53 protein-coding genes, 2 pseudogenes and 1 riboswitch (2 of these 56 only partly in view) are annotated in these 55,804 nt (G+C 61.6%); of the genes and pseudogenes, 27 read left to right on the top strand and 28 right to left on the bottom strand.

Annotation, left to right across the window (positions count from 1 at the left end; translation table 11 throughout):
• On the bottom strand, window positions 1-203 hold the beginning of the coding sequence (locus tag PZN02_RS16335; protein ID WP_280658998.1) for a UDP-2,3-diacylglucosamine diphosphatase. 643 nt of this gene lie to the left of the window's left edge; only the first 203 of its 846 coding nucleotides appear in the window; it begins with the start codon at window positions 201-203; its stop codon lies beyond the left edge, outside the window.
• Between the two features lie 176 nt (window positions 204-379).
• On the opposite strand from PZN02_RS16335, the gene PZN02_RS16330 reads away from it, so the two are divergent.
• From PZN02_RS16330 to PZN02_RS16315, 4 genes are all read left to right on the top strand, one after another.
• On the top strand, window positions 380-2,692 hold the full coding sequence (locus PZN02_RS16330; protein WP_280658997.1) for an NADP-dependent malic enzyme: 2,313 nt from the start codon (window positions 380-382) through the stop codon (window positions 2,690-2,692).
• 171 nt (window positions 2,693-2,863) lie between these two features.
• A complete protein-coding gene (locus PZN02_RS16325) occupies window positions 2,864-3,601 on the top strand; it encodes a helix-turn-helix transcriptional regulator (RefSeq protein ID WP_280658995.1) in 738 nt (245 codons plus the stop codon).
• Between the two features lie 153 nt (window positions 3,602-3,754).
• Entirely contained in the window at window positions 3,755-4,399 is a 645-nt protein-coding gene (locus tag PZN02_RS16320; RefSeq protein ID WP_280658994.1) for an acyl-homoserine-lactone synthase, read from the top strand.
• 260 nt (window positions 4,400-4,659) lie between these two features.
• On the top strand, window positions 4,660-5,721 hold the full coding sequence (locus PZN02_RS16315; RefSeq protein ID WP_425336294.1) for a DUF2865 domain-containing protein: 1,062 nt from the start codon (window positions 4,660-4,662) through the stop codon (window positions 5,719-5,721).
• Window positions 5,722-5,910: 189 nt separating this feature from the next.
• Here the strand turns inward: PZN02_RS16315 and bluB are convergent, their stop codons facing one another.
• The 5 genes from bluB to PZN02_RS16290 all read right to left on the bottom strand — a co-directional run bounded on the left by bluB (window position 5,911) and on the right by PZN02_RS16290 (window position 11,825).
• The gene (gene bluB, locus PZN02_RS16310) at window positions 5,911-6,597 is read right to left on the bottom strand and encodes a 5,6-dimethylbenzimidazole synthase (protein WP_280658992.1); all 687 of its coding nucleotides are present in this window, start codon (window positions 6,595-6,597) and stop codon (window positions 5,911-5,913) included.
• Between the two features lie 44 nt (window positions 6,598-6,641).
• Window positions 6,642-6,854, bottom strand: a riboswitch (cobalamin riboswitch).
• 82 nt (window positions 6,855-6,936) lie between these two features.
• Window positions 6,937-7,758: an SDR family oxidoreductase gene (locus PZN02_RS16305; protein ID WP_280658991.1), complete on the bottom strand. Its 822-nt coding sequence runs from the start codon at window positions 7,756-7,758 to the stop codon at window positions 6,937-6,939.
• Window positions 7,759-7,824: 66 nt separating this feature from the next.
• Window positions 7,825-9,018, bottom strand: coding sequence for a phytanoyl-CoA dioxygenase family protein (locus tag PZN02_RS16300; RefSeq protein WP_280658990.1), 1,194 nt, complete (start codon window positions 9,016-9,018; stop codon window positions 7,825-7,827).
• 297 nt (window positions 9,019-9,315) lie between these two features.
• Window positions 9,316-10,140, bottom strand: coding sequence for a TolB family protein (locus PZN02_RS16295; RefSeq protein ID WP_280658989.1), 825 nt, complete (start codon window positions 10,138-10,140; stop codon window positions 9,316-9,318).
• Window positions 10,141-10,142: 2 nt separating this feature from the next.
• Window positions 10,143-11,825 (bottom strand): NAD+ synthase, encoded by a 1,683-nt coding sequence (locus PZN02_RS16290; RefSeq protein ID WP_280658988.1) that lies wholly within the window; start codon window positions 11,823-11,825, stop codon window positions 10,143-10,145.
• Window positions 11,826-12,092: 267 nt separating this feature from the next.
• On the opposite strand from PZN02_RS16290, the gene PZN02_RS16285 reads away from it, so the two are divergent.
• The 3 genes and pseudogenes from PZN02_RS16285 (at window position 12,093) to PZN02_RS16275 (ending at window position 16,022) form a co-directional block, all read left to right on the top strand.
• Window positions 12,093-14,015: an LTA synthase family protein gene (locus PZN02_RS16285; RefSeq protein WP_280658987.1), complete on the top strand. Its 1,923-nt coding sequence runs from the start codon at window positions 12,093-12,095 to the stop codon at window positions 14,013-14,015.
• Between the two features lie 169 nt (window positions 14,016-14,184).
• A pseudogene (locus tag PZN02_RS16280) lies at window positions 14,185-14,743 on the top strand (DUF1003 domain-containing protein).
• Window positions 14,744-15,116: 373 nt separating this feature from the next.
• Window positions 15,117-16,022, top strand: coding sequence for a hypothetical protein (locus tag PZN02_RS16275; protein ID WP_280658986.1), 906 nt, complete (start codon window positions 15,117-15,119; stop codon window positions 16,020-16,022).
• A gap of 10 nt (window positions 16,023-16,032) precedes the next feature.
• On the opposite strand, the gene PZN02_RS16270 is transcribed toward PZN02_RS16275, so the two are convergent.
• From PZN02_RS16270 to rpiA, 5 genes are all read right to left on the bottom strand, one after another.
• Window positions 16,033-16,428, bottom strand: coding sequence for a GFA family protein (locus PZN02_RS16270; protein WP_280658985.1), 396 nt, complete (start codon window positions 16,426-16,428; stop codon window positions 16,033-16,035).
• 186 nt (window positions 16,429-16,614) lie between these two features.
• Window positions 16,615-17,988, bottom strand: a complete 1,374-nt coding sequence (locus tag PZN02_RS16265) for a class II 3-deoxy-7-phosphoheptulonate synthase (RefSeq protein WP_180937793.1) — start codon at window positions 17,986-17,988, stop codon at window positions 16,615-16,617.
• Window positions 17,989-18,199: 211 nt separating this feature from the next.
• Window positions 18,200-19,591, bottom strand: a complete 1,392-nt coding sequence (gor, locus tag PZN02_RS16260; protein ID WP_280658984.1) for a glutathione-disulfide reductase — start codon at window positions 19,589-19,591, stop codon at window positions 18,200-18,202.
• A gap of 167 nt (window positions 19,592-19,758) precedes the next feature.
• Window positions 19,759-20,304 (bottom strand): DUF2059 domain-containing protein, encoded by a 546-nt coding sequence (locus PZN02_RS16255; RefSeq protein WP_280658983.1) that lies wholly within the window; start codon window positions 20,302-20,304, stop codon window positions 19,759-19,761.
• Between the two features lie 120 nt (window positions 20,305-20,424).
• Entirely contained in the window at window positions 20,425-21,120 is a 696-nt protein-coding gene (gene rpiA, locus PZN02_RS16250; protein WP_280658982.1) for a ribose-5-phosphate isomerase RpiA, read from the bottom strand.
• 220 nt (window positions 21,121-21,340) lie between these two features.
• On the opposite strand from rpiA, the gene PZN02_RS16245 reads away from it, so the two are divergent.
• Window positions 21,341-22,024 (top strand): HAD family hydrolase, encoded by a 684-nt coding sequence (locus PZN02_RS16245; protein WP_280658981.1) that lies wholly within the window; start codon window positions 21,341-21,343, stop codon window positions 22,022-22,024.
• Window positions 22,025-22,055: 31 nt separating this feature from the next.
• Here the strand turns inward: PZN02_RS16245 and PZN02_RS16240 are convergent, their stop codons facing one another.
• Window positions 22,056-23,945 (bottom strand): L,D-transpeptidase family protein, encoded by a 1,890-nt coding sequence (locus PZN02_RS16240; protein ID WP_280658980.1) that lies wholly within the window; start codon window positions 23,943-23,945, stop codon window positions 22,056-22,058.
• A 345-nt stretch (window positions 23,946-24,290) separates the two neighbouring features.
• Between PZN02_RS16240 and fumC the strand changes: the two are divergent.
• Together fumC and PZN02_RS16230 are read left to right on the top strand one after the other, a co-directional pair.
• Window positions 24,291-25,853: pseudogene (gene fumC, locus PZN02_RS16235) on the top strand (class II fumarate hydratase).
• A gap of 295 nt (window positions 25,854-26,148) precedes the next feature.
• Entirely contained in the window at window positions 26,149-27,219 is a 1,071-nt protein-coding gene (locus PZN02_RS16230; RefSeq protein ID WP_280658978.1) for a GGDEF domain-containing protein, read from the top strand.
• A gap of 43 nt (window positions 27,220-27,262) precedes the next feature.
• On the opposite strand, the gene PZN02_RS16225 is transcribed toward PZN02_RS16230, so the two are convergent.
• Together PZN02_RS16225 and PZN02_RS16220 are read right to left on the bottom strand one after the other, a co-directional pair.
• Window positions 27,263-27,871, bottom strand: coding sequence for a pyridoxamine 5'-phosphate oxidase family protein (locus tag PZN02_RS16225; RefSeq protein WP_280658977.1), 609 nt, complete (start codon window positions 27,869-27,871; stop codon window positions 27,263-27,265).
• A gap of 67 nt (window positions 27,872-27,938) precedes the next feature.
• A complete protein-coding gene (locus tag PZN02_RS16220) occupies window positions 27,939-28,856 on the bottom strand; it encodes an alpha/beta fold hydrolase (protein ID WP_280658976.1) in 918 nt (305 codons plus the stop codon).
• Window positions 28,857-28,903: 47 nt separating this feature from the next.
• On the opposite strand from PZN02_RS16220, the gene PZN02_RS16215 reads away from it, so the two are divergent.
• Entirely contained in the window at window positions 28,904-29,383 is a 480-nt protein-coding gene (locus PZN02_RS16215; RefSeq protein ID WP_280658975.1) for a MarR family winged helix-turn-helix transcriptional regulator, read from the top strand.
• Between the two features lie 120 nt (window positions 29,384-29,503).
• Here PZN02_RS16215 and PZN02_RS16210 read toward each other — a convergent pair whose 3' ends face one another.
• Entirely contained in the window at window positions 29,504-29,878 is a 375-nt protein-coding gene (locus tag PZN02_RS16210; protein ID WP_280658974.1) for a gamma-butyrobetaine hydroxylase family protein, read from the bottom strand.
• A gap of 42 nt (window positions 29,879-29,920) precedes the next feature.
• On the opposite strand from PZN02_RS16210, the gene PZN02_RS16205 reads away from it, so the two are divergent.
• Together PZN02_RS16205 and moaA are read left to right on the top strand one after the other, a co-directional pair.
• Window positions 29,921-30,154, top strand: coding sequence for a hypothetical protein (locus PZN02_RS16205; protein WP_280658973.1), 234 nt, complete (start codon window positions 29,921-29,923; stop codon window positions 30,152-30,154).
• Window positions 30,151-31,200, top strand: coding sequence for a GTP 3',8-cyclase MoaA (moaA, locus tag PZN02_RS16200; protein WP_280658972.1), 1,050 nt, complete (start codon window positions 30,151-30,153; stop codon window positions 31,198-31,200). The genes PZN02_RS16205 and moaA overlap by 4 nt, the downstream gene beginning before the upstream one ends.
• 73 nt (window positions 31,201-31,273) lie before the next feature.
• On the opposite strand, the gene PZN02_RS16195 is transcribed toward moaA, so the two are convergent.
• Window positions 31,274-33,823 (bottom strand): methyl-accepting chemotaxis protein, encoded by a 2,550-nt coding sequence (locus PZN02_RS16195; protein ID WP_280658971.1) that lies wholly within the window; start codon window positions 33,821-33,823, stop codon window positions 31,274-31,276.
• Window positions 33,824-34,239: 416 nt separating this feature from the next.
• Here PZN02_RS16195 and PZN02_RS16190 point away from each other — a divergent pair, with 416 nt between their 5' ends.
• Genes PZN02_RS16190 through mobB form a run of 3 tightly spaced genes read left to right on the top strand, consistent with a single transcriptional unit; the run spans window position 34,240 to window position 36,332 of the window.
• Window positions 34,240-35,148, top strand: coding sequence for a DMT family transporter (locus PZN02_RS16190; RefSeq protein WP_280658970.1), 909 nt, complete (start codon window positions 34,240-34,242; stop codon window positions 35,146-35,148).
• Window positions 35,149-35,160: 12 nt separating this feature from the next.
• Window positions 35,161-35,823: a molybdenum cofactor guanylyltransferase MobA gene (gene mobA, locus PZN02_RS16185; protein ID WP_280658969.1), complete on the top strand. Its 663-nt coding sequence runs from the start codon at window positions 35,161-35,163 to the stop codon at window positions 35,821-35,823.
• Window positions 35,820-36,332, top strand: a complete 513-nt coding sequence (gene mobB / locus PZN02_RS16180) for a molybdopterin-guanine dinucleotide biosynthesis protein B (protein ID WP_280658968.1) — start codon at window positions 35,820-35,822, stop codon at window positions 36,330-36,332. Before mobA ends, mobB begins: the two co-directional genes overlap by 4 nt.
• Window positions 36,333-36,451: 119 nt before the next feature.
• Here mobB and PZN02_RS16175 read toward each other — a convergent pair whose 3' ends face one another.
• On the bottom strand, window positions 36,452-38,626 hold the full coding sequence (locus tag PZN02_RS16175) for an OmpA family protein (RefSeq protein ID WP_280658967.1): 2,175 nt from the start codon (window positions 38,624-38,626) through the stop codon (window positions 36,452-36,454).
• Window positions 38,627-39,018: 392 nt separating this feature from the next.
• Between PZN02_RS16175 and PZN02_RS16170 the strand changes: the two genes are divergently transcribed.
• The 4 genes from PZN02_RS16170 to PZN02_RS16155 all read left to right on the top strand — a co-directional run bounded on the left by PZN02_RS16170 (window position 39,019) and on the right by PZN02_RS16155 (window position 42,150).
• Complete coding sequence (locus PZN02_RS16170; protein WP_280658966.1) at window positions 39,019-39,801, top strand: ABC transporter substrate-binding protein; 783 nt, start codon at window positions 39,019-39,021, stop codon at window positions 39,799-39,801.
• Window positions 39,802-40,072: 271 nt separating this feature from the next.
• On the top strand, window positions 40,073-40,876 hold the full coding sequence (locus PZN02_RS16165; RefSeq protein ID WP_280658965.1) for an ABC transporter permease: 804 nt from the start codon (window positions 40,073-40,075) through the stop codon (window positions 40,874-40,876).
• Window positions 40,873-41,703, top strand: coding sequence for an ABC transporter permease (locus PZN02_RS16160; protein WP_280658964.1), 831 nt, complete (start codon window positions 40,873-40,875; stop codon window positions 41,701-41,703). Before PZN02_RS16165 ends, PZN02_RS16160 begins: the two co-directional genes overlap by 4 nt.
• Before the next feature lie 180 nt (window positions 41,704-41,883).
• Entirely contained in the window at window positions 41,884-42,150 is a 267-nt protein-coding gene (locus PZN02_RS16155; RefSeq protein ID WP_280658963.1) for an usg protein, read from the top strand.
• A 117-nt stretch (window positions 42,151-42,267) separates the two neighbouring features.
• Here PZN02_RS16155 and PZN02_RS16150 read toward each other — a convergent pair whose 3' ends face one another.
• Window positions 42,268-42,999: a DUF2270 domain-containing protein gene (locus PZN02_RS16150; RefSeq protein ID WP_280658962.1), complete on the bottom strand. Its 732-nt coding sequence runs from the start codon at window positions 42,997-42,999 to the stop codon at window positions 42,268-42,270.
• Window positions 43,000-43,201: 202 nt separating this feature from the next.
• Here PZN02_RS16150 and PZN02_RS16145 point away from each other — a divergent pair, with 202 nt between their 5' ends.
• The 3 genes from PZN02_RS16145 to PZN02_RS16135 all read left to right on the top strand — a co-directional run bounded on the left by PZN02_RS16145 (window position 43,202) and on the right by PZN02_RS16135 (window position 45,702).
• A complete protein-coding gene (locus PZN02_RS16145; RefSeq protein ID WP_280658961.1) occupies window positions 43,202-44,029 on the top strand; it encodes a methyltransferase domain-containing protein in 828 nt (275 codons plus the stop codon).
• A 108-nt stretch (window positions 44,030-44,137) separates the two neighbouring features.
• Window positions 44,138-45,007 carry an NAD(P)-dependent oxidoreductase gene (locus tag PZN02_RS16140; protein WP_280658960.1) on the top strand — a complete coding sequence of 290 codons (870 nt, stop codon included), beginning with the start codon at window positions 44,138-44,140 and terminating at the stop codon, window positions 45,005-45,007.
• Complete coding sequence (locus tag PZN02_RS16135; RefSeq protein ID WP_280658959.1) at window positions 45,004-45,702, top strand: DNA alkylation repair protein; 699 nt, start codon at window positions 45,004-45,006, stop codon at window positions 45,700-45,702. Before PZN02_RS16140 ends, PZN02_RS16135 begins: the two co-directional genes overlap by 4 nt.
• 11 nt (window positions 45,703-45,713) lie before the next feature.
• Here PZN02_RS16135 and PZN02_RS16130 read toward each other — a convergent pair whose 3' ends face one another.
• The 3 genes from PZN02_RS16130 to PZN02_RS16120 form a co-directional block, all read right to left on the bottom strand.
• Window positions 45,714-46,199: an Lrp/AsnC family transcriptional regulator gene (locus PZN02_RS16130; protein ID WP_280658958.1), complete on the bottom strand. Its 486-nt coding sequence runs from the start codon at window positions 46,197-46,199 to the stop codon at window positions 45,714-45,716.
• A 64-nt stretch (window positions 46,200-46,263) separates the two neighbouring features.
• A complete protein-coding gene (locus PZN02_RS16125) occupies window positions 46,264-46,902 on the bottom strand; it encodes a uracil-DNA glycosylase family protein (protein WP_280658957.1) in 639 nt (212 codons plus the stop codon).
• Entirely contained in the window at window positions 46,892-47,614 is a 723-nt protein-coding gene (locus PZN02_RS16120) for a thermonuclease family protein (RefSeq protein WP_280658956.1), read from the bottom strand. Before PZN02_RS16120 ends, PZN02_RS16125 begins: the two co-directional genes overlap by 11 nt.
• Before the next feature lie 152 nt (window positions 47,615-47,766).
• Here PZN02_RS16120 and PZN02_RS16115 point away from each other — a divergent pair, with 152 nt between their 5' ends.
• The gene (locus PZN02_RS16115; RefSeq protein ID WP_280658955.1) at window positions 47,767-49,302 is read left to right on the top strand and encodes a sensor histidine kinase; all 1,536 of its coding nucleotides are present in this window, start codon (window positions 47,767-47,769) and stop codon (window positions 49,300-49,302) included.
• Between the two features lie 12 nt (window positions 49,303-49,314).
• On the opposite strand, the gene PZN02_RS16110 is transcribed toward PZN02_RS16115, so the two are convergent.
• On the bottom strand, window positions 49,315-49,728 hold the full coding sequence (locus tag PZN02_RS16110; protein ID WP_280658954.1) for a diacylglycerol kinase: 414 nt from the start codon (window positions 49,726-49,728) through the stop codon (window positions 49,315-49,317).
• A 272-nt stretch (window positions 49,729-50,000) separates the two neighbouring features.
• A complete protein-coding gene (gene cobT / locus PZN02_RS16105; protein ID WP_280658953.1) occupies window positions 50,001-51,017 on the bottom strand; it encodes a nicotinate-nucleotide--dimethylbenzimidazole phosphoribosyltransferase in 1,017 nt (338 codons plus the stop codon).
• Window positions 51,018-51,162: 145 nt separating this feature from the next.
• Here cobT and PZN02_RS16100 point away from each other — a divergent pair, with 145 nt between their 5' ends.
• The 3 genes from PZN02_RS16100 to PZN02_RS16090 all read left to right on the top strand — a co-directional run bounded on the left by PZN02_RS16100 (window position 51,163) and on the right by PZN02_RS16090 (window position 52,956).
• The gene (locus PZN02_RS16100) at window positions 51,163-51,951 is read left to right on the top strand and encodes an adenosylcobinamide-GDP ribazoletransferase (RefSeq protein ID WP_280658952.1); all 789 of its coding nucleotides are present in this window, start codon (window positions 51,163-51,165) and stop codon (window positions 51,949-51,951) included.
• An 85-nt stretch (window positions 51,952-52,036) separates the two neighbouring features.
• Entirely contained in the window at window positions 52,037-52,258 is a 222-nt protein-coding gene (locus PZN02_RS16095) for a DUF1289 domain-containing protein (protein ID WP_136505644.1), read from the top strand.
• Entirely contained in the window at window positions 52,255-52,956 is a 702-nt protein-coding gene (locus tag PZN02_RS16090) for a TIGR02281 family clan AA aspartic protease (RefSeq protein ID WP_280658951.1), read from the top strand. Before PZN02_RS16095 ends, PZN02_RS16090 begins: the two co-directional genes overlap by 4 nt.
• A gap of 6 nt (window positions 52,957-52,962) precedes the next feature.
• Here PZN02_RS16090 and PZN02_RS16085 read toward each other — a convergent pair whose 3' ends face one another.
• From PZN02_RS16085 to bigR, 5 genes are all read right to left on the bottom strand, one after another.
• The gene (locus PZN02_RS16085) at window positions 52,963-53,724 is read right to left on the bottom strand and encodes an ABC transporter permease (RefSeq protein WP_280658950.1); all 762 of its coding nucleotides are present in this window, start codon (window positions 53,722-53,724) and stop codon (window positions 52,963-52,965) included.
• Window positions 53,721-54,647, bottom strand: a complete 927-nt coding sequence (locus tag PZN02_RS16080; protein ID WP_280658949.1) for an ABC transporter ATP-binding protein — start codon at window positions 54,645-54,647, stop codon at window positions 53,721-53,723. Before PZN02_RS16080 ends, PZN02_RS16085 begins: the two co-directional genes overlap by 4 nt.
• Window positions 54,648-54,833: 186 nt before the next feature.
• Window positions 54,834-55,283 carry a YeeE/YedE family protein gene (locus PZN02_RS16075; RefSeq protein ID WP_280658948.1) on the bottom strand — a complete coding sequence of 150 codons (450 nt, stop codon included), beginning with the start codon at window positions 55,281-55,283 and terminating at the stop codon, window positions 54,834-54,836.
• Window positions 55,280-55,687: a YeeE/YedE family protein gene (locus PZN02_RS16070; protein ID WP_280658947.1), complete on the bottom strand. Its 408-nt coding sequence runs from the start codon at window positions 55,685-55,687 to the stop codon at window positions 55,280-55,282. Before PZN02_RS16070 ends, PZN02_RS16075 begins: the two co-directional genes overlap by 4 nt.
• A protein-coding gene (bigR, locus tag PZN02_RS16065) for a sulfite-sensing transcriptional repressor BigR (protein WP_280658946.1) crosses the window boundary here: on the bottom strand, window positions 55,684-55,804 show its 3' portion. The gene runs 212 nt beyond the window's last position; only the last 121 of its 333 coding nucleotides appear in the window; its start codon lies beyond the right edge, outside the window; its stop codon occupies window positions 55,684-55,686. Before bigR ends, PZN02_RS16070 begins: the two co-directional genes overlap by 4 nt.

The following is a 55,804-nucleotide window of genomic DNA, read 5'->3' as shown; positions in this document are numbered from 1 at the left end:
GGTTGGGGCCAGTACCAGCTGCGCTTCAGGCGCCAGCCGTCGATGATGTCGCCGACGAGGATGATGGTTTCCGCCTCGTGATGGCGCAGGAAGTCGAGCAGGTAGTCGGTCCTGGCTGCCTTGGAGCCCAGGTGGACGTCTGAAATGAAGAGCGTCCGCAGTTTCCGAACCGAGTTCTGTTGGGATACCGATGCCGCGGTCATGCCAGCCTCGTCTTGGTTGAGCCTCTTGACGCCCGTCAAAACCAGACTCGTGTTTCAGGAAGATGACACGGCGTGTGTATGCGACAATCCAGGCGCCGGAAAAGAACCGCGGCGAAACTGTACGCCGCCCGCAATTCATGCCAAAAGGCCGAGACCAAGAACGAGGAATGCAAGGCATGAACACGGGCGATAAAGCGAAACCCCAATCGGTTCCGGCGAGCGGAGACATCGATCAGCAGGCACTTTTCTTCCACCGCTACCCTCGCCCGGGCAAGCTTGAAATCCAGCCGACCAAGCCGCTCGGCAACCAGCGCGATCTGGCGCTCGCCTATTCGCCCGGCGTTGCCGCGCCCTGCCTCGCTATCAAGGACAACCCGGAAACGGCTGCCGATTTCACGGCGCGCGCCAATCTTGTCGCGGTGGTCTCCAACGGCACGGCCGTTCTCGGCCTCGGCAACATCGGACCGCTCGCCTCCAAGCCGGTCATGGAAGGCAAGGCCGTGCTCTTCAAGAAGTTCGCCGGCATCGATGTCTTCGACATCGAGATCGACGCGCTGACCGTCGATCGCATGGTCGATGTCGTCTCGGCATTGGAGCCGACCTTCGGCGGCATCAATCTCGAGGACATCAAGGCGCCGGAATGCTTCGAGGTCGAGCGGCGACTGCGCGAAAAGATGGAGATACCCGTCTTCCACGACGACCAGCACGGAACCGCGATCATCGTTGCTGCCGCCGTTCTGAACGGCCTCGAACTTGCCGGCAAGGATCTTGCCAAGGCGAAGATCGTCGCCTCCGGCGCGGGCGCGGCGGCGCTTGCCTGCCTGAACCTCCTCGTTACGCTCGGCGCCAAACGGGAAAACATCTGGGTCCACGATATCGAGGGCCTCGTCTACCAGGGACGCGAAGCGTTGATGGACGAGTGGAAGGCCGTCTATGCGCAGGACAGCGACAATCGGGTGCTGGCCGACAGCATCGCCGGCGCCGACGTCTTCCTCGGTCTGTCAGCCGCCGGCGTCCTCAAGCCCGAACTGCTTGTGCAGATGGCGGAGAAGCCGCTGATCATGGCGCTCGCCAACCCGACTCCGGAGATCATGCCGGAACTCGCCCGCGCGGCGCGCCCGGACGCCATGATCTGTACTGGACGATCCGATTTCCCAAATCAGGTCAACAACGTTCTCTGCTTCCCGCACATCTTTCGTGGCGCGCTCGATTGTGGTGCGCGTACGATCAATGAAGAAATGAAGATGGCGGCGGTGCGGGCAATTGCCGGACTTGCGCGCGAGGAGCCTTCGGATGTCGCGGCACGCGCCTACTCGGGCGAAACGCCGATCTTCGGGCCAGACTACCTCATCCCCTCGCCGTTCGACCAGCGGCTGATCCTCCGCATCGCTCCGGCCGTCGCGAAGGCAGCGGCCGAAAGTGGCGTCGCGACCCGCCCCATTCAGGATTTCGACGCCTATCTCGATAAATTGAACCGCTTCGTCTTCCGCTCTGGCTTCATCATGAAACCGGTCTTCGCGGCCGCCAAGAACGCCGCCAAGAACCGCGTCATCTTTGCCGAAGGAGAAGACGAACGCGTGCTGCGCGCCGCGCAGGTGCTGCTCGAGGAAGGCACCGCTAACCCCATCCTGATCGGCCGCCCCCAGATCATCGAGACGCGTCTGCGGCGCTACGGCCTGCGGATCCGCCCGGATGTCGATTTCGAGGTCGTGAATCCTGAAGGCGACCCGCGCTATCGCGACTATGTCGACGACTATTTCGCACTCGTCGGCCGCCGCGGCGTCATCCCGGAAGCGGCCCGTACCATCGTGCGCACGAACACGACCGTGATCGGCGCTCTCGCGGTCAAGCGCGGCGAAGCGGACGCGCTGATCTGCGGAGTGGAAGGACGCTACAGCAAACACCTGCGCGATGTTTCGCAGATCATCGGCAAGCGGGCGGGTGTTCTCGATTTCTCGGCGCTGAGCCTGCTCATCTCGCAGCGCGGCGCAACCTTCTTCACCGACACCTATGTCAGCTACAATCCGAGCGCCGAGGAGATTGCGCAGACGACTGTGATGGCGGCCGGGGAAATCCCCCGCTTCGGCATCACGCCGCGTGCGGCACTCGTGTCGCATTCGAATTTCGGCTCGCGCGACTCCGAAAGCGCTTCGAAAATGCGCGCGGCGCTGCATCTCGTGCGTGAACTCGCACCCGACCTCGAGGTCGACGGCGAGATGCACGGCGACGCGGCGATCTCCGAAATCTTGCGCCAGCGTGTGATGCCGGATAGCGCGCTGAACGGCGAAGCCAACCTGCTCGTATTCCCCAATCTGGATGCAGCCAACATCACGCTCGGTGTGGTCAAGACCATGACGGACAGCCTGCATGTCGGGCCGATCCTGCTGGGCTCCGCCCTGCCCGCGCATATTCTTTCGCCGTCGGTCACATCCCGCGGCGTGGTCAACATGGCCGCTCTTGCGGTCGTGGAGGCAAGCCATCCTGTCTAACGAACAGACACTCGTTAGGGCCGCCGACCGGGCGGCCCCTGACGTTTACCCGATCAAAATTCAACCATGAATTTAGAATGGGCAATAGTTTGCAGCGTTTACGAAATATTGCACTAGACAAAGCATGCCCCCATTACCATGCTTATCTAGGGGCAAGATTCGGTGTTGGGCATGACGGATCAACAGGCTGTCCTCGATCTATTGGACATTGTGGAGTACGGGGGCTGCGCCGAACCCGAGCAATTCTTCGCGTTGATGCGCCGCACGTTCAAGATTGCGCATCTGCTGTACCTGGAAGCGGAACCCCTTGCCGACGGCCTGAAGGTCTGCCGTCTGCACCACACGTTCGGCGCCTATGCCGCCGAAATCTATGTCTCAAAAGGCCTCTACCGCATTGATCCCATCCTGCGGCTTGCGCTCGGTGGCGTGAGACCTGTCGAATGGACGACCGCACGCCGTCGCTTTCCGGAGTGCGAACCGCTCTTTCATGCCGCGGAGGAAATCGGGCTTTCGACCGAAGGCGTCGCGCTGCCGCTTCCATCACCCGCCGGACGCATGGCGCTTCTTGCCATCAACGCCAATATGTCGCCTGCAGAATGGTCCATCTACCGGCGCTGCCATCTGCGTGACTTCCAGTTGGCCGCCAACCTCTTCCACGCATCGATGTTGGAACATGCGGCCATGGCCGGCGCGATCGATGAGCGCGACATGCGGCTGACGGGCCGCGAAACCGAGGTACTGACCTGGTCGGCGGCCGGCAAGAGCTATTGGGAGATCGCCACGATTCTCGGCATCTCCGAGCGTACCGTGCGCTTCTTCATGACCAATGCGCGTCGCAAGTTGAATGTCGTCTCCAATACGCAAGCCGTGGCGCAGGCGGTTCGCCACGCCCTGATCCCCACCATCTGACGGGTCAAATTAACCATTACCGTCGCCCCGCTGAAAAAAGCCCCGCAAATTTAGTAGGAAAAAATCTGCTTTTAAACTGTCACTATAGACAGTTACATGTGTCAGTTGAGCCTGACAGCATCTGCCCATCGCGCAAAAACGATGGAGCGAAAGATGATCAGGATTCTGAACGGCAACGCTCGCGGACAGCACCCGCGGGCCATCGACGAAATGTTCCGGCTGCGCAAGCGCGTGTTCCATGACTTCCTCAAATGGGACGTGAAGACGGACGGCGAGTGGGAAATCGACCACTACGACAAGGCGAACCCCCTCTATGTGATGTCGTACTCGCCGGATACCGGAAAGTTGCGCGGATCGCTGCGGCTTTTGCCGACCCTCGGGCCGAATATGCTGGACGACACGTTTCCGATCCTGCTTGGCGACAACCCCGAGATCCGCAGCGCCTCCGTGTGGGAATCGAGCCGCTTCTGCATCGACCCGGATATTTCGCAGGATCGCTCGTCTAATCAGGTGACGGTGGCCGCTGCGGAACTCATGTGTGGCGTCGGCGAGCTCGGCCTTGCCTCCGGCATCAGCCATATCGTCACGGTCACCGACGTCTTCCTGGAAAGGATGTTCCGTCGGATGGGTTGCCCCGGGGAACGCATTGGCGACCCGCACCGGATAGGCTCCGTCTTCGCCGTGGCCGTGGCGTGGGAAGTGACCAGAGAGCTGCTCGAAACGATGAAGCAGGTCGCCGCGATCGAGGGCACCGTGCTCGAGCGCCCGATGTCGCTCGAAACAGCACGGGCGGCTTGACGCTTTCTTGCCCGGGCCGCGTTCGCGGCCCGGGCCCTTCCGTCGCTTGCTGTTTGCCATGTTAACCCAAAACTTCGCCTTGACGTTGCGCTGTTACGTCAAGGCCCTATGATGTGGGAGAAACAGGAGTTGGCGGTCGTGAATGTCCTCGAAGAAGGGATCGCGCGCCAAAGCAGAAGAGACAAGCGCCAGTGTCCCGGAGTTTCGTGTCCCGGAAGCTCAGATGTGCGGCGGTCGCCTTGCTCCCGGCGCTGCTGGCGATGGCTGGCGGCGCGTCGGCCTCGACCGTTTGTGAACGCCTGAATGCACGGCTGACCGATCTTTCTACGGTCGTAACCCCGACGGCCAATCTGCGCGATTTCACCGGTGCCGTCTCCCGCCAGAACATCGAGCTCCGTCGGGCGAAGAACGAGCGACGCCGGATGGAGTGCAGCACCGGTAGTGTGGTCGTCATTGGTGGCGACAACGACGGGGCATGCGCGGCACTGGATGAGACCATCGCCCGCATGGAGGATAACCTTCAAAGGCTCAAGGCGCACCGCCGCTCGTTGATATCGGTCGACACGGGTGACACGCGCCGGCGCATTCTCGCGGCCTTGGAACTGAACGGCTGCTATGACGAGGCCAACGAGTTCCCGGATCCAGTCGACGAGCAGGACGAGTTCGCCAGCGTGGCGGTCGATGATCCCGAGCTCCATCGCAATATCCTCAGGGATCTTCCGCCGGACAGCGAAGATTATCCGTTGCTGAGTGACGACACCGAGATGCAGGACTTTCCGTTGCTGCACGAGGAGCCCATGGGCAGCCTCAGGACAATGTGCGTGCGCACCTGCGACGGGGCCTTTTTCCCGATCTCGTCAAATGCGACCCCGGCGGATTTCGCGCGGGACGCCGAGCTTTGTCAGGCACGTTGCCCTGATGCGCAGACGGAACTCTACTACCACGTCCTCGCCACGGAAGAGAGCGACCAGATGGTCTCGGCCTTGACCGGAAGGCCCTATACCGAGCTGCCTACGGCATTTGCCTACCGGGCGCGCGGGGTCGGTACGCCAGGGGTTTGCGGCTGCCGGATCCCGAATGGTGCTGTCAACCAAAATGCCGGCAAGGCGACGACAGGAAGCGAACCGTCGGTCATCACGATCAATGGCGACCGGAAGCCGGCTGCGGAATCAGCACAAGCAAAGCCCGTGCGGGAGAGGCCCTACGACCCCGCGAAAAGCAAGGTTCGTGTCGTCGGCCCGGCATTCCTGCCGCAAGAGAAAAGCGCGATCGACCTGAAGCATCCGCTCGGCCCGGGCTACCAGCCGATCCAGGACAATTGAGGCCATCTGCCACAGAAATATCGCGCTACCGACCTGCCCGCATGCTCTCTACAGCCGCGCGTCTTATCAGACGCGCAAAGGACGCTGTAGCACTTTGAATTGCTGCGTGTTTTTATCCTTAAATCAGCTACGATTTAAGGAAACATGCAGTAGGCAGTACAGATCTTCCATCTGAATTGAGGCGATTCATCATTTCTGGTCGCCCCACGATTCCTCGAAGACAAGGTCCTCGAGCGGCAGGCGCTGACGCCATCCCTTTACTGCGAGTTCCGGCTGCTGATAGAGCCGATCGACGAAACCAAGGCAGAGCCAGGCGACGATTTCGATGTGCTCGGGTATGCCGAGGATCGACTTGATCTCCTGCTCGTGGAAAATGCTGACCCAGCCGACGCCGACACCTTCGGCGCGTGCGGCGAGCCAGAGGTTCTGGACCGCACAGACGGTCGAATAGACATCCATCTGCGGATTGTGCGTCCGTCCGAGCACGACCGCTCCACCGCGCGTGCGATCGCAGGTGACGCAGATGCTGAGCGGTGCCTTGTGAATACCTTCAAGTTTCAGCGAGCGGTATTGCGCCTGTTTCTCGCCAGAGAACATCAGCGCCGCCTCCTCGTTGGCGCGCTGGAACGCCCTCCAGACCTTCTCTCGCGTCTCCTTCTGACGGACGAGCACGAAGTTCCAGGGCTGCATGAAGCCGACCGACGGCGCCTGGTGGGCGGCACCAAGCAGACGGGTGATGAGATCGTCCGGCAGCGGATCGGGAAGGAATTCGTCACGCACGTCGCGGCGTGTTTCAATGGCGCGGTAGACGGCGGCACGCTCGTCCGGCGAAAAGGCTCCGGCCGCCGTCAGGCAGCCGCTCGGGTCAGGCAGCATCGTTCGATCCCCAACAATGCACAACCTCCCGCCGTCCGCGCGGGGCCGGTCTATCTCGCCAGGCCGGTCTTCTGACTCTGGTTCATCCGGTCGCGCAGCCTTCCCAAATCACTTGAAGATTCAGTGGCAATGTTCTGAGTGAAACTCAGAATTTCTCTTCGCGCTACCGTCCCCATCACAGCGTTGGGCACGTTCCGGACTTGCACCGGCTTCCCGATTCTCCCGCCGTGGCGGGCACCTGACGGCCGCATATGGGCACAGCCACCGGCGAAAGGCAAGACGAGCCGAACGGCTCGCCTTGCCCCAAGCCTTCGCACGGCATGGAGAACCGCCGCCGCGTCAGAGTGGCGCCGCCGGATGCGGGGAGCCGTCATAGGCGCCCCAGATCGATTGGTCGAAGCAGATCACCGAACCGGTCATCAGGCCGGATTCCGCCGAGGAGAGATAGGCGCAGGCGCGTCCGACTTCGGCCGGATCGACAAGGCGGCCGAAAGGCTGGTCGGCCGCCGCCTTTTCGAGCCAGTCCGCCGGCGCGTCATGATATTCGCGCTGGATCCGATCCTCTCCTTCCGACGCCATCCAGCCGATGTTGAGGCCGTTGACGCGGATGCGATTGCGCAGAAGCGCATAGGCCGTGTTCTTGGTCAGCGTCTCCAGGGCGCCCTTCGACGCGCAATAGGCGGCAATGAAGGGCTGTCCCGCTTTGGCCGACATCGAGCCGATATTGACGATCGTGCCCTCAGTCTTCTCGCGCCGCATTACCTTCACCGCTTCCTGCATCAGGAAGAAGGGCGCGCGCACGTTGACCGCGAACATGCGGTCGAAGAGTTCCGGCGTGGTGTCGAGGATCGTGCCGCGGTCGGTGATGGCCGCGGCATTGACCAGCGCGTCCACCCGGCCGAATTCACTGTCACAAGCCGCAACAACCTTGCGGGCATCCTCGACCCGCTCGAGATCGGCCGCCACGTAAACCACCTTGGTGCCGGTCGCCTTGCCGATCTCGGCTGCTTTTGCCTCGCCCTTGGCGGCGTTGCGCCCGCAGATGACGATGCCGGTCGCGCCCCGTTCGGCAAAGAGCGCCGCGACCGTCGCGCCGAGCCCTTGCGTGCCGCCTGTCACGATAGCGATCTTGCCATCGAGACGGCCATAATTCCTGCTCATGAATCTCCTCCTTTATTGCGGTTTCAAGCCCCCGCATTCGAAGCGTCGGGAGCATCGTGGCGTTACTCAGCTTCTCTTTTTCTCCGCCTGCGCGGCCAGTGCTTCCACGAAGGCTTTGGTCTCCCAATCGGCCGCTAGCGCTGCATGCATCAGTTGTGCCTGCGTCTTCGGCGCCAGGCCGCCGAGCGGCGGGTCGCGATCGAGATTGGTCGGGAACGAATAGCCTTCGGCGCAGCAAGCAATCGCGTTGGCAATCTCGCCGGCCGAGAGCCTTCCGTCCGCGGCAAGGGCCTTCAGCGCCGGATAGAGCACCGCGCACATTCGCTCTCGATCGACCGTTTCCATCGCGCGTCCAAAGGCGGAAGAGACCTGGAGGAGATTTGCGACGCGCTTTATGTCTTTTGAGCGATTGGTGCCGGCCGCATGGAAGAGCGCCGGGTTGAAAAACACCGCATCGCCCCTCTCCAGCGGAAGCTGAACGTGATTCTCGTCGAAATATGCTTTGAACTCCGGCCTGTTCAGCGCGAGATAGCCCGGCACATAGCTCTGGCTGTAGGGCAGGAACAAGGTCGGCCCGCTTTCGAGCGGCATGTCGCAATGGGCAACGGCGCCTTGCAGCGTCAGGACTGGCGAGAGCTTGTGCACATGTGCCGGATATTGCTCGATGATCGCCGATGTCTGGAAGCCGAGGTGATAGTCCCGGTGCGCCGACTGTGCCGCGCCGCCCGAATTGACGCGGTTGACCTGCGCCGTCATCTGGTAGCTCGGCCCGAGCCATGCTTCGCTGACGAGCGCGACGACCGCGTTGGCGTAGTAGGCCGCGAAATTTTCAGGAGAGCGCAGGCAATGTTTCTCCAGTGAATTCCAGATGCGGTCGTTGGCGCCGGGCTTGGCGAAATGGTCGCCGCCGCCGCTGTTTGTGCGGTGTTGCTCCTCGATGATCTCGTCGAAGATTAGGCTTGCCTCGTCGATAACGCTCGTATCGGCGAAGGCGCGCTTGAATACCGCGACGCCCGGTCCTTCGGCCAGGACCTCGCAAATCTCCGCCAGCGCCGCGCGCCGGCCGTCATCCGTCCTGCAATCGGCGACGAGGCTGGCGCTGTCATAGAACAGGACGTTCTTCTGGCAATCGGCCGCATGCGGATAGTCGGCCGGATTGGTGCGGCGTTCGACCTCTGCGCGGAACGCCTCGATGTTGCAGGAATCCTCCGTCAGCCAAACGCGTCCGATACGCCTCCTCGCCGTGTTGTCGGTCTTCATCGGCTTCTCCTCCTACTGCATACTTCCTTAGATTGCAGCCGATTTAAGGATAAAACATGCAGCAATTCAAAGTGCCACAGCGTCCTTTGACAAGAGGCGCGGCGCTGTAGAGAGCTGCGTGCTTGCCGCCTTCCATCAACTCGACCGCACTTGCATACGGCATTTCGCACCATTATGCGAAGAAGAAGCAATCGCTGGCTCCGGAAGCCAACGCCTTTCCGCGGTCGAAGTGATCACGCCTTACAAACTGCCGGCTGGCTGACGCCGCAGCTAGGCGGCGTCCACGCTGCGAAGGAGTCACTCAGGCTTATATCGCACGAACGCAAATGCCTCGGCCGTCGGCGACCAGTTCGGGACATTCATCGTCCCCTGCCCGCCGAAGAGCTCGAACAGCACCCGCGCATTGCCGCCTTCCGGATCCATCAGGCGAAGCCTGACGTCAAGGTCGCGCGGGTGATCGAAGACATCGCCGTCATAGGAGAGCACCAGCAAGTGCCGGCCATCTGGCGAGGGATGCGGAAACCAGTCGCCATAGGGGCTGTCGGTGATGCGTTGCACATCGCTTCCGTCTGGGCGAATCCGCCAGATCTGCATCCGGCCGGTGCGGCTCGAACTGAAATAGATCCAATGTCCGTCCGGCGACCAATCCGGCCCGTCATTGCGCCCTTCGCCGTGGGTCAGGCGGCGCTCCTCGCCGCCATCGACCGGGATCGTGTAGATGTCGAAGACCTGATCGCGGATACCGCAATAGGCAAGTGTCCGCCCGTCCGGCGACCAGCCGTGCCAGTAGGACGGCAGATTAGGCGTTACCAAACGGGGCACACCGCCCCCGATCGGCAGGACATAAATCGCCGACTTGCCGAATTCGCTTTTGTCGCTGATGACGAGCGTTTGGCCATCCGGGGAAATGCCGTGGTCGTTGTTGCACTGACGGGCAAAGCCGGTGTCGATCTCAATCGGTTCGGAACCGTCGAGCGCAAGACGATAAAGCCGGCCGTCGCCGTTGATGACCAGATAGCGTCCATCCGGCGACCAATTCGGCGCCTCGACCAACCGCTCCGTCTGCCAGACTATACGCGTCTCGCCGCTGCCGACGTCGAAGATCTCCACCGAGCTGCGCATAACTACCCCCTGTCACGGAAGCGATTTGTAATCGGATAGCGCCGGTCGCGACCGAAGTTCTTCTTGGTGATCTTCACGCCAGGAGCCGACTGGCGGCGCTTGTATTCGGCGATGTAGAGCAGATGCTCGACGCGATGGACGGTTGGTTCGTCATGTCCGCGGGCGACGATTTCCTCCGTGCTCATCTCCTTTTCCACCAGGCACTCGAGAATGTCGTCGAGCACCGGATAGGGCGGCAGCGAGTCCTGATCGGTCTGGTTCGGCCGAAGTTCGGCGGACGGCGCCTTGTCGATGATGTTCTGTGGAATGACTTCCCCGGAAGGCCCGAGCGCGCCCGGCGGCACCGCGCCGTTGCGCCAGCGCGAAAGCGCATAGACCTGCATCTTGTAGAGATCCTTGATCGGGTTGAAGCCGCCGTTCATGTCGCCGTAGAGCGTGGCGTAGCCGACCGACATTTCGGACTTGTTGCCGGTCGTTACCACCATCGAACCGAACTTGTTGGAGATCGCCATCAGGATCGTCCCGCGCGTACGGCTCTGGACGTTTTCCTCGGTGATGCCGGATTCGGTGCCCTCGAACGCGTCGGAGAGCGCACTCAGGAAGCCCTCGACCGGCTCTTCGATCGCAACGATGTCGTAGCGGCATCCGAGCGCCTTGGCGCAGGCCTCGGCGTCCTTCAGCGACTCCTGCGAGGTGTATCGGTACGGCAACATGACGGTGCGCACTCGTTCCTCGCCAAGCGCGTCGACGGCGAGCGCTGTGCAAATCGCCGAGTCGATGCCGCCCGAAAGGCCGAGCACAACATTCTTGAAGCCGTTCTTGTTGACGTAGTCCCTGAGTCCGAGCATGCAGGCGCGGTAATCGGCCTCGTCGCTTTCCGGTATGCGTGAATTGAGCCCGTTCTCCGCGGTCCAACCCTCCTCGCCTCGCCGCCATTCGGAGATTGCGACAGCTTCCTCGAACTGGCTCATCTGGAAGGCGAGCGACTTGTCCGCGTTGAAGGCGAAGCTTGCACCGTCGAAGACCAGTTCGTCCTGACCGCCGAGCTGATTTGCATAGATCATCGGCAGGCCCGTCTCGATCACTTGCTTCAGGACGACCTGATGGCGGACATCAACCTTGCCGCGGTAATAGGGTGAACCGTTCGGGGAAAGCAGGATTTCGGCGCCGCTTTCCTTGAGTGTTTCGCAGACGCCGAGATCACCCCAGATGTCCTCGCAGATCGGTATGCCGATACGCACGCCGCGAAAGTTGACGGGACCGGGCATTCCTCCTGCATCGAACACCCGCTTCTCGTCGAACTCGCCGTAGTTCGGCAGGTCCACCTTGTCGCGGATCGCAATGATCTTGCCCCCGTCCAGGACCGCGATCGAATTGTGACGGAGAGCGCCGGCCTGACGCGGAAAGCCGATGACGACGCCCGGGCCTCCATCAGCCGTATCGGCGGCGAATCTCTCGACAGCCTGCAGGCAGGCCTTCAGAAATGCCGGTTTCAGAACGAGATCTTCCGGCGGATAACCGGAAATGAAGAGTTCGGTGAACAGGAGCAAATCGGCGCCCTGGCGCGCCGCGTCCGCGCGCGCCTCGCGCGCCTTCGCCAGATTGCCGGCGATGTCGCCGACGGTCGGATTGAGCTGGGCCACGGCAATCCGTAGCGTTGAGGGAGCGGCTTTCTGTGCAGTCATGAGCGGGGCCTGTGGTCTTGTCTCAGCGAGTACTTCTGACATACGCCCTGTTCTTACCGCATACCGCGATAAAAAACCCACCGCCAATCGCGAACAAATCAAAGATTCCAAAAAATTCTGCATTTCCCGCCCTTTACACGGCGCGGCAACGATCTTTTCACGCACGTGGAACTTGCACCCATCCCAGCTGGTTTAGCCATTCATCCCCTGTTCAAGATGACAGTCGTATGACAGTTGGACGAAAGATTTATGAAATTGGAGACGCCGTTGGCCAGTATCGATTCAGCCGCCGCGAGACGCTCCCAGACCGTCATCGACAGGTCTGGGTCCTCCGTCAGAAACGCCAAGGCGCTGGCCGGCACGCGCAGCGCGTTCTTCTCTCTCTTTATTGCTGCCGCGCTCGTATTCGCAGTCGAACTGATCGTGCGCCAGTCCTTTGGCGAAACCATCGCCTATTTCATCGATCCCATGCGTCCCGCCGGGACGACGATCGCTGTCTTCTTCCTGGTTCTGCTTGCCGTCGATGCACTCTTCGGCCGTGAGCACAAGGCGGCCCTCCTTGTCGTGCCGCTCGCGGTTTTGCCGGCCTTCATCAGCGAGCAGAAGCAGGTCTTCCTCTCCGATCCGCTTTATCCGACCGATTTCCTTTTCGGGCGGCAGATCATGGAATTGATGCCCGTCCTTGTTAAGGACCGCCCTTGGACCGCCGTCGCAGTCGTCGTCGGGCTGATCGCTATGATCGCCACCATCGGCCTGCTCCTGCGCTATGCCTGGCGGAACTTTCCCAAGCTTACGCGCAGGGAGCGTGTCGTTCGCATGGCCTTTGCCCTGCCGCTGCTCGTCGCCTTCTGGCACATCATGGACTACAACCAGTTCTCGTGGATCCGCGACCGCTTGCGGGTGATCCCGATCATGTGGGACCAGACCGAGAACTATCGCCACAACGGTTTTGCGCTCGCCTTCGCGATCAACCTGCCGATGGCCAATGTCAACGCGCCGGCGGGCTACATGGCCGATGCGATCGACCGCATTCCGGTCAAGCCGTTGCCTGCCGGAACGACGCATCGCGGCAAGCCGGACGTCATCGTGGTCATGAGCGAATCCTTCTGGGATCCGACTCGCCTGCCGAACGTGAAGCTTTCGCCCGATCCGATGCCGACGGTCCGCGAAATGCAGGCGGGGAACGTCTTCTCGCCGGAATTTGGCGGCATGACCGCCAATGTCGAATTCGAGGCGATGACCGGTTTTTCGAATGCCTTCCTGCCCTATGGCAGCATTCCCTACCAGCAATATATCCGCAATCCGATCCCCTCGCTCGCGACCTTCTTCCGCAGTGAAGGCTACGTCGCGCGCGCCATCCATCCCTTCCAGGGCTGGTTCTGGAACCGCACCGCCGTCTACAAGGCTTTCGGCTTCGACACGTTCCGCTCGGAAGAGAACTTGCCGGCGATGCAGAAGCGCGGAATCTTCGCCTCGGACGAATCGCTGATGAAGGAAATCATCCGCCAGGCGGATGCCATGGAAGACCCCTTCTTCTTCTTCACGGTCACCTTGCAGGGTCATGGCCCCTACGAGCCGAACCGCTACGCGAAGAACACGATCAAGGTCGAAGGCAATCTCCCCGAAGGCGACCGCCAGGTGCTCGCCACCTTTGCCCAGGGCATCAAGGAAGCGGACGAAAGCCTGAAGATGCTGATGGAGTGGGCCAAGAAGCGTGACCGCGAGACGATCATCGTGCTCTTCGGCGATCATCTGCCGCCGCTCAACACGGTCTACACCAACACGGGTTACATGAACGACGTGACCGCCTCGCGCAAAGGTTCGAAGGAACAGATGAAGGCGCAGCACGAAACGCCGCTCGTCGTCTGGTCGAACAAGACAGGCCCGAAAAAGAACATCGGGACGATCAGCCCGGCCTTCCTTTCCTATCAGATCCTGAAGCAGGCCGGTTACGAGCACCCCTATTACACCGGCTTCCTGGGCAAGGTTTACGACCAGTACCGCGTCATCGATCGCTATATGGTGGTCCGCAAAAACGGCAAGGACATCGCAGAGTGGTCGCGGCGGCCGAAGATTCCCGCGTCGCTGCGCGATTACCGCTTCCTCCAGCACGATATGATGTTCGGCAAGCGGTTCAGCACGGAACGCTTCTTCAAGTCCCATGCCGAACTCTTCCCCGTCGGTTCCTGAATCCCGACGGCCGGGGCGCGAACGGCCTCGGCCGCCGCCCTCCCGCCGTCCTCCGCGCGACAACTGAGCAGCCGCTCTTTCGCGCACGACAGGGGTCGCTGCCAGAAAACCGCTTCACAGCTTTCCGGCACCGTCCTAAATAGCCTCCGAGCCATTTCCGGAGGCCAACATGCCGCATCTCAACGAAATTTCCCAAATCCTGTTCGGCAAACCCAGCAGCCAGTTGAGCGAAATCGAACGCCGCATCCTGACGCATGCGAAGGAGCGGCGACCCGTTTCGACGGATACGCATGCGGCGTTCGACACCAGCCTCGCTTTTGGCGCCCGGCTTGCCGATGCCATCGCGCGCATCGGCGGCTCCTGGACTTTCATCCTCAGCTTCTGTGCCTTCCTCATCGCCTGGATCTTCATCAACTCGATCCTTCTCGTGCGGGGCGCATTCGATCCGTACCCATACATCTTCCTGAACCTCGTGTTTCGATGCTCGCGGCGCTACGGTCATTATGATGTCGCAGAACCGTCAGGCCGAACGAGATCGCTTTGCCGCGTCGAAGGATTACGAGGTCAATCTCAAATCGGAAGTCGAACTGATCGCGCTCCACCACACGGTGGATGACGTGCTGCTCCGCGAAATCGGTGAACTGCGCGCCGAGCTTGCCAACCTCAATCGTCAGATAGCGCAGTCCATGCCCGCGACGGATCGTGGTCAGGAACGGACGGGAAAGTAGCGCAACCTATTGGAGTATGAAAAATTTAACCTTTGAGGCGCACCCTGAAAATGCAGGGCATTAGAGATGCGGCGCCATTATTGTTCATGACCGTTGCGTTCTCCATTCTGAAGAGCCTGGTGGACCAGGTCCCTGCAAGCGGCCCGCGATCGAGCGGGATCACGAGACATGACGAGCTCTCCATTAACTTATTGCAAGCATCCGCCGCTGCGGTGTTAGCGGCGCGTGGGACTTCGCCTGAGACGAACAATGACCTTGCGCGCTAAGGGCAAGGTTGAAATGCTAGTGAATTGCCAGAGCAAGGCTGTGTGTTGCCCGGAACACGCGTCGATGGCCGTGTTTCGTTGCAGCGCAATTGGGGACATGCGCGCAGATGCAGCGGGTTGTGGGGAAGGAAAACGTTGAGCAAAAGAGCCCGCCCGGCTTCACGGTGGAGGCTTTGCTGCAAAATCCGGCATTTCGGCCAGCCTTGCAGGTGGGTGCACGCAACCTCATCTCGCTGAACGATCTCTTCCCGCGCGTCGCACGCATGGTGGCTGCTCACCAGAAGTGGATACTCTCGCAGGCCGTCTATGCCCTCCACCTCGAACGCGATCGCAACGATCCCGACTCCGGCGTCACCGCGGCGCGCCTGCTGAAACTGATGCGCGAAACCGGTGGGGCGAGCCGGAACACCGCGACTGCATTTCTTGCCGAATTGCTCGCCTACAAGCTGCTCCGGCCCACCAGCGGCGGCCGAACCAGGAGAACGCGCCCGCTTGAGCCGACGGAGGTCAGCCAGCATGCGATGCAACTCTGGTTCAAAACCCAGATGAGAACGCTCGACCTCTTGGACGGAGGAACGAGAGCCGAGCGTATCGAGGCCGACATCACCATTTTCGAACGCGCTCAGCCGATCGCGACGCGGCGCCTGCTTGCTGACAGCAAGTGGACGCAGCCGCCGCAGGGTGTCGCGGTGTTCGTCTGGTCGGAGTCTGGCGGCGTACTGCTCGACGACCTGATGTCGCGTCCGTCAAGTCTTGTTCCAGAGGACGGAAGAGTACCGATCAGCGTCAATCTGGCCGCACTCGCAGAGCACTACGCCATATCGAACACCCATGTCCGCCGTCTGTTTTCAAACGCGGAGAAGTCCGGCTTTATCGGCAGGCCCGATGCCGGCGCGCGTGGCCAGTTCTGGCTAAGCGAACGGTTGGTCGAGGAATATGCCCTCTGGCAGGCCGTGAAGTTCGAAGCCTTGGCAAGCGCTTTCGACCGGGCAGCGACGACGCCGGGACATTAGGCAAGTGTGGTCAGGCGCGGCCCTGGTCAAACCGCGGCAGTTCGTCCACGATATCGTAGTAGTCGCCCTTGTCGGCGCAATAGATATGATAGCCGGGTTCGAGCCGCGTCGGCGTCTCGAAGGTGCCCGCAAGAATTGACGTGTAGTCGAGTGTGTCGGCCTTCCAGAAAAGCGCCGATCCACAGTGCCGGCAAAAGCCGCGCTGTGCCTCCGGGCTCGAACGATACCAGGTGACATTGTCCGCGCCTTCGACATCGATGTCGTTGTTCAGCACATTCGTGGCGGCGTAATAGAGGCCGGTTTGTTTCCGGCACTGCGAGCAATGGCAGAAGATGATCTCCCTGAGCTTCCCGTGCGTCTTGAACCGCACGGCGCCGCAAAGGCAGCCGCCTTCATGAACTTCCATTGTCGTCCTCCCGTCGTTCAATTCGAGCTGCTGCAAAGTGCTACAGCGACCTTTGTGCGTCTGAAAAGACGCACGGCGCTGTAGCACAAAAAGCCAGGCCAGCTTTATCGGCTGGCCCGGCCCTGTCAAATTCAGATGACGCGCCGATCATTCAGAAATTTTGAACTAGGCGGCTTTCGTCCCTGATCAACCGTTGACGACCATCTTCTTCTCGTCGCGGCCGCCCTTCATGCGCTCGGCGAGCAGGAAGGCAAGTTCGAGAGCCTGGTCCGCGTTCAGGCGCGGATCGCAATGGGTGTGATAGCGATCGGCAAGATCGTCGCCGGAAAGCGCACGCGCGCCGCCGGTGCATTCGGTGACATCGTTGCCGGTCATCTCGATGTGGATGCCGCCCGGGTGCGTGCCTTCCGCGCGGTGAATCTGGAAGAAGCTTTCGACTTCCGACAGGATCCGTTCGAAGGGCCGGGTCTTGTAGTTGTTGAGCGTGATCGTGTTGCCGTGCATCGGATCGCACGACCACACCACCTTCTTGCCCTCGCGCTCGACCGCGCGGATGAGGCGCGGCAGATGCTCGGCCACCTTGTCGTGACCGAAACGGCAGATGAGCGTCAGGCGGCCCGCCTCGTTTGCCGGGTTGAGGAGGTCGATCAGTTCCAGCAGGCCGTCGGCGGTCAGCGACGGGCCGCACTTGAGGCCGAGCGGGTTCTTGATACCACGGCAATATTCGACATGCGCATGGTCGGGCTGACGCGTGCGGTCGCCGATCCAGATCATGTGGCCCGAGGTCGCATACCAATCACCGGAGGTCGAGTCGACCCGGGTGAGCGCCTGCTCGTAGCCGAGCAGCAGCGCCTCGTGGCTGGTGAAGAAATCGGTCTCGCGCAGGCTCGGGTGGTTTTCCGAGGTGATGCCGATCGCCTTCATGAAATCCATGGTCTCGGAGATCCGGTCGGCGAGCTTGCGGTAGCGCTCGGCCTGCGGGCTGTCCTTGACGAAGCCGAGCATCCACTGATGCACGTTCTCGAGGTTGGCGTAGCCGCCCATCGCGAAGGCACGCAGCAGGTTCAGCGTCGCGGCGGACTGGCGGTAGGCCATGACCTGCCGCTCCGGATTGGGCACGCGGGCCTCCTCCGTGAACTCGATGCCGTTGATGATGTCGCCGCGGTAGCTCGGCAACGTCACGTCACCCTGCTTTTCCACGCCCGAGGAGCGCGGCTTGGCGAACTGGCCGGCGATACGGCCGACCTTGACCACCGGCTGCTGTGCGCCGAAGGTCAGGACGACGGCCATCTGGAGGAAGGCGCGGAAGAAATCGCGGATGGTGTCTGCGCCGTGCTCGGCGAAGCTCTCCGCGCAGTCACCGCCCTGCAGCAGGAAACCACGGCCCTCGGCGACATTGGCGAGCGCAGTCTTCAGACGCCGCGCCTCACCGGCGAACACAAGCGGCGGATACTTCGCGAGGCGTGTTTCCACTGCCTCAAGCGCTGCGAGGTCCGGATAGTCCGGCACCTGCTGAATGGGTTTCTGCCGCCAGCTGTTCGGAGTCCAAGTCTGTGCCATTTCCATCACCTGTTGTCTGACGCGGGAGCCCCGCGCACGTCGCGCCCGCGGTCGTATAACCGCCCGGTATTCGGATTTCCATGATCCCAGCCGTCGCGCCCGCCCCCGAGCCGATGACTTCGCGGATGCGGGCTTATAAACGTTAACATGGGGCTTGGAAAGCCATTCTACCAGAAAACATCGGTGGCCGCTTTGCCGCCGCCAGGCGGGCTCACGCGACCCTTTCGCCCTTTCTGATCCGGTAGGAAGGCTGGTACATGGTCACCAGTTCCTCCGCCGCCGTCGGATGCACGGCCATGGTGCGATCGAAGTCGTCCTTGGTGCATCCGGCCTTCAGCGAAATTCCGAGCAGTTGCGCCATTTCGCCGGCATCGTGGCCGAGGATATGCGCACCCACCACCTTGCGGTCGGCGGCGTTGACCACAAGCTTCACGATTATCTTTTCCTTCCGTCCCGAAAGGGTCGCCTTCATCGGACGGAACTCGGCGCGATAGACTTCGAGCTCATCGAATTTGCGCGCCGCGTCTTCTTCCGTCATTCCGACCGTGCCGATCTCCGGCTGCGAGAAGACAGCGGTCGCGATCAGGTCGTGATCCGGCGACGTCGGGTTGTTCTTGTATTCGGTCTCGATGAAGGACATAGCCTCGTGGATCGCTACCGGCGTCAGCTGTACGCGGTCGGTCACGTCGCCGAGCGCGTAGATGCCCGGTGCGCTCGTGCGCGAGAAGGCATCGACAATGATTGCGCCGCGCTCGTTTACCTTGATGCCCGCGTTTTCGAGGCCGAGCCCCTTGGTGTTCGGCACGCGCCCCAGAGCGAGCATCACCTGGTCGACAACGAGTTCACCGTGCTTCATCGTCTGAGCGACGCGTCGGCCTTGTGCATCGGTCGATACCGACTGGATGATATCCTCACACAGGATGCGGATGCCCTTCTCTTCCATCGCCGCGTGGAGGCCGCGCCTGAGGTCCTGATCAAAGCGCGAGAGAATTTCCTTGCCGCGATAAATCAGCGTCGTCTCGACACCCAACCCATGGAAAATGTTAGCGAATTCGATTGCGATATAGCCGCCGCCGGCGATGAGGATCGATTTCGGCAGTTCGGCGAGGTCGAAGGCCTCGTTGGAGCTGATGCACAGCTCGTGCCCTGGAAGCGCATCGTGCGGGCTCGGATGCCCGCCGACTGCGATCACGATGCGCTCGGCTGTGACGGTCTTTCCGCTCGCCAGCAGCCGCACCGTGTTCGGGCCTACGAGTTCGGCGCGGGTATCGAGGATTTCGGCGCCGGAATTCGCGAGCCCCTTGCGATATAGGCCCTCGAGACGGGAGATTTCCTGTTCCTTGGCCGCGACCAGCTTGGCCCAGTCGAAGCGGCTTTCGCCAACCGTCCAGCCGAATCCCGCCGCGTCCTCGAAATGCTCCGAATATTGCGAAGCATAGACATAGAGCTTCTTCGGCACGCAGCCGCGGATTACGCAGGTGCCGCCGTATCGAAACTCCTCCGCAATCGCCACCTTCTTGCCGAGCGCCGCTGCCAGACGCCCGCTTCTGACGCCACCCGAACCACCGCCGATCACGAAGAGGTCATAGTCGAAAGCGGTCATGGCGAGCTCCTGGTGTGAAAAATCGTATCAGTCGAAAATGTCGGATTGGAGGATGGAAGGCACGAACCCCCGCCTCACCCTTCGCCATTGATATAGTATTGCGGCGCAAAAAAAGAAAAGCCCGGATTGCTCCGGGCTTTATCGATCTGTCGTCGTCCTTGCGGCAATTACTGCTGCGCCGGCGCGGCGGTACCAGCGTCGGCTGCAGGTGCGCCGCCGATTGTCGTATCGAGCGACTTGGTCGCCTCCTGGGTCAGATCGCGCGAAACGCCGGCCGCCCAGATATCGGCTGCCTTCAGCAACTCGCGGGAAGCGATCGGACCGTCGTTCAGCAGCTTCTTACCGGCGGGCGAGCTGTAGAACTCGGTGATCGCGTTCAGTTCCTCGACCGAGAACGTCTTGGCATAAATGGTTGCGGCCTCGCGCTCCAGATCCGCACGCCGCGCCGCAAGAGCGAGCGCCTTCTCGTCGACCGTCGCGGTGATCAGTTCCTGGTGGTTCGGCGAGGACTGGATCAGCGTATTCTTCAGTCGCTCGGCGAGACGCGGCAGAATGTTGTCGAAGGTGTTGGTCACGCCGAGCGCTGCGATGGTCGCGCGGGCGGCCTTAACTTGATCTTCCGTCACGTCCTGGGCGCGAACTGCCGGAACCGAAACCGAAACGAGTACGGCAGCAGCTGCGAGAGTGCGGGCAAGACCTGTGAGTTTGTTCATTGTTATCCATGCTCCTGTGTTGGCACCTGTCGCCCGGCCGATCGCCGCCGCCAAGCAGACATGTGCGGAAACTTATTTTCTGCGCCATCCGCGACGCTTCATGGAAGCGGCGGGACCGGCTCAGGACGCCGTCAGGGTACGGGCTCCCTCCGGACCGGCGATGATCGCCAACGACGCAATCCCGATAAACAGCCCGTGCTCAACCACCCCGGGGATGGCGTTCAGCTCTGCCGCGAGCGCATCTGCATCAGGAATACGGCCAAAAGATGCATCGAGGATTAGGTGTCCCCCGTCGGTCATGAACGGGCCGTCGCCCGACGCGCGAACGACGATATCGCCAGTCATTCCCATCCGGGACGCGACCTTCTCTATCGCCAGCCGCGTTGCCACCTGCCCGAACGGATTCACTTCGATCGGCAGCTTGAACGCGCCGAGCACGTCGACAACCTTCGATTCGTCGGCGATGACGATCATGCGTTTAGAGGCGCTGGCGACGATTTTCTCGCGCAGCAGCGCGCCGCCGCCGCCCTTGATCAATCTCAGCTTCCCATCTACCTCATCGGCACCGTCGATGGTGAGATCCAACTCCGGCAGTTCGTCGAGCGACTTCAAAGGCACGCCGAGTTCGAGGCAAAGCCTCGCTGTCCGCTCGGACGTCGGCACGCCGGTGATCTGAAAGCCCGACGCGACCTTTTCGCCGAGCAGCCGGACGAATTCTTCGGCGGTCGAACCGGTACCAATTCCAAGCCGCATGCCGTTCTCGACATATTCAAGCGCCGCCGCTGCGGCCTTGATCTTCATTTGGCGGGCGTCCATGCGCCACTCGCTCCCTCGTGATCGCTCAAATGGCCAGCCACGCAGGCCAGCCACTGTCCAATTGTCGGTGAGACACTTACACGCCCGTCGCAGCAAACAAAAGCCAAAATAAGAGCGGTTTACCGGATTCCGGCAGCAGGCTGCGCTGATCCGCGCCATTGCATTCCTCGCCCACTTCGCCTACCCGAACAGCTATGGTTTCCGCAACACGAGGTTCCCAGTGTCTCCTCCCATTGTCGTCTTCGATCTCGACGGTACGCTTGTCGACACCGCTCCGGATCTCGTCGCTAGCCTCAATCACGCAGTCACACAGGCCGGCGTCGAGCCCGTCACCTATGCGGACCTGACCAATCTCGTCGGTCACGGCGCGCGGGCAATGATCGAGCGCACGTTCGCGCTGCGCGGCAAGGCACTCAGCGAAGGGGACCTTGCCTGGCAGATGAAGGAGTTCGTGGATTTTTACCACGGCTCAATGCCCGGGGACTCGGTGCCCTATCCGGGCCTCGTCGCGGCACTCGATCGCCTGCAGGATGCCGGCCTGAAGCTCGCTGTCTGCACCAACAAACCGGAAATGCTCGCAACGCGCCTTCTCGAAAGGCTTGGCCTGCTCGGCCGGTTCGCAGCCGTCGCCGGGGGCGACACCTTCGCGGTCCGCAAGCCGGATGCGGAACATCTGCTTTCAACGGTCGCCAATGCCGGCGGTATCGCCGAGCGCTCCGTGATGGTCGGCGACAGCCTCAACGATATCCTTGTCGCGCGGAACGCGTCGGTGCCTTCGATTGCCGTGCCGTTCGGCTATTCCGACGTGCCGATCGAGAGCCTCGCTCCCGATCGCATCATCCAGCATTTCGACGAGCTGACACCCCATTTGGTCGAAACGCTTCTCGCGCGAAAGCGCAAATGAGAAAGGGCCGGTCTCCCGGCCCTTTCTCATTTTATCCCTCGGCGCGGCGAGCGTTGCGCGTCGCGTCCAGTGCCCGGTTCATATACATGTCGCGATCATAGACATCGTTGAAATATTCAACGGTGCCGGTCTTGTTCGGCCATGCGGTAAAATAGGAAACATAGACGGGCACTTTCTGCGGCACCTGCAAGGCCTTGTTGCTGCCGCTCGCTATTTCCATGCCGACTTCGTCGATGCTCGTACCGAGAACCGCAGCGGCCATGCGGCGCGGATCGGCGAGCCGCACGCAGCCATGGCTGAGCGCCCGCTGGTCGCGCTTGAAGAAGCTCTTCGACGGCGTGTCATGCATGTAGATCGCGTGAGCGTTCGGGAAGAGGATCTTCAGTTCGCCAAGCGCGTTGTCGCTGCTCGGCGGCTGGCGCACCGCGACCGAGGAGGTCGATGCATACCAATTGACGGCGGACGACGAGACGACACGGCCACCGATCTCGACCTGATAGCCCATGCGGTCGAGATAGCCGGGGTCGCTTCTGAGCTTCGGCAGCATCTCGTTGACGATGATCGATTGCGGCACGCCCCAGTAGGGATTGACCTCGACCGTCTGGATCTCGTCCTGGAAGAAGTAGGTCTGGTTCGTCTTCGACCCGACAACCACGCGCATGGAAAACTGTTCCACGCCCTGGTCGGTGTAGGAGGCCGTGAAGGCGGGCTGGTTGATGAAGACGTAGCGGCTGCCCAATCCATCCGGGAGCCAGCGCGCCTGCTCCATCGCGATTTCAACCTTGTTGATCTTGCTGGCTGTCGTGTCGCCGCCTGTCAGCACGCGGATCGAGGCCTGGCCGACGACGCCATCGGCCTTCAGGCCATGCTCCTTCTGGAAGGATTCGACCACCGACACCAGCTCGGGCGTGTAGTCCGGGGTTCCCTGATAGCTCGCGAGCACGACGGCATGTTCGGCCTTCAGCGATTCGGACGCCTTAAGCTTGATTCCGGCGATGACATTGGCGAGTTCCGGGTTGCTCTGGCCGGGCTTCAGCAGTGTACCCGGTGCGATTTCCACACGTGGGGTCGCGTCAATCTGCGCGCGCAGGCGTTCCAGTTCCGCTTTCAGGGCCAGGAATTGCGCGCTCTTTGGATTCTGACTTTCAATCAGTGCCGCGACGTCATCGCTTCCCGCAATCTTGTCGAGGAATGCGAAGAGATCGACGTTCTTGCGCTTGAAGTCGTGATAGCCTGAGATCTTGTTCGGATCGATGCGGCCACGGACCGTGTCCTGTACATAGGTCAGGGTCGCGACGGACATCGCTATTTCGAACTGCACCAGCTCCTTTTCGCGGGCGATCATGTCGCCCCGATCGAAGGTGTCGGACGGCACGTCAACCGCGTAGTCCTGCGGGTCGAGGCCGACCTTCGCGGCTTGCGCGAGCACCGCAAGAGCCGACTTGGCGCGCGCGCTGACGCCGCTACCAGCGATCCACGCGAAGTCCGTCCGGGCGCCATAGTAGTTCTCGACCGCCTTTGCGACGGCGTCCGTGGCGCGGACGTTGATCTCGGGGAGAAACTGCCGCGCGTCCGAAAGCGGTGGGCGCAGCATCGGGGGCAAGGCGCCGTTCTGCACCGAACCGGTCACGACGGGATCGAGCAACCGATCCGTGGCGATCCGGCGGAGCGGTTCGGCCTTGTAGGTATAGTACCGGGGTCCCGTGACGCGTGGCGGCTTTGCAGCCGTGCGCGGATCGATCTGCTGTGGCACCATCATGCTCATGCCCGGCAACGGCTGGGCGTGCTCCGGCGATGTTCGCTTCTTACCGCCGCGGATGAAGTCCATCAGGGTGAGCGCCGATGCCGGCTGCACATCGATGGTTGCAACCGCACATCCGGTCATGAGCGCCACAATCGCTGCCGATTTGATAATTTTCATTAGAACAAACATCCCCGTATCGCGTTGCCGCCGAATTCGGCCGCCGCCAGATTCTCGCCACGCCCTCGTGCTCCCCGACTTATAGAAAAGGATGGTGAATGAAAAGGAAACGCGCCGGCGCTGCAGGGGCCAAACCGCGTCAAATCTGTTCCAAAACACGCCGCTCCACTGCTGCCGAAACGTCATAAAAATTTGATTCGTTTTCGTTTTGCGTCCGTCGAGCGCGTGTCGGTGTTTCCCAGGGCACAGCCGGCTCTACAAAAGGAAAACGCGCAATGTGACGGAAAGGTCACAACTCTTGCGACCACGGGTTCGTCGATCACCGTCCCCGACTGCAACGCCAACCTGTTGGCGCACCGCAAGAATTCAAACGATTGTAGGGCCGGAGATGCCTTTGCCGCCCCTTTACAAGCTTGCTTTGCCGGGGCAGAGAGATGCCCGGCACCGGGGTGGACGACCGGCTGAGAAGCGTTCTCGCCTCGGCTTCATGAACCGCAGACGAAGGCAGGTATCACGATGACATCGACCCGCACGGAAACAGATACGTTCGGCCCCATCGAGGTGGCGAGCGACCGCTATTGGGGCGCCCAGGCGCAGCGCTCGCTCGGGAACTTCAAAATCGGCTGGGAAAAGCAGCCTGTCGCGATCGTCAGGGCCCTCGGCATCGTCAAACAGGCAGCGGCTCGGGCCAACATGGCACTCGGTCGCCTCGACCAGGCGATTGGCGATTCGATCGTCAAGGCGGCGCAGGAAGTCATCGACGGCAAGCTCAATGATCACTTCCCGCTCGTCGTCTGGCAGACCGGTTCCGGCACGCAGTCGAACATGAACGCGAACGAGGTCATTTCTAACCGGGCAATCGAACTGCTCGGCGGCGTCATGGGCTCCAAAAAGCCCGTTCACCCGAACGACCACGTCAATATGAGCCAGTCGTCGAACGACACCTACCCGACGGCCATGCACATCGCCTGCGCCGAGCGCGTCATCCACGACCTGCTGCCGGCGCTGAAGCATCTGCACAAGGCGCTCGAAGAGAAGGTGAAGGCCTTCGACCACATCATCAAGATCGGCCGCACCCACACGCAGGATGCTACGCCACTGACGCTCGGTCAGGAGTTTTCCGGCTATGCCGCGCAGGTCGCGTCCTCGATCAAGCGCATCGACATGACTCTGCCCGGCCTCTGCGAACTCGCCCAGGGCGGCACTGCCGTCGGCACGGGTCTCAATGCGCCGATCGGCTTCGCCGAGAAAGTTGCCGAGGAGATCGCAGCAATTACCGGCATCGCCTTCACCTCCGCGCCGAACAAGTTCGAGGCGCTGGCGGCTCACGATTCGATGGTCTTCAGCCATGGCGCGATCAACGCCGCCGCGGCCGCGCTCTTCAAGATTGCCAACGACATCCGCTTCCTGGGCTCCGGACCGCGCTCTGGCCTCGGCGAGCTGTCGCTCCCGGAAAACGAGCCAGGCTCGTCGATCATGCCGGGCAAGGTCAACCCGACCCAGTGCGAGGCGCTCACTCAAGTCTGCGTCCAGGTGTTCGGCAATCATGCGGCCCTGACCTTCGCCGGCAGCCAGGGTCATTTCGAGCTCAACGTCTACAATCCGCTGATGGCCTACAACTTCCTTCAGTCGGTACAGCTTCTCGCCGACGCAGCAGTGTCATTCACCGACAATTGCGTCGTCGGAATTGAGGCCCGTGAGGACAACATCAAGGCGGCGCTTGACCGCTCGCTGATGCTCGTCACCGCACTGGCGCCGAAGATCGGCTACGACAATGCCGCGAAGATCGCCAAGACTGCACACAAGAACGGCACGACGCTGCGCGAAGAAGCCGTCGGCGGCGGCTATGTGACGAACGAAGAGTTCGACGCCATCGTCCGTCCGGAAACGATGATCAGCCCCGCCTGATCGATCCCGATTGCCGCGGCGCGATACCGGCGCCGCGGCAACCCTCGCCGCCGGCACAGCGTGGCGCTCCTGCATGTTTCCTCAAATAGTAGCCGATTTAGGGATAGAACATGCCGCAACTCCAGGTGCTACAGCGTCCTTTGCGCGTGTGACAAGACGCTTGGCGCTTCAGGCGCATCAGCCCGAAATTGGTCGAATTGCATCGATGCGCTCAAGCAATTGTTAAGACTTCACAAATCATTTCCCCCTAGAAATAACCAGACATTAGAATTGGATAAATAAAGGAGGTTTGCATATGCAAACGGCAACCTCAAACAAGACGCCGACGCCCGATATTGCAGCGCAGGTCACCCACGCGATGCGGATGATGGGGGTGGCGCCGATACCGCGCAATTACGAGCTTTATTACGAGGCCTACCTCGGTTCGAACCCGCAACTGTCCAAGGAGCTTGCGGCGCTTGGCAGCCGGGCGACACAGGAAGAGCTCGACGCGATCGGCGCACAATATTTCAGCCACATACACCATCCGAGCGGCATCGAGCGGGCGCACAACACGCTTGCTGCCAAGCTGACCGAACTCGTCAACCTCTTGAAGGACGAGCAATACGCGCTCGAGAACTACAACAAGGTTCTCGACGAAGCCTATCTCAATATGACCAGCAAGAGCGCTGCCAGCGCCGACATTCTGCGCCATGCCATCGGCATCCTGACCGAAGCAACCGTGGACACGATGAACCAGGGCAAGGAGCGCGTTCAGACCGTCGTCCAGAAATCCTTCGAAATGGAGGTCATCCGCCAGGAGCTCGATGAATACAAGCGCATCGCCAACACCGATTCATTGACGCGTCTCGCCAACCGGCGGGCATTCGATGACGCCCTGGCGGGCGTCTACAACAGCGAACATCTGCGCAACTTCACCGGCCTGCTCGTCGCCGACATCGATCATTTCAAGAAGGTCAACGACACGTTCGGTCATCCGGTCGGCGACAAGATCCTTGCCACCGTCGGCGGTGTCATCCGCGCCAACTTGCGCCGGGATGCGTTCGTCGCGCGCACCGGCGGCGAGGAATTCGCCGTCATTCTCCACGACATCACGCAGGAAGAATGCCTGCAGGCGGCTGACCGGATCCGCACTGTGCTTGCCGGAACGCCCTTCAAGAACTCCAGGACGGGCGTCAATTACGGCCCGATCACCCTCTCCGTCGGCGTCTGCATGGCCACAGAGGCGGACGATCCGGTCGATCTCTACAACAAGGCCGATGTTGCCCTCTATTCGGCCAAGAATGCCGGGCGAAACCGAACGATCCTCTTCGAGGAGGGAATGCGCAAGGATTCCGGCCGCAACTGGCTGATCTATCGCCGATAGGCACACTCCGGTACCGGCTCGTTGTCAGAAGGATCGGACGCGCCTACCACATCGTCTTGGCGGCGCGCCCGGGCCACTCCCGGTCGTAAGTTTCGTTGTCGAAATCGGCCTTTGCCGCTTTCAGTAGCGTGCCGGGAGTCGGCAGCGATGCCGGGTCGACGAAGCGATCCGAATTCCAAAACTGCGAACGGATGAGCGCCCGCGCGCATTGAAAATAAACCTCTCCGACCGTGATCACGATCACGCTGCGCGGATGCTTGCCGTCGACCTCGAAGGAGCCGGTGAGCGCCGGATCGACGCAGACGACCGCCGTGCCGTTGATGCGCATCGTCGTATTCGACCCGGGAACGAGGAACATCAGTGCCACCCTCGGATCGCGGACAATATTGAGAAGCGAATCGACGCGGTTGTTGCCGCGCCAGTCGGGCATCAGCACGGTCTTGTCGTCCGCGACCCGGACGACACAATGATCGTCGCCGCGCGGCGAGCAATCGAGCCCCTCCGGCCCGACGGTCGCGAGTGCAGCAAAAGGCGAGGCCTCGATCATCTGCCGATACTCCGCAGTCAGCGCCTTCGTCACTTTGACGATCGAGGCCTCGCTCGTCTCGCCGTAAAGTGCCTTCAGTTCCTCGACCGTGCTGATGACCGTCATTCCATCCTCCGTGACGCCTGCTCTTGCATGCGCTTTCAACGGATAGCATGACGTCTTGATGACAGCATCAGGCGATTCTTCTCAAGTGAGCAGCTTTCTTACCTTCGCCAAGGAAAGCCTTGATCCTGTCGATGACCGGTTCGGCGGAAACGATGCGGCGATGGCCGAAACCGTTCGCCCAGTACATTTCGACATTCGGTCCGGCCGCCCCGTAGCGGTGGGCGTGGGCAGCGGAAACCTCCTTGTCGTCCTCCGCATGGATGACGAGCACCGGCTTCCTGAGCATGCCGAGAATGCGGGCTGCGTCAAAGGCGTCGACCCGGCGGCCGGAAAGGCGTTCGACCATGCCTTCGAAGGCGGCCTGGGCCGCCGGTGCGAGAGCCATCATCTTGCCGAAACCCTTGAAGAGCCAGGTCATTTCGCTCGGCGCGCCGATCAGAACCAGTTTTCCCGGAACTCGCGCCGGCACGTCGCAGACGACGGCGCCTGCCGCGCAGGCGAGGCTCGCGCCGCCGAAGGAATGGCCGATCCCGACGTCGAATCCATCGAAATGGCGCCAGGCCGCATCGATCGCCCTCACCGCCTGCGGCATCTGCAGTGACCGTCCCGGCGAAGCGCCGTGCCCCGGCCAATCGAGCGCAACCACCTCCGCGCCGGCAGCAAGCAGGCCATCGATCAAGGTCGCGAGATAGGCACTGCGCGATCCCCAGCCGTGGGCAAGCAGGATACGCGGGCCCCCGGCACCCGGGCGCCGCGCGAAATGATGCGCGACAAACCAGCCGCCAGCGAAAGACAGCGTGACCTTTCGCGAGTGCTCCATGGTCGCCGCCGCCGCTTTCAGCACGGCTGCTTCCTTGGCGCTTTTCGGCTTGCGGCTCGGTGTGAGACAGAAGATTTTGAAGGCGAGCCTGCCGGCAGCATCGGCGGAAAGGGCAGACACGGCCTTCAGCGCCGGACGGATGACCTTGACTCCGAAGGATGCCATAGTGAAACTCTCTTGAAATGTTCAACTATGAACATCATTGTACAACGATGAACAAAAAGCAAGTGACAACAGAACACCATCACTTCCCCTGGGATCATCCGCGCTTTCGAAGCTGGATCGCCGTCGCCCGCGCCTGCCAATTGATGCAACAGACATTGACGCGGGAACTCGCCCATCTCGACATCAAGCCGCCGCATCTCGATATTCTGATCAATCTCTACCGCTTCGACGGCATCACGCAGCAGGAACTCGCCCGCAAATTGCTCGTCGGTCGCTCCAACATGAGCATGCTGTTGCCGCAGCTCGAGAAGCGAGGCCTGATAGAGCGTCGCGGAGACGAGCGCGACAAGCGCGTCTTGCGGCTCTCGCTGACGCCGGCTGGCCGTACGCTCACCGAAGAGGCAATGGAAATCCAGACGGCGCTTATCGAAAAGTCGCTGACAGGTTCGCCGATCGAGGAATGCATGACGGTCGCGCAGTCGATGGAGCGGCTCATCGCCTTCCTCCTGAAGGAAGACAGTGATTGAAAACGCTGATCGCGCAGCGCTGCGCGTCAATCAGACGCGCAAGGGACCCTGTGGCAACTTCGAATTGCTGGATGTTTTTTTGTCGTTAAATCGGCTACGACGTAAGGAAACATGCAATGGTCAGCGTGGCTTTTCCGACTTGTCACGCGACATGCCCTTTACGGCCAGCTCCTGCTCATAGGCAGCGAAGAGTTCCGCGCCTTTTTCTCCGAGTTCGCGCAGATAGCTCCAAGTGAAGATCCCCGTATCATGGAAATCATCGAAGCCGATGCGCACGGCGTAGTTGCCGGTCGGCTGCACCGAAATGATCTGGACATTGCGTTTGCCGGGTACGGTCACCCGCTGGCCCGGCCCGTGCCCCTGCACCTCGGCCGACGGCGAAAGCACGCGCAGCATTTCCGCTGACAGGTTATAGGAGGCGCCGTCGTCGAAAGTGACAGTGAGGCGGTGACGGTCTTTCGATACGCGCAACTCAGTGGGCCAGAATTCACTCATGATACTCACTCCGCATTCATCCCCTGAGCACTACCCCAGATCATGCCCAAGGCCTATCAATTTCGTCCGCCAGAGCAGATGTTCGCCTCTGAAATGAAAAAGCCGAATCTTTTTCAAATCTTTCGAGCCAATGCAGGCGCAAGTGCCATTTCTTCCTTTGGATTCGGCCCGCAAGCGTTCCGCTCGACCGCCGCTTCACCAAAATTTGCGACAGTATGCGCCTTGACGCCACGGTTTTTGCCCACGACATTGAAAGCATCGGGAGAAAAGCCTTGAATAATGCAGCGATAGACAGAAATGGCGCACAGCCGCTCGACAGTTCCACGACGCCCATGATCGACCCTTTCGGTCGGACCATCACCTATCTGCGCGTGTCAGTCACCGACCGCTGCGATTTCCGCTGCAGCTACTGCATGGCTGAGCATATGACCTTCTTGCCGAAGAAGGATTTGCTGACGCTCGAGGAATTGCATCGGCTCTGTTCCGCCTTCATCGCGAAGGGTGTGCGCAAGCTTCGGCTGACCGGCGGCGAGCCATTGGTGCGCAAGAACATCATGTTCCTCGTTCGCGAGCTTGGTAAGGAGATCCACGCCGGCCGCCTCGACGAGCTGACGCTGACGACCAACGGTTCGCAGCTTTCCAAATTCGCGGCCGAACTTGCCGATTGCGGCGTGCGTCGCATCAATGTTTCGCTCGATACCCGCGACCATGACAAGTTCCGCCAGATCACCCGCTGGGGCGAGCTCTCGAAGGTCCTCGAGGGGATCGACGCAGCCCAGGCAGCCGGCCTTAAGGTGAAGATCAACGCGGTGGCGCTTAAGGGCTTCAACGACGCCGAGATACCCGAGCTGATGCGCTGGGCACACGGGCGCGGCATGGACCTGACGCTGATCGAGACGATGCCGATGGGCGAAGTCGACGAGGACAGGACCGACCACTACCTGCCGCTTTCCGAGATGCGCGAGCGTCTGGAAACTCAGTTCACGCTCAAGGATATCCCCTACCGCACCGGTGGCCCTGCCCGCTACGTCGAGGTGGCGGAGACGGGCGGCCGCCTCGGACTGATCACACCGCTCACCCACAATTTCTGCGAAAGCTGCAACCGCGTGCGGCTGACTTGCACCGGGACGCTCTATATGTGCCTCGGCCAAAACGATGCGGCTGATCTGCGCGCAGCGCTGCGCTCGACAGACCACGATGCCTACCTATCGCGCGTCATCGACGAGGCGATCTCCCGCAAGCCGAAGGGGCACGACTTCATCATCGACCGCGAGCACAACCGCCCGGCCGTCGCACGCCACATGAGCGTAACCGGCGGCTGACATTCTCAGAAATCTAAAAAAGCCGAAGGCCCCGCCGTCGGTCCCGACCGCGGGGCCCTTTCTTACCGATAGCTCAGGCGGCGTAAGTCGAACCGGGCCGAACCCGACCGTGGTCACCCATGTTGCTCGTGCCGGTCTTGAAGCGTTCGATCTTCTCGTTGAGCGCTTCCACCTGCCGGCGCAGGCCATGGATTTCCGCCGTGTTCTCCTCGACCATCGCAGCGTTCTGCTGCGTGATCAGCTCGACCTCGTGAACAGCTGAGTTGACTTCACTGAGACCGGTGTATTGGTCAGCCGCAGAAGCCTCGATATTGCTGACGAGCTGGTGAATGGTGGCGATATGGTCGTTGATGACCGTCAGCGCTTCCCCGGTTTCCTGGACCAGCGCGACGCCGCTGCGCACCTGGGCGGAGCTTGCCGAGATTAGCCCCTTGATCTCACGGGCGGCTCCCGCGCAACGCTGCGCCAGTTCGCGCACTTCCTGGGCGACGACCGCAAAGCCACGGCCGGCCTCGCCGGCGCGGGCCGCCTCGACGCCCGCGTTCAGCGCCAGAAGGTTGGTCTGGAAGGCGATCTCGTCGATCACGCTGATGATCGTGCCGATCTTTTCGGACGAGCGATTGATTTCAGCCATGGCATCGATCGCCTTGGCGACGACCTGGCCGGAATGCTGCGCGTAGTTGTTCGTCTCATCGACCGATACCGTGGTGCGGCGGGCGCTTTCAGCCGTCGAGCGGACGAGTTCGGTGAGCTGACGAAGCGCGCGCGAGCTTTCCTCGAGTGCCGCCGCCTGTTGTTCGGTGCGGCGGGCGAGATCATCTGCGGAGGCCGCGAGATTGCCGGTACCACCAGTAATCTCCTCGGTAACGAGGCGCACATCCGTCAGCGTCGCACGCAGCGCTTCGACGGCATTGTTGTAGGTACGCGCCATGATCACGTAGTCCGCCGGCAGGTCTTCCGCCATGCCTTCCTCGAGATTACCGGCAGCAAGCTGTGCGAGGACGTCAGAAAGCGCGTTAAGCGCCTGCATCTGCTCGGCTTCGATGCGCGCGCGTTCCTGCGAGCGGCGGGCTTCCTCCTCGGCCGACAGCGTCCGCGCGGCTTCCGCCTCGCGCTCCAGCCGCACGTTTTCGAGTGCGTTGTCGCGGAAGACGGCGACCGAGCGCACCATGTCGCCGATCTCGTCGCCGCGGTTGCGGCCTTCGATCGCGACTTCGAGATCACCGTTGGCAAGCCGCGTCATGGTTTCGGTGACGCGTTTCAGCGGGCCGCGCAGCGTCTCGACAAGCATCAGGCCGCCGATGATCGCCAGCAGCGTTCCGGCAACCATCGCGATGATCGAGACAGTCGCCGAGCGCTGGCTGTCCTGCTTTCCGGCTTCCTGGGCGCTGCTGACGAAGCTTTCGAGCGTGCGGCTCGCATCCGCGACAAGCGTCGCGGCCTCGCTCTTGGCGGTCTGCCAGCGGCCGCCAACGTCAATCAGGGCGGCCGTCCCCTTGTCGATGTTGTCGAGCGAGGGGCCAAGTTTCACCGGCAGATCACGGAGTGCTGCGTTCTTGCCGCCGAGCTCGGAGAGCTTCCCGGCTGCCTCGCGGACGGCGTTTATATCTGCAATCACGAGATCGCGGCTTGCCGCATCGAGCGAGCGGTGCAGCTCGCTGATATGGAATCGGGTATTGTCGAGACCCTTGAAGGTATCGCTCATCAAAGCGATCAGCGTCTTCAGCGTCGAGATTTCCCCGTCCATGCCGACGAAGCGCTTGGCTGCGGTGTCCGAATTCTTGACCGCCTCCTTGGCAAAATCGGCCTCGTATTTCGAGAGCTTGCTGAGGATTGGCACGAGGGCGTTCTTCTTCGCGTCGTTGTCCTCGGCGCCTACGAGGATCGCCTGGATCTTCAGCGCCTGTTCCTTGAGTTCGCCGATCGGTTTGCGGACCTTTTCGGAAGCGATCTTCTCGGCTTCCTCGATCTGCTTCAGCAGATGCGGCAGCAGCTTGTTCGCCTGATCGATCTTCGCGTCGGGATTGACGGCCATGGTTACCGGCAGACGGAATTTCTTGATGCGTTCGGCAACACCCTGGTAGGCCGCTGCATCGAAGAGCAGCGCCTTGGCGAAGGCTTCCTTTTCACCCGATTCGCTCCGGATGATGTCGATCTGCTTGTAGGCGCCGTTGCCCGTCTTGGTCATGTCGGCAAGCGCCGCCTCCAGCGACGCCGTTACCGCGTCCTGCTCGACCTTGACCGCCCAGAGTTTGTCGGTCTGGTTGCGCATCTGGCCACCGAGTGCAACGACCGAGGCGATCTGAGCCTTGTCCGCATCACGCTCCAGCAGCGCTTCGAGAGTTCTGACCCCCTCTTCCTGCTCGTCGACCTCTTTCGCGAGGACATCGCGCGTTTCCTCGCTCGGATTGTCGGCGAAGGCCTGCAAGGCACTGCGCAGAGCCTGGAAATCCGAGAGATTGTTGATGGTCTCGCGGGTAACGGTCATATGCCCATTGAGCGTACGAGCGGTGAAAAAGCCGACGAGACCGATCCCTGCGATCAGAGCCACGAGCGGAACCACGAAGAGGAGGACTTTTGTGACGATACGCAGGCGCTGTAGAAGGCGATCGATCAAAGACATTGCGGACCCCAGGTTCTTATTATGAGGAACATGCCCGCACGGTGGCTTCTCTTGGTGATGGAACGCCGGCGGAAGCACCTCCCAGGCTCCGGCGGACATTTCGCGGATCGACGGCGCTGCAAGATTCAATGACCGTCATCCACCGATCGCTTCATGCGATTGCACTGCGGAATCGTCGCAACGATAGGCAGCGAAACTTAAGATTCAGCGAATAACGCATCGAGGCCACGATTGCGCGCCCTCGAATGTCGCGTCGGTGCGGCTCGTCCCTTCAAATGGAAGCGATCTTGCACAAACGAAGCTTGAGTTTGTGTGGAATGGCAGTCAATGCTTGGACAAGGGGCGCACGTCCATGGGATGGATTCGCCACCTCCCGCCAAACATTGGCCTCGGCCGAGGGCCATCAGGAAAGACGAATGCAATCATCTGCCAATTTCCGCGGCATCGTTTTCATGTGCCTTGCCATGATCAGCTTTGCCTGCAACGACGCGCTCGTAAAATCCGTGACGGGCGTCATGAATACCGGGCAGATCATGTTCGTCCGCGGGTTGCTCACCACGCTGATGGTGCTGGTGTTCGCTGTCCACTTCCGCGCATTCCGCCCGATCCGAACGATCCTGCGGCCCGCGGTCATCCTGCGTATCGTCATGGAGGCACTGGCTTCGATCACCTATATTTCTGCGCTCGGGCAGATACCACTCGCAAACGCCTCCGCGATCATGCAGGCGCTGCCGCTGGCCGTCACGCTCGGCGCCGCGCTTTTCCTCCGCGAACCCGTCGGCTGGCGTCGCTGGGCGGCGATCGCCATCGGCTTCCTCGGCGTGCTGATTGTGCTGAGGCCCGGGCCGGAAGGCTTCACACCGGTAGCGTTGACCGTCGTCGCCTGTGTTTGCTTCACCGCGACGCGTGATCTTTGCACCCGCCGCATCGGCAGCGACGTGCCGTCACTCTTCATTACTGTCACCACCGCCATTGTGACGACGTTGGTCGGCGCCCTGCTGATCGTGCCGTTCGGCGGCTGGCAGCCGATGTCGACGACCTCGCTCACCCATATTGCCGGTGCCAGCGTGCTCCTGATGCTCGGCTACCAGACGATCGTGCTGGCGATGCGCGATGGCGAAATCTCGGTCATCGCGCCGTTCCGCTATACGAGCCTGCTATGGTCGATCGCAATCGGCATTTTCTTCTTCTCGGAAACACCGGATCGCTGGATGCTGGCAGGGGTTGCCGTCATCGTCGGCTCCGGCCTCTATACCTTCTATCGCGAGAGCCTGCGCGGAAGGAAGGCCGTCGCCCAACGCTCCCTTGCAGGCCCTCTCGAATAGAGGAACGCGTCGATGGCCACCAAGGCGCCAGAAGCACCACCAAAACGCCCGCCCGCCGTCATTCTCGCCGGCGGACGATCTTCGCGCATGGGTCGACCAAAGGCCGGCCTCGTACTTCATGGCCGGACCATCCTCGACCATATCGTCGAACGGCTCGCGCCGCAGGTGGGAAGCATCGCGCTCAACCTCAATGCCGATGCCGGCATCGACCTGCCGCCCGGTCTTCCGGTGCTGGCCGACACGCTGCCCGGTTACTTCGGCCCCCTCGCTGGCGTCCTCACCGCCATGCGCCACGCTGCAGAAGTTGCGCCGCATGCGGCCCATGTTCTGACCGTGGCGACCGACACCCCATTCTTTCCCGACGACCTCGTTGGCCGGCTCTCCTCCGTGCCCGATCTGGAGGGGAAGATCGCCGCTGCCTGGTCCGCCGGGGAGATGCATCCGCTTTTCGCGCTCTGGCCGGTCGCGATCGCCGATGATCTCGAAGCCTGGATCCGAACCGACGCCAAGTTGCGCGTGCGCGCTTTCATTGCGCGCCACCCTTCGGCAGCGGTAGACTTCCCGATGATCGCGACAAAGGCGGGTCCGCTCGACCCCTTCTTCAATATCAACACGCCGGAACAACTTCGAGAGGCCGAAGCTTGGTTGCAACGCCTCAAGGATCCCAAACCATGACCGAACCCAGGATATTCGGCATTGCCGGCTGGAAGAACTCGGGCAAGACCGGCCTTATGGTCCGTCTCGTCAGTGAAATGACACGGCGCGGCTATGTCGTCTCGACGATCAAGCATGCCCACCACGACTTCGATATCGACAAGGTCGGCGCCGACAGCTACCGGCACCGGGAGGCCGGCGCGCATGAGGTCACGATCGTCTCCTCGACACGCTTCGCAATCATGCACGAACTGCGCGGCGCGCCGGAACCGTCCTTCGAGGAAATTCTGGCGCGGCTCGCTCCCTGTGATCTCGTGCTCATCGAAGGTTACAAGCGCGAGCCGATCCCGAAGATCGAAGCGCGGCGGAGGGATTCGGCCAACCGCGAGCCGCTGGCGCCGAGCGACCCGCACATCGTTGCCATTGCCGCCGATCATCCAGTGACCGAAACCGACCTTTCCGTGTTCGACCTCGATGACACGGCCGCGATCGCCGATTTCGTGGAAAAGGTTACCGGGCTGCGCGGCTGAGGCTCCGGATCGAGCTTTTCCGCTGCGGCTGCCCAACGGCATTGCAGCGCTTCCGACGCCAGACATAGAAACGGGGCCGGTCTCCCGGCCCCGTTCATCATCAAACAACGCTGCCGCGATTACCGCTGGGCGACCGGCCGCACGAGCGGGGTCACGCGGCGTATGGTCACGCGGCGGTTCTCCTGCTCATCTCCTTGCGTCCGCACCTTCAGGAAGCGCTCGCCGTAGCCTTGGGTCACGAGGTTTTCTGCCGGGACCCCATAGACTTCGCTGAGGAGCACTGCGACCGACTCTGCACGCTGGTCGGAGAGAACCAGGTTCGACCGGTCGGAGCCGACGGCATCCGTGTGGCCCTCGATGAAGAAGGTTTCACCCGGATCCTTCTCAAGGACCTTCGACATCGCGTCCGCGACGCCGCGCAGCGTCTTGGCCTGCGACATCGACACCTCGGCGCTGCCCGTCTCGAAGTGGATCGTGTCGAGGTCGATGCGGCGAACCTTGTCGCGAAGGCGGGCGGAGTTGCGCACCTCATCGATCGTGTAGACGCGCTCGACTCGCTCGACCGGCGGCTCGGACAAGAACTCGTAGTAGTCCCGATCCGGATCATCGGCGTAGTCGACGATATAATCCTCGACCGGTATCGTCAGGCGCATCGGCGGCAGTTCGTAACCGACGTCGACGATCGCTGGACGGTCCCGATCCTCGGCGTACTCGGGCGCGTAGATCATGAGATATTCGTTACCGTCGCTGTCAATGCGCGAGCGCTGCACGATGTCGCCGTAGCGGTTATAGATCGTGACGATTCGATAACCATCGGGGCGAACGATCGTCTCGCGAACGCGGTCACGCGGCAGCTGGTCGTAGAAGGTTTCCTGCGAATCGCGCCGCAGACGCGGCCTGTCGTCGCCCCGGACGAAAATGCGATCGCCGACGCCGAGGATCACGCGGTCTTCCACTTCTTCGACCACCTGCACCTCGGTGACTTCGTTTGTGTTGACGGTCGTGTTGTTGATCACCGTGTTATTGACGATCGTGTTATTGACGATGTTGGTCGTCTCAGGCACGGCGAAGGCCGGCGCTTCTTCGATGCGCTGTCCCTCCTCCTTCAGATTGGCCTCGATCCTCTGCGGAAGTTGTTCCCGGACCTCGGTCGATATTTCCGCCTGGGCTGCAGCATCGTCTGTCGGCGGCGCTACACTTTCTTCCTTGGCGCGCAATTCCTCGCGCTGCTTGCGCCGCGCCTCGCGCGCACGGTTGCCGCCGATATTGTCGGCATCCTTGTCACTGTCGAGAATGGCTGCACCGTTTTCGACCGGAAGCACGACCGTGTCGTCTGTTGCCGACGGGTCCTTGGCGATCTTGACCTTCTCTTCTTCCGTGCGTTCATCGACCACTTCAGGAGCAGGCTGGGCCTGCGGCTGTTCGCCCGTCTCCTGCTCTGCCGTCGCGGGTGGCGCCACTCCAGGAGTGGGCTCCTCGCCCTGGCGCTGTTCTTCAGCTTGCTGCTGGCGCTTCTTGCGCGCTGGAGCCGGCTGTTCTTCGGCCTGCTGCGGAGCGCCCTCCTCAGTGGTGGGCTGCTGTTCCTCAGCCTGCTGCTGACGCTTCTTGCGCGGAGCCGGCTGCTCCTCGGCTTGCTGCGGAGCACCCTCCTCGGCGGCGGGCTGCTGTTCCTCAGCCTGCTGCTGGCGCTTCTTGCGCCTTGGAGCTGGCTGTTCCTCGGCCTGCTGCGGAGCGCCCTCCTCAGTGGTGGGCTGCTGTTCCTCAGCCTGCTGCTGGCGCTTCTTGCGCCTTGGAGCTGGCTGTTCCTCGGCCTGCTTCGGAGCGGCTTCCTCGGCGGCCGGCTGCTGTTCTTCAGCCTGCTGCTGGCGCTTCTTGCGCCTCGGAGCCGGCTGTTCCTCGGCCTGCTGCGGAGCGGCCTCCTCGGCGGGCTGCTGCTCTTCAGCCTGCTGCTGGCGCTTCTTACGCCTTGGAGCCGGCTGTTCCTCGGCCTGCTGCGGAGCGCGCTCCTCGGCGGCCGGCTGCTGTTCTTCAGCCTGCTGCTGGCGTTTCTTGCGCCTCGGAGCCGGCTGTTCCTCGGCCTGCGGTTGCTGCTCTTCAGCCTGCCCCTGGGATTCCTCGGCTTGCTTTCTGCGTTTCTTGAGCAACAGCAGATCCTCGGGCGACGGCTGCTCAGCGCCTTCCTGAGCAACTTCGAACGGCGCCATCAGGCTCTCGGCAAGCGCCGGCTGCACGGCAAAGGCCGCGGCGAATACCGGCAAGGCTACCGTTGCGAAAAGTCTGGATCGAATCGACATTGTCTTCCTTCCTCTTATTGGGAGGTCCGGCGCGCTGCGCGTCCTGTCCGATCGAACGGTCACGCCTGCAAGCCTGCTCCCACAGGGCCATGATCCGTGGTTTCCGACTTTTTTGTGGTCACGTATGTCGTACTCGCAACGCTGCAGTCACGGATCGGTTCCGCCTCAGGCCTATCGAAGGCGACATTAACCTCACCTGAACAGGCCGTTCATCTTTGTCTCGCGCCATGGAAGACGCGGAGGCGCGCGTGATTCCGCTTTCGCGGTGGCGCTTTCCTGTTGATTTTTACAGGAGAAGTACGAATATCCCGGCAACCGAGGTGTACGCCCCGGCCCTATTTGGCATCCGCGAAGAAAAAAACACCGGATGTCAGCCAACAGAGAGGATAATCATGCGTATTTCCAGACGGTTGGCAGCCGCCGCATCGGCTGCCGTTTTCGTGCTCATGGCCAGCACCGCCATGGCAGAAGGCGAAAAGGTCGTCATCGGCACGGAAGGCGCCTACCCGCCCTTCAACAATCTTGAAGCGGACGGCTCGTTGACAGGTTTCGACATCGACATCGCGAAGGCGCTTTGCGAGGAGATGAAGGCTGAATGCACCTTTGTGACCCAGGATTGGGACGGCATCATCCCGGCGCTCATCGCCAAGAAGTTCGACGCGATCGTGGCTTCCATGTCGATTACCGCCGAGCGCAAGGAAAAGGTCGACTTCACCAACAAGTACTACAACACGCCGCCGGCGATCGTCGTGCCGAAAGACTCGCCGATCACCGAAGCGACCGAAGCCGCACTTGCAGGAAAGACGCTCGGTGCACAGGGTTCCACCACCCACTCCAACTATGCCGAAGCGCACATGAAGGAGTCGGAACTGAAACTCTATCCGACCGCGGATGAATATAAGCTCGACATCGCCAACGGCCGTATCGATGCCGTCATCGACGACGTCGTCGTTCTTTCGGAGTGGCTGAAGACCGAGGATGGCGCTTGCTGCAAGCTGCTCGGCACGCTGCCGATCGACCCCGTCATCAATGGCGAAGGCGCCGGCATTGCCGTTCGCAAGGGCGACGACGCGCTGCGCGAAAAGCTCAACAAAGCAATCGAAACCATCCGTGCAAACGGCAAGTACCAGGAAATCAACGAAAAGTACTTCCCGTTCGACGTCTACGGCAGCTAAACGACGTCACTACAGCGCCGTGCGTCTTTTCAGACGCACAAAGGTGGCTGTAGCACTTTGAATGGCCGCATGTTTTATCCTTAAATCGACTACGATTTAAGGAAACATGCAGTAGGCTCGATTTTCGCACCGATCATGCCGGGAAAATCTCGGTTGATGAAAAAATTGCAACGGCGGATGGCTTGCCCTTCCGCCGTTTTTGTTTGACAAGAACCCTCGAAAATAAGCGCAATTGGCGCAAAAAAGAACGCTGCAAGGGGAATCTATTGGCATGAGCGGACTGTTCGCCGCCCTTTTCTCCGTTTTCGCCTGGATCGGGTCGATCATCGATCCGCTCTGCGGTCCGGTCGGAGTGTTTCGTTGGTTCGGCTCAGGCACGCTTCTGGCGTGTGGCGATGCCGGATGGGGCGACGAGATCGCCTACGGGTTCCTGGTGACGGCGAGCCTCGCGATTGCCACCCTGCCCATCGGACTCGTGGCCGGCTTTTTCATCGCGCTCGCCAAGCAATCGAACGAAAGGTCGCTCCGGCTTGCGGCTAATATCTATACGACGATCTTTCGCGGCCTGCCCGAGCTCTTGACGCTCTTCATCGTCTACTACGGCCTGCAGATCCTGGTGCAGCAGTTCCTCGCCGGAGTCGGCTACGAAGGCCCGGTGGAGATCAACGCCTTCGTTGCAGGCATGATTGCGCTCGGGGTCGTCTTCTCCGCCTATTGCTCGGAAGTACTGCTCTCGGCCTTCAAGGCGATTCCGCACGGACAGTATGAGGCCGGCGACGCGCTCGGCTTCCATCGCGGCAAAACGATGCGATTGATCATCCTGCCACAGCTCGTTCGCATCGCGCTTCCGGGCCTCGGGAACCTCTGGATGGCACTCCTCAAGGACACCGCCCTCGTCTCGGTCGTCGGCCTGCCTGACATTCTCCGCCAGACGGGTATCGCCGCTCGAGTCACCAAACACGCGTTCGAGTTCTTCGGTGTCGCCTGCGTTCTCTTCCTGATCCTGGCGATGATTTCATCCCTTGTCTTCTCGGCGCTTGAGCGCTGGACCAAACGCGCGGAGATGAGCCGATGAGCATTGCCGAAACCATGATCCCGCCTCAGGCGCCGCCACCGGCCCCGCCGAGGCCCTACACTCTGTCGCGCTTCATGGGCAGCGTCATGCTCGGCGTCTGGCTCGCGCTTGCCGTCGGCATCTTCCTCACCGTCGTCAACGGCTGGGATCCCGAGAAATTCTCGAGATACGGGCCGAGTTTCGTATCAGGCCTCGGCGTTACGCTGATGCTCGTGATCTCTTCGATCGTCATGGGCGCCATTCTGTCGCTGCCCGTGGCGATGGGGCGGATGTCGAAGAACAAGATCTGGTCCTGGCTCTCCTATGCCTATGTCTATTTCTTCCGCGGCACGCCGCTGATCACCCAGCTCTTCCTCGTCTACTACGGCCTCGGCAGCTTCCGCCCGCAGCTCGAAGCGATTGGCATCTGGTGGTTCTTCCGCGACGCCTGGAACTGCGCGCTTTTTACGTTCACGCTGAACACCGCCGCCTACCAGGCCGAAATCCTGCGCGGCGCCATCCAGAGCGTGCCGCGCGGCCAGCACGAAGGGGCCGCGGCACTCGGGCTGCCGCAGCGCGTCGCATTCTTCAAGATCATCCTGCCCCAGGCGATGATCGTCGCGCTCCGCCCCTATGGCAACGAGATCATCCTGATGATCAAGGGCTCGGCGATTGTCGCGATCGTCACCGTCCTGGACCTGATGGGCGAGACGCGCCGCGCCTTCTCCCGCACCTTCGACTACCAGATGTATGTCTGGGCCGCTGTTCTCTACCTCCTGATGGTCGAACTGCTGCGCAACGTCTGGGCCTTGCTGGAGGCGCGGTTGACGCGGCATCTGAAGCGGTAGCGGAGCGACTGACGCGCGGTGGGATCTCTGAGCAGTGGAAGGCTTGGCAGCACTGATCCAAGAGTGCTACCAAGTCTTTGTTATTATGCGGCAAAATCTCATTTTTGCACAAATATTAGGACTTGATTAATAGATCAAGCGTTTCATCATAGAGACCAACCTTTGCGAAGTGAGGTCCCGATGACGAGCGAGATGGAGCTGCAGCTCAAGGGGTACGGCCTGACGACGGCCCAGATTCTCTACCGGATGCCCGACCACCCGACCTTCCTCCAGACTTATATTTGGCAGCACTACGACATCGCGCCGGACTTTCCGGAGATGCGCCACTTCCTGAAGTTCTGGCAGGAGAAATTGGACGGACCGCTGCATTCGGTACGTTATGTGCATCGCAAGCTGATATCGGCCAGCGAATGGCGGTCGCTCAATGGAGAATTCATCCTTCATTGAGGCGGGCGAAGGCCGCACTGAATTCGAACTGAACATCCCTTTCGGATACAGTTGCAGCAGTTGTTTTCGTTGCTTCGAAGCGTGAGTGTCTCGCAGCGGCAACAAATGTGTGCGTCTTCAAACGTGCACCTCACCGTGGGCGAGTTCGCCCTCGTGCGCTTCCTTGTGCAGCGACGCGTAAAGGACAAGAACGTAGAAGAGCGCGACGCCGATCATCACCGCCCAGCCCGGCACAGGCCCAAGCGCGGCATGTTCAGTTAGGTCGGCCCAGGAACGAACGTGGCCGAAGGGTTCGCCATTGGTGGAAATCTTCGGTGACGAGATTTTCAGTGCCCAGGCCAGAAGCACGATCAGATACATCCAGCAATAGTTGCGCTGAAGTCTCCGACAGACGGCCTCGCGGTAGCTCATCAGGAAGGCCGGCTTCCGCAGGCTCCTTGCGATCGATACGGACCATTTTTGGCTTGGCGTCCCCTCCGGCGAAAGAATCTGAGCGAAATAACCACGCTCGAGTTGGCGCACGCGTGCGCGGTAGACGTCGAAGAATCGATAACGCCTTGCCTCGATCAGCAGCAGCAAGGTGATCAAGAGCATCGCGAACAGCAGAACGCCATGATGCGAGGACGGCGTCGAGAGTGATACGGAAAGCATCGCCGCAACAACGGTGATCGCCCAGTTCGACGTGCGGTCGATGCGGTCCCGCCATCCGGCCATTCGCCCCATTTCGCCGCGATAATAGTGGACGATCGTGTTGATCGTCTCCTGCGACGTCTGCGGCAGCGGCGGCCCCTGTCGCTCCGCCAATTCCGTTTCCGTGTCCAATGTCAGCGGGCTCAGTTCAGCGGACATCGGCATTCCCTCCCGATTTCGTTGTTGAATTGATGATGACTCCTTTCCAGCCCCGGATAAATCCCGCGAGGCTTGCGCATCGTCATTTTTTTACCGAACGCTAAATGTTCGTTTTTTGTTTCGCACAAGCCGCTCGCCGAATGGGCCGCCACCTCGCGAGCGACGGATTGCCAAAGCCTGCGGACGGTCGTAAGAAGCGCCCATGACGCAGCAGAGCAAGAAGATCGACGAGGAAGCATTGGCGGAAGCATACAACCGCGCGCTTTCGTTGGAGAAGTCCGGCAATCTCGAGGCAGCCGCAACGGCTTACGCGGAAGTCCTGGCGCTCGACCCGGAGGATCACGGCGGCGCCGCCGTTCGCCTCGCCTCGATCGGTCGCGGCGAAACGCCGTTGAAAGCGCCTGACGCCTATGTCGCGACGCTCTTCGACCAACATGCCGATGTTTTCGAGAATGTCCTCGTCGACCAGCTCAATTATTGTGTGCCGCTGCTGGTTCGCCAGCGCCTGCAGGCACTGGGGCTCGGCCCCTTCCAGCGCGTTCTCGATCTCGGCTGCGGCACGGGTCTCACCGGCGGCGCGCTGCGCGACATGGCAGAGGACATCAGCGGCATCGACCTGTCCGAAAACATGGTCGAGATCGCCCACGAGAAGGATGTCTACGACACGCTCTACGTCGCCGAAGCGGTCGATTTCCTGGACGACAACGACGAAGCCCCTTTCGACCTGATCGTCGCGACCGACGTGCTGCCCTATATGGGTGCGCTCGAAGCCCTCTTCTTCGGCGCCGTGGACAATCTCGTTCCGGGAGGACTGCTGATCTTCTCCAGCGAAACCCTGCCGGCGGAAACCTTGGCCGGCCGCGACTACATGGTCGGCCCGCATCAGCGCTTTGCCCATTCGGAAGCCTACTTGCGCGATCGCCTCACGGCGACCGGTTTCGAGATCATCGAGATCGGCGATATCACGGTGCGCATGGAAGGAGGCGAGCCGATCGCCGGACAGTTGGTGGTCGCGCGTTTCAAGCCCTGAGACAAGCGATCGCAAACTTGCCGAGGTGCTGGGGAATGCACCCGGCCCCTTTTCCCCAGGCCGACCATCGGTTACACCTGCCCCAAAGCAAATGGGAGTCTGCAGGAAATGGCCAAAGTCGCATTCATCGGTCTCGGCGTCATGGGTTATCCCATGGCCGGCCACCTCAAGGTTCGCGGCGGACACGAACTGACCGTCTATAACCGCACCGCAGAGAAGGCGCAAAAATGGGCGACCGAGTTCGGTGGCCGCACGGCCGCGACGCCGGCGGAGGCAGCGGACGGCCAGGATTTCGTCTTCACCTGCGTCGGCAACGACGACGACCTTCGGGCCGTGACAATCGGCAAGGATGGCGCCTTCGAAACTATCGAGCCGGGCGCAGTGTTCATCGACAATACGACGGCCTCAGCCGAGGTCGCCCGTGAACTCTACACCGCGGCCCGCGCGAAGAACGCGCATTTCATCGACGCGCCGGTTTCCGGCGGACAGGCTGGCGCCGAAAATGGTGTGCTGACCGTGATGTGCGGCGGTGATGAAGACGTCTTCGACAGAGCCAAGCCGGTGATAGACGCCTATGCCCGCATGGTCGGTCTCATGGGCCCCGCTGGCGCAGGCCAACTCACCAAGATGATCAACCAGATCTGCATTGCCGGCCTCGTGCAGGGGCTCGCCGAAGGTATTCATTTTGGCAAGAAGGCAGGCCTCGACATCGAGAAAGTCATCGACGTCATATCGAAGGGTGCTGCCGGATCCTGGCAGATGGAGAACCGCCACAAGACGATGAATGCGGGCAAATACGATTTCGGCTTTGCCGTCGACTGGATGCGCAAGGATCTAGACATCGTGCTGGCCGAAGCGCGTCGCAACGGCGCGAAGCTCCCTGTCACTGCTCTGGTCGATCAGTTCTACGCCGATATTCAGGCGCTCGGTGGCAATCGCTGGGATACCTCGTCGCTGCTCGCTCGGCTCGAAAAATGACGCTTTCGCCCGGGTCCACGGCCGGCGAAATCATTGGACGCATGCAGGCGCTCGGCTCGAAGGAAAACGTGGCTGGCATGGCGCGCTTCGGCATTGTGACGCAAACCGCGCTTGGCCTCTCCAATGTCGAGTTGCGTCGCATTGCCCGGCAAGTGAAAGTCGACCACGCCCGGGCGATGGAGCTTTGGCAATCGGACATCCGCGAAGCGCGTCTCCTCGCTGCCTTCACGGCCTCCCCGAACGTGCTCACATTGAACGAAGTGCGGGAATGGGCGGATGACTGCAACTCCTGGGAGCTTGCCGATACGGTCGCAGACCTGTTTGTCGCCGCCCGCTTCGAGCGGACGCTAATTCCAGAATTCGCCGCCGATGAACGGGAATTCGTTCGCCGCATCGCTTTTGCGATGATCGCGACGGCGGCCGTCCACCTGAAGAGGGAGCCGGATTCGACGCTCCTTGCGTGGCTGCCGTTGATCGAGGCGCATGCTAGCGACGAACGCAATTTCGTGAAGAAGGCGGTCAATTGGGCGCTGCGGCAGATCGGCAAACGCAGCGCTGCCTGCCACGGGCCGGCGGTCGCATTGGCGGAAAAGCTCGCCGTCAGCGACAGTCGCCCAGCAAGGTGGATAGGGAAGGACGCAGTGCGCGAACTTCAAAGCGATCGCGTGCGTGCACGGCTCGGCATTCAAGCCTAACTGCCCTCGGCCTATTCGTCGCTCGCCTTCTGGTCGATCACCATGTAATCGAGCGGCAACTCAGTCGTGTACTTGATCTGCTCCATGGCGAAGGCCGAGGACACGTCGCGGATCTCGATCTTGGCGATCAACCGCTTGTAGAACGCGTCATAGGCGGCGATGTCAGGTACGACCACCCGAAGCAGGTAATCCACGTCACCGCTCATGCGGTAGAATTCAACGACTTCCGGAAAGTCGGCGACCACTTCGGAGAAGCGGCGCAGCCACTCCATGGAGTGCGAATTGGTGCGGATTGAAACGAAAACCGTCACCTTGGTGTTGATCTTCACCGGATCGAGCAACGCCACCCGGCGGCGGATCACGCCGTCCTCTTCCATTTTCTGGATACGCCGCCAGCAAGGCGTGGTCGAAAGACCGACCTTCTTGGCGAGGTCAGCGACGGCCAGAGTCGAGTCTTCCTGCAAAAGGCGCAGGATCTTGCGGTCTAGACGATCCATGAAAAGTCCTCTCGAATATTTTTCCCTTCATAGCGTGAATTTCGTGAAGATAAAGAAAATTGTTTCACGAAATCAAGCGAGCGACCCGGGCACGCAGATACGGCAGCATGTCCGTTTCAAACCAGGGATTCTTCCTTAGCCAGGCGGTGTTGCGCCAGCTTGGATGCGGCAGCGGCAAGACGGCAGGGCGGGTGTTGCGCATGACGTATCGCTGCCAGTTCTGCACGGTTTCCGTCATCGAAGCCGGACAATCGGGCCCGAGATGCCAGCGCTGTGCGTAGTGGCCGATCGCGAGCACGAGCTCGATCTGGGGCATGGCGTCCATCACCCTCTGCCGCCAGAGCGGCGCGCACTCGCGCCGCGGCGGGAGGTCGCTGCCGTGTCGGTCGTAGCCCGGGAAGCAGAACCCCATGGGGACGATCGCGAACTTCTTCGCGTCATAAAATGTCGGTCGGTCGACGGCGAGCCACTGGCGCAGCCGATCGCCCGAAGCATCGTTGAAGGGCAGTCCGCTCTCATGCACGCGCAGACCGGGCGCCTGGCCCGCGATCAATATCCGCGCCGAATCCGAAATAACCGCCACGGGCCGCGGCTCGTGCGGCAACGCATGTTCCTCGCCGCGCGCCGGACTGTCGCGACAGATGCGGCATGCGGTAATGGATGCGCGCAATTCTTCGAGATGAGGCGCGCCACTATCCGTCATAGACGATCCTCCTGAAAATCACCCGGACCTGCTCCTCCAGCCATTGAAGAATGAGTTCCGACCAATCGTCTGTGTCATGCGGCATTTCCTCCGCGCCACCATTCGACTGGCGCCATGCTTGCGGCCGAACGAAATCACCGCTCCAGATGCCGACGCGGCCCTCGCGCGCCACGTCTTCCTCGTTCTGGTAGCGGCCGTAACTGACCGCGTAGCCGGAGAGAACCATCTCGCGGCCGAGATCGCGCTGTCCGGCTTCGCAGACGCCGAGGTCGCGCCCATAGCGGTCGTGGCCATGCAGGCGGCAGGCGGTCGCAAGCCCGCTGACAAACGCCTTCAGACGCTCGCGCGCCTCGCCGCCGCAATCCCATGTCGCTTCGCCGCGTCGGCAGGTCTGGCCGATCTCTGGCGCGTCGATGCCTTCGAGCCGGATGCGGCGCCCGCCGAGCCTCAAGCTGTCGCCATCGCTTGCCGTGGCTGCGCCCTGCAGTTCCCCGGTCACCCTCCGTTCCGGCGGCGGCAGCTTCGCGGCGACATAGGCGCCGATGCTGAGCAGGACAAGGAAGGTCCAACCGCCGATCATTCCGCCGCGCCCCTCGGAGCCAATCCGGGGCGCGACGGCCGCTGAACGGCCAAATCCGAACCGTCGTCTCGGCGCAGGCGACCTTGTTCCCGCGCCGTTGATGATCCGGAACTTCCGCTTTCCCGTCCTCACGCACGCACCTCGCCACTCGACTCTATCAGCCTCATTCTCCCTTCCGAAAAAACCCAATCGCGCCACAATGGTTGTCGAATCCTTGCCGGGCAGCAACTTCTTAAGGATTGCATCCTAGACTGCAAGCTGGACACAATCCCTCGATCAAGAGCATGAGCATCGTCGCCAGCACATCGACAGATAAGATCATCGTCGACAAGTCGCGCAGCCATCGAAACAAGGCCGTTTCGAAGACTGTGCGGGCGACGCGCGAGCGTTTGCAGACCGGTTCGTCCGCCCCGACCGGCTTCGAGCGGGAAATGCTTCTCCTGCATATCGATTCCGTCCTGCATGGGGCGATTGCCCTGCCCTTCCTCGTCGCGCTGATTGCTGCCACGGGAGTCTACCTTTCCGGCGAACCCGACATCCTCGCCTGGGCGTTGACGACGCTTTCCGCCCATGCCGTGATCGTATTCCTCGCCCGCAAGGCGAAGCGGGAGGACATTGGTGCCGACAAGATCGCCGTCTGGCGCCGTCGCTTTCTCGTCGGCCAGCTATTGATGGGGTTTTGCTGGGCCATTTTCGCCACCCAGGACTGCGCCGCCTGCGGCGATATCCGCTTCGGCTTCTTCGAAGGTACTGTGCTGTTGGTTGCACTCGCAACAACCGCCATGGCCACCTTCCTGTTGCGCAACGCCCTGCTCTACACCTTTCTGCCGGTTGTTGCTGCGCTCAGCTTCTCGTCGGCGACTACCGGCGATCCAGTCCACATTGGCCTCACCGGCATCCTCTCGCTCTCGCTCGTCTTCCTCGTCTTCATGACCGGGCGCATGAACCGCGCTAACGTCCGTATCCTCTCGATGCAATCGGAAAAGGACGACCTGATTGCCGAGCTCGAAGTGGCGAAATCCATGTCCGACGAAGCCCGTCGGCGCGCCGAGGAAGCCAATCTCGCAAAATCCCGTTTCCTCGCTTCGATGTCGCACGAGCTGCGCACCCCGCTGAATGCCATTCTCGGCTTTTCTGAGGTCATGTCGACCGAAGTGCTCGGGCCGCTCAGCAATCCGACCTACAAGGAATATACGTCCGACATCCACCGTTCCGGCGAGCACCTGCTCAATCTCATCAACGAGATCCTAGACCTCTCGCGCATCGAGGCCGGCAAGTACGAACTTAATGAAGAGGCGGTAAATCTCGTCGATATCGCCGAGGATTGCATCGGCATGGTGCAGCTTCGCGCCCGGTCCAAGAACATCACGATCGGTGAGCAATTCGAGCTGGGCATGCCTGCCGTCTGGATCGACGAGAAGGCAATACGCCAGGTGACGCTGAACCTGCTTTCGAACGCGGTCAAGTTCACGCCCTCGGGCGGCGAGATCACCGTCAAGGTGGGCTGGACCGCGGGCGGCGGACAGTATCTGTCGATCAAGGACAATGGTCCTGGCATTCCCGAGGAGGAAATCCCGATCGTGCTTTCCGCCTTCGGTCAGGGCTCGATCGCCATCAAGAGCGCCGAACAGGGCACCGGGCTCGGGCTGCCGATCGTGCAGGCGATCCTTGCCAAGCATAATGGCCAGTTCATCCTGCGCTCGAAGCTTCGCGAAGGCACGGAAGCCATCGCCATCCTGCCGCCCCGCCGCGTGCTCGAGAGCCTTCCGCCGGTCGAGGACGTCCCCGCGCCCGCGCGGCGCCGCAAGAGCTTCGCGTGATCTGCGCGCAGGTCAGTTCAGGAACCCGGCCAGAAACACCACGTAAAAGGCGTAGGCCGCATTGGCAAGGATGAGGCAGAGGCAGGCGAAGGAGCCGAGATCCTTGGCGTTCTTTCCCATTTCCGAAATTTCCGGCGAGACGCGATCGACGATCTCCTCGATCGCCGTGTTGATCGCCTCGAAAGCCATCATGAGCAAGAACAGGATCGCCATTGCGACGTATTGAAACAGAGTCGCGCCGGCGATGAAGAAGGCCACCATGGCGACGGCAAATGCGATGAGCTCATGACGGAACGCGGCCTCCCCGATCAGCCGCTTTGCACCGCCCAGCGAATAGCTGGCAGCGGCAAAGAGGTGCCGAATGCCGTTATGCTTGTCGACAGCTCCGGAGCGGCCGTTGCGCGGGGTCGTGTTGTTGGCGTCCATTTTATCTCGACAGGTTCAAAACTGCGGAAGCTACGATATCGCGATTGAGGCGAATACAAGGCGGCCCGGATTTGAGACCTGTCACCCATCACTCGTCACGTGCCAACGGATAGGCGAGCCGGTTGTTCCTATCAAGCCCTCCGCGACGGAGCCTTCGGGGTCCGACAGACCGTCGACAGCAACGGTGCCACGCGCTCGCCCCCCACGCAAGGTTGCCGCATGAAACCGTCAACCGGCTGAACGCGGTAGCCTTGATGCGCCTGACGGCGCGCTTACTCTTTGTTGCTGACGCCGGCCTGGGCGAAGGTCGCCATGCCGCTGTGGCAGGCGGCGGCGGCCTTGACGATGCCCGCAGCAAGCGCGGCGCCCGTGCCTTCGCCAAGTCGCATGCCAAGCGCCAGAAGCGGCGTCTTGCCGAGCTTCTCGATCGCGCGCATATGTCCCGGCTCTCCGGAAACATGGCCGATCAAGCAGTGGTCGAGCGCCGAAGGGTTGGCAGCCTTGAGGATCGCCGCGGCCGCAGTGGCAACGTAACCGTCGATGATCACCGGAACCTTCTGCATGCGCGCGGCCAGGATCGCGCCGGCCATCGCCGCGATCTCGCGCCCGCCGAGACGGCGCATCAGTTCGAGCGGATCGGAGAGGTGGTCGCGATGGAGCGCCACCGCCTTCTCGACCGCGGCGATTTTGCGCTTCAGCACCTCGCCTTCAGAGCCCGTCCCCGGCCCCACCCATTCTTCCGCCGTGCCGCCGTAGAGAGCGAGATTGATCGCGGCCGCGATGGTCGTGTTGCCGATCCCCATCTCGCCGATACAGAGGAGATCCGTTCCGCCTGCGACCGCCTCCATGCCGAAGGCCATAGTCGCCGCGCAATCGCGCTCGGAAAGGGCAGCCTCTTCGGTAATGTCGCCAGTCGGATAGTCCAGCGCAAGATCGAACACCTTGAGGCCGAGATCATGACTGACGCAGATCTGGTTGATCGCCGCGCCGCCGGCCGCGAAATTCTCCACCATTTGCTGCGTCACCGAAGGCGGATAGGGTGTCACGCGCTGGCGCGTCACGCCGTGGTTGCCGGCAAAGACCGCGACCAGTGGCCGGGTCACGGCAGGCGGACGCCCGGTCCAGGCTGCAAGCCAGAACGCGATTTCCTCGAGACGCCCAAGCGCACCCGGCGGCTTCGTCAATTGCGCATCCCGCTCACGCGCCGCGACGAGCGCCGCCGAATCCGGTCCCGGCAGGTTACGCAACAATTCGCGGAAATCATCGAACGGAAGGCCGCTGGCACTCATGGAGAATCCTTGTAAGAAGCGTCGGTTGGCGCACGTCATAGAGCGTGGGACCGCTTACGGCAACGGCATTTGCGCCAAATGCTGTCGCCGGAGCATGATCGGACGAAGCACGACGATTCGGCCCGGCCGGGCCGCAGGAGGGGGCATGGCATCTATCGGCGATCTCTGGGACGACGTGGCGCGGGCGGTTGCCTTCCTCAGCCGCATTCCCGTGCCGCAGCGCCACTTCGTGAACCATGACGGGCGGCTGGAACGCGCCGTGCGCGCCTTTCCCCTTGCTGGCATGCTGATCACCCTGCCCGCCGCAACTCTGGCAGCACTTCTGAGTGCGCTTCAGACGAGTTCGCTCTTCACCGCCTTCCTTGTCGTTGCCGTGCAAGTCATTGCCACCGGAGCCCTGCACGAAGATGGCCTCGGCGACACCGCCGACGGTTTCGGCGGCGGACGCGACCGGGAAAGCGCGCTCGCGATCATGAAGGACAGCCGCGTCGGCACTTACGGTGCCTTGGCTCTCATCCTGTCCATCGGCCTGCGAGTCTCCGCGCTCGCGTCCTTCCTGCCACTTCTCACGCCGATCGGTGGGGGGCTCACCCTCGTCGGCGCGGCGGCGCTCACCCGCGCGGCGATGGTCTGGCATTGGTCTCGCTTGCCGTCTGCGCGCTCCGACGGTGTGGCCGCATCGGCGGGCACGCCCGATCCGCAAGCGACCTCCACCGCACTCGGCTCCGCCGTTCTTTTTGCACTGCTCCTGTTCTATGCCGCCGGCGTTCCCGTTATCGCGATGCTGCTGGCGCTTGCCGCCTTCGCGCTCACCGTAAAGGCCTTTGGAAAGATTGCGTCACGCAAGCTCGGCGGCCATACCGGCGATACGATCGGCGCGACGCAGCAACTGACGGAGATCGCCATACTCGGCGCCCTTGCGCTGGCGATCTGAAAGGCCAATATTATTTCGAGGTCCGAAGTGAAATGGGATACTGGCCGCAAACCACTTCCGGCGAAAAACGGAGTAAGCCCCGACCGTGGAATCCCCCTGTATTCTCGTTTGTTCGATCGACGAAAGGACCGGCTACTGTTTCGGCTGCGGCCGCACGCGTGAAGAGATCGGTGCCTGGACGCTTTACACCGATGCGGAGCGACACAGCATCATGGTGGCGCTGCCGGCACGGCTCGACACCGTGGAACGCAAGCCGCGACGGGAGACGCGCCGGTCGCGCATGGCGCGGGAACGAAACGGCGCATGAATCGTCTCATATTTTTGTTGGCAATCCTCGCGGTAGGCCTTGCGCTCCTGATCTTCAATCACGAGAGCGGCCAAACCTTCGGCATCAACAACGATGATTTCGGGAGGCTTGTCGCGCTGGGCGCCATCGCCGCACTCCTGAGTGCGGGCATCCTCCGCAGCCGCGGTCGCTTGGGCGAAGGCCTGCGCCTGATCTTCATCTGGTTCCTGATCGCCCTCGCGCTGATCTCCGTCTATGTCTACCGTTTCGAACTGCAATCCGTCGGCGACCGGCTGCTGGCGGGCCTGATGCCGGGACGCGCGATGGTGATCACCGACAGCGACGGCCAGCAGGAGGTGGTACTGCAGCGCCGTCTCGACGGCCAATTCGCCGCCGACGCCAAAATCAACGGCCACGACGTCAGCATGCTGGTCGATACCGGCGCGAGCAGCGTCGCACTGACCTATGAGGACGCCGAAAGGATCGGCCTCGATCCGGCGAACCTCAGCTACACCGTAACGGTGATGACGGCGAATGGCCGCGCCCTCGCCGCCCCGGTCACCTTGTCGGACATTGCCATCGGCCCGATCGAGCGCCGGAATATCCGCGCAATGGTCGCGGCGGAAGGGCGGCTCGACCGCAGCCTTCTCGGCATGAGCTTCATTTCGACGCTCGATTTCCTCCAGATGCGCACGGACGAGCTCAGGCTCCGGGACTAGTGCCCGTCAGTTACGAAGCTTGTAGCCGGTCCGGAAGATCCAGGTCAGCACCGACATGCAAAGCGCCAGGAAGACGAGGATGATGACAGCGCTCGCGACCGGATTGACGTCGGAAATCTCGAAGAAGCTCCAGCGGAAGCCGCTGATCAGATAGAGCACCGGGTTGAAATGACTGACCGCCCGCCAGAAAGGCGGCAGCATATCGATCGAATAGAAGCTGCCGCCAAGAAAGACGAGCGGCGGTACGACCAGCATCGGGATCAGGTTCAACTGTTCGAAGTCCTTGGCCCAGATGCCGATGATGAAGCCGAACAGGCTGAAGGTTATCGCCGTCAGCACGAAGAAGAACAGCATCACGAAGGGATGGGCGATCGAGAGATCGACGAAAAGCGAGGCTGTCGCGAGGATGATCGTGCCGATCATCAGCCCTTTGGTCGCCGCCGCGCCGACATAGCCGAGCACGATCTCCACCATCGATATCGGCGACGACAACACCTCATAAATCGTGCCGGTGAATTTCGGGAAATAGATGCCGAAGGAGCCGTTGCCGATGCACTGGGTCAGGAGCGTCAGCATCATCAAGCCGGGCGTGATGAAGGCGCCATAGGAAACGCCGTCGATCTCCTGGATGCGTGCCCCGATCGCCGCGCCGAAGACGATGAAATAGAGCGACGTGGAGATGACAGGCGACACGACGCTCTGCAGCAGCGTGCGGCGGGTGCGCGCCATCTCAAAAAAATAGATCGACTTGACTGCCTCGATGTTCATCGCTCTGCCCCCACGATCTCGACGAAAATGTCCTCCAGCGAACTCTGTCGCGTGGAAATGTCCTTGAGCCTGATGCCCGCTTCGGCAAGCGCGGCAAGCAGCGAGGTTATACCGGTCCGGTCGGCGCTCGTGTCGTAGTCATAGATCAGACAGTTGCCGTCGCCCTCGAGTGTCAGGTTGTAGGATGACAATGTATCGGGCACGCGCTCCAGCGGATGCGCGAGATCGACGCGCAGTTGCTTGCGGCCGAGTTTCGTCATCAACGCCGCCTTGTCCTCGACCAGCAGGATCTCCCCATCGTTGATAACAGCGATGCGGTCGGCGATCTCTTCCGCCTCCTCGATGTAATGCGTCGTCAAGATGATCGTCACGCCGGAAGCGCGAAGCCGCCTGACCACGTCCCACATGCTCTTGCGCAAATTGACGTCCACGCCGGCCGTGGGCTCGTCCAGGAAAAGCACGCGCGGTTCGTGCGACAGCGCCTTGGCGATCAGCACGCGCCGCTTCATGCCGCCCGAAAGCTCGCGCAGCATGTTGTTCCGCTTGTCCCAGAGCGAGAGGTCCTTCAGCACTTTCTCGATATGCGCGGGATCCGGCTTCTTCCCATGCAGGCCGCGCGAGAAGGAGACGGTATTCCACACCGTCTCGAAGGCGTCGGTGGTGAGTTCCTGCGGCACCAGGCCGATCATTGCCCGGGTCTGGCGGAAATCGCGCACGACGTCATGCCCACCGACAGTGACCTCGCCTCCGCTAGCGTTGACGATGCCACAGATGATCGAAATCATCGTCGTTTTGCCGGCCCCATTCGGGCCAAGCAGAGCGAGGATTTCGCCTTGCTCTATGTCGAGGCTGACGCCTTTCAGCGCCTTGAAGCCCGATGCATAGGTCTTCGACAGATTGGAAACGGAAACGATGGGCGCCATGCAAAAGGATCCGGGAATGGTGAGGAGTGGCGGGATGCCGCTCTATATGGGCCAATTCGCGCGGAATTGCAGCCACCGAGCGCAAATTTAGCCGTGACGCTCCGTCAACGGGGGACTGGGGCAGGCTTACATCATGCGCCGCCCGTCTCTTTCCGAGGCCGACCGCTCCGCCGGAAGCGAGGGCCGCTACGATGCTCGCCCCCATAGACCTACTCCTAACCGATGGTCATGCGCGGCCATCCCCGCAAACATTGCCGCCAGAAAGAGAATGGTCGCGGGAAGGCCGAGCGACAGAGACGCGACCGCCGGGCCCGGGCAAAGGCCGACCATGCCCCACCCGACACCAAAGATCGCGGATCCGACGATGAGCCGACGATCGATCAATTGCGTCTCGGGAAGGTGGAAACGCTCATCCAGGAGCGGCTTGCGTATCCAGCGCGCCAAGGACATGCCGATCGCCGAGACTGCGACGGCGCCCCCGAGCACAAAGGCGAGCGTCGGGTCCCAATCGCGGGCGACGTCGAGGAAACCGCGCACGCGCGCGGGGTTCAACATCCCCGAAAGCGCAAGGCCAAGCCCGAAAATTGTGCCGGACACAAAAGCGGCAGCGACGCGAAAACCTGCACTCTTGCTCATACGAAGAACCCCATAAGATAGACGGTCCCAACCGCCGCGATCATGAAGGTGGCGACGGCCGCCATGGAGCGCCGAGACAAACGGGCGAGTCCAACGACGCCGTGGCCGCTCGTGCAGCCCGATCCCATGCGCGAACCGTAGCCGACCAGCAAGCCGCCGATGACAACGACCGGCCAGGACGCCGCCAGCACCACCTCCGGCCATTCGCCGGAGAGCAGGCGAAAGACGATCGGTCCGACGACCAGACCGGCGACGAAAGCGGCACCGGTCGCGGTGTGCAAACCTTGCAACAGCCGCCCGAGGATGCCGCTGACGCCGGCGACACGGCCATTCGCGAGCATCAGGATCGCGGCCGACAGGCCGATCAGCATGCCGCCGCAAAGTCCGCTGATGTAGGCCGTCATTGTTTCGTCCCCTCGCGGCAGAAGATTTCATAAAGCGCCATCACCAACCGCGCGGCCTTATCCTCCGCCAGCCGATAGAAGATCTGCTTTGCATCGCGCCGCGTCGCGACGATGCCG

Origin of the sequence: Sinorhizobium garamanticum (assembly GCF_029892065.1) — a bacterium.
In the GTDB taxonomy this organism is placed as follows: domain Bacteria; phylum Pseudomonadota; class Alphaproteobacteria; order Rhizobiales; family Rhizobiaceae; genus Sinorhizobium; species Sinorhizobium garamanticum.
The sequence above is the reverse complement of the archived record's forward strand: the minus strand, read 5'-3'. Positions and strand labels throughout refer to the sequence as shown.

Excerpts from the sequence above, each read along its gene's own strand:
- PZN02_RS16330 (WP_280658997.1), top strand. The coding sequence starts at position 380 with ATGAACACGGGCGATAAAGCGAAACCCCAATCGGTTCCGGCGAGCGGA.
- PZN02_RS16070 (WP_280658947.1), bottom strand. The coding sequence starts at position 55,687 with ATGACGGCCTACATCAGCGGACTTTGCGGCGGCATGCTGATCGGCCTG.
- PZN02_RS16300 (WP_280658990.1), bottom strand. The coding sequence starts at position 9,018 with ATGAAGACCGACAACACGGCGAGGAGGCGTATCGGACGCGTTTGGCTG.
- PZN02_RS16115 (WP_280658955.1), top strand. The coding sequence starts at position 47,767 with ATGAGCATCGTCGCCAGCACATCGACAGATAAGATCATCGTCGACAAG.
- rpiA (WP_280658982.1), bottom strand. The coding sequence starts at position 21,120 with ATGGACGCCCGCCAAATGAAGATCAAGGCCGCAGCGGCGGCGCTTGAA.
- PZN02_RS16265 (WP_180937793.1), bottom strand. The coding sequence starts at position 17,988 with ATGGCACAGACTTGGACTCCGAACAGCTGGCGGCAGAAACCCATTCAG.
- PZN02_RS16080 (WP_280658949.1), bottom strand. The coding sequence starts at position 54,647 with ATGGCGCCCATCGTTTCCGTTTCCAATCTGTCGAAGACCTATGCATCG.
- PZN02_RS16305 (WP_280658991.1), bottom strand. The coding sequence starts at position 7,758 with ATGAGCAGGAATTATGGCCGTCTCGATGGCAAGATCGCTATCGTGACA.
- PZN02_RS16125 (WP_280658957.1), bottom strand. The coding sequence starts at position 46,902 with ATGACGGATAGTGGCGCGCCTCATCTCGAAGAATTGCGCGCATCCATT.
- PZN02_RS16270 (WP_280658985.1), bottom strand. The coding sequence starts at position 16,428 with ATGGAAGTTCATGAAGGCGGCTGCCTTTGCGGCGCCGTGCGGTTCAAG.
- bluB (WP_280658992.1), bottom strand. The coding sequence starts at position 6,597 with ATGCTGCCTGACCCGAGCGGCTGCCTGACGGCGGCCGGAGCCTTTTCG.
- PZN02_RS16175 (WP_280658967.1), bottom strand. The coding sequence starts at position 38,626 with ATGTCGATTCGATCCAGACTTTTCGCAACGGTAGCCTTGCCGGTATTC.
- PZN02_RS16155 (WP_280658963.1), top strand. The coding sequence starts at position 41,884 with ATGACGAGCGAGATGGAGCTGCAGCTCAAGGGGTACGGCCTGACGACG.
- cobT (WP_280658953.1), bottom strand. The coding sequence starts at position 51,017 with ATGAGTGCCAGCGGCCTTCCGTTCGATGATTTCCGCGAATTGTTGCGT.
- PZN02_RS16220 (WP_280658976.1), bottom strand. The coding sequence starts at position 28,856 with ATGGCATCCTTCGGAGTCAAGGTCATCCGTCCGGCGCTGAAGGCCGTG.
- PZN02_RS16205 (WP_280658973.1), top strand. The coding sequence starts at position 29,921 with ATGCCCAAGGCCTATCAATTTCGTCCGCCAGAGCAGATGTTCGCCTCT.
- PZN02_RS16195 (WP_280658971.1), bottom strand. The coding sequence starts at position 33,823 with ATGTCTTTGATCGATCGCCTTCTACAGCGCCTGCGTATCGTCACAAAA.
- PZN02_RS16100 (WP_280658952.1), top strand. The coding sequence starts at position 51,163 with ATGGCATCTATCGGCGATCTCTGGGACGACGTGGCGCGGGCGGTTGCC.
- PZN02_RS16275 (WP_280658986.1), top strand. The coding sequence starts at position 15,117 with ATGCAGCGGGTTGTGGGGAAGGAAAACGTTGAGCAAAAGAGCCCGCCC.
- PZN02_RS16110 (WP_280658954.1), bottom strand. The coding sequence starts at position 49,728 with ATGGACGCCAACAACACGACCCCGCGCAACGGCCGCTCCGGAGCTGTC.
- PZN02_RS16145 (WP_280658961.1), top strand. The coding sequence starts at position 43,202 with ATGACGCAGCAGAGCAAGAAGATCGACGAGGAAGCATTGGCGGAAGCA.
- PZN02_RS16090 (WP_280658951.1), top strand. The coding sequence starts at position 52,255 with ATGAATCGTCTCATATTTTTGTTGGCAATCCTCGCGGTAGGCCTTGCG.
- PZN02_RS16075 (WP_280658948.1), bottom strand. The coding sequence starts at position 55,283 with ATGAGCAAGAGTGCAGGTTTTCGCGTCGCTGCCGCTTTTGTGTCCGGC.
- PZN02_RS16255 (WP_280658983.1), bottom strand. The coding sequence starts at position 20,304 with ATGAACAAACTCACAGGTCTTGCCCGCACTCTCGCAGCTGCTGCCGTA.
- PZN02_RS16135 (WP_280658959.1), top strand. The coding sequence starts at position 45,004 with ATGACGCTTTCGCCCGGGTCCACGGCCGGCGAAATCATTGGACGCATG.
- PZN02_RS16290 (WP_280658988.1), bottom strand. The coding sequence starts at position 11,825 with ATGACTGCACAGAAAGCCGCTCCCTCAACGCTACGGATTGCCGTGGCC.
- PZN02_RS16150 (WP_280658962.1), bottom strand. The coding sequence starts at position 42,999 with ATGTCCGCTGAACTGAGCCCGCTGACATTGGACACGGAAACGGAATTG.
- PZN02_RS16325 (WP_280658995.1), top strand. The coding sequence starts at position 2,864 with ATGACGGATCAACAGGCTGTCCTCGATCTATTGGACATTGTGGAGTAC.
- PZN02_RS16085 (WP_280658950.1), bottom strand. The coding sequence starts at position 53,724 with ATGAACATCGAGGCAGTCAAGTCGATCTATTTTTTTGAGATGGCGCGC.
- PZN02_RS16170 (WP_280658966.1), top strand. The coding sequence starts at position 39,019 with ATGCGTATTTCCAGACGGTTGGCAGCCGCCGCATCGGCTGCCGTTTTC.
- PZN02_RS16315 (WP_425336294.1), top strand. The coding sequence starts at position 4,660 with ATGGCTGGCGGCGCGTCGGCCTCGACCGTTTGTGAACGCCTGAATGCA.
- PZN02_RS16240 (WP_280658980.1), bottom strand. The coding sequence starts at position 23,945 with ATGAAAATTATCAAATCGGCAGCGATTGTGGCGCTCATGACCGGATGT.
- PZN02_RS16165 (WP_280658965.1), top strand. The coding sequence starts at position 40,073 with ATGAGCGGACTGTTCGCCGCCCTTTTCTCCGTTTTCGCCTGGATCGGG.
- PZN02_RS16295 (WP_280658989.1), bottom strand. The coding sequence starts at position 10,140 with ATGCGCAGCTCGGTGGAGATCTTCGACGTCGGCAGCGGCGAGACGCGT.
- PZN02_RS16230 (WP_280658978.1), top strand. The coding sequence starts at position 26,149 with ATGCAAACGGCAACCTCAAACAAGACGCCGACGCCCGATATTGCAGCG.
- PZN02_RS16215 (WP_280658975.1), top strand. The coding sequence starts at position 28,904 with ATGAACAAAAAGCAAGTGACAACAGAACACCATCACTTCCCCTGGGAT.
- PZN02_RS16225 (WP_280658977.1), bottom strand. The coding sequence starts at position 27,871 with ATGACGGTCATCAGCACGGTCGAGGAACTGAAGGCACTTTACGGCGAG.
- mobA (WP_280658969.1), top strand. The coding sequence starts at position 35,161 with ATGGCCACCAAGGCGCCAGAAGCACCACCAAAACGCCCGCCCGCCGTC.
- PZN02_RS16130 (WP_280658958.1), bottom strand. The coding sequence starts at position 46,199 with ATGGATCGTCTAGACCGCAAGATCCTGCGCCTTTTGCAGGAAGACTCG.
- PZN02_RS16160 (WP_280658964.1), top strand. The coding sequence starts at position 40,873 with ATGAGCATTGCCGAAACCATGATCCCGCCTCAGGCGCCGCCACCGGCC.
- mobB (WP_280658968.1), top strand. The coding sequence starts at position 35,820 with ATGACCGAACCCAGGATATTCGGCATTGCCGGCTGGAAGAACTCGGGC.
- PZN02_RS16140 (WP_280658960.1), top strand. The coding sequence starts at position 44,138 with ATGGCCAAAGTCGCATTCATCGGTCTCGGCGTCATGGGTTATCCCATG.
- PZN02_RS16210 (WP_280658974.1), bottom strand. The coding sequence starts at position 29,878 with ATGAGTGAATTCTGGCCCACTGAGTTGCGCGTATCGAAAGACCGTCAC.
- gor (WP_280658984.1), bottom strand. The coding sequence starts at position 19,591 with ATGACCGCTTTCGACTATGACCTCTTCGTGATCGGCGGTGGTTCGGGT.
- PZN02_RS16190 (WP_280658970.1), top strand. The coding sequence starts at position 34,240 with ATGCAATCATCTGCCAATTTCCGCGGCATCGTTTTCATGTGCCTTGCC.
- PZN02_RS16320 (WP_280658994.1), top strand. The coding sequence starts at position 3,755 with ATGATCAGGATTCTGAACGGCAACGCTCGCGGACAGCACCCGCGGGCC.